This window comes from Pseudomonas sp. R37(2017) (assembly GCF_002113375.1).
In the GTDB taxonomy this organism is placed as follows: domain Bacteria; phylum Pseudomonadota; class Gammaproteobacteria; order Pseudomonadales; family Pseudomonadaceae; genus Aquipseudomonas.
Window position 1 is genome coordinate 1 of sequence record NZ_NEHO01000018.1, and the last position, 57,671, is coordinate 57,671.

The window sequence follows — 57,671 nt, forward strand, 5'->3', positions numbered from 1 at the left end:
ATCTCCGATTAGCCCCCTGTGAAAGCTTAGTGAGCGATCACAGGGGGTGCGGCGGGGGTAGCCATTTCATTAGGGGGGGGGCTTCAGCGGCGTGGCAGGAGACCCCGCAGGGCAAGCGCGGCAGGGATGCCCAGGCCCAGCCAGCTCAGCGAGTCCCACACACCATCCCCGAGCAACGCGGCAAACAACCCTGTCGCGCTGAGCACCGCGATGCCGGTTGGAATGGCGAAGACTTTCCAGAAGTTCGACTGCCGGGGCTTCATGCCACGCTCTCCGCTTTTTCCAGCACAGGTCGGGCAGCCTTGCGCCGCACCACCCACAGGTACACCCCGCTGCCGAGCACGATGATGGTCAGCACGTCCAGGGTCGCCCAGAGGATTTGCATCGGCATGCCGCCGTAGTCACCGAAGTGCAGAGGCTGCGACATGCCCATGGCGTCCATGTACCACGGTCGTTCGGCCACCGCAGTGACTTGCAGGGTGCTGGCGTCGATCAGTACCGGCGTCAACAGATGCGAGGTCAGGTGCGTGCTGCCTTTCATGAACACCGCGTAATGGTGCTCGCTGGAAAAGCGCGTGCCGGGGAAGGCGATGAAGTCCGGCTGCATGCCCGGCGCGACATCCCTGGCGATGTCGAGCAAACGGGTGGCCGGTGCCAGTTGCGTCAGCGGCGGTGCGTCGCGGTACGGCGCGACCATGGCGCTCAGGCTGTCGTTGCGCCAGGCGGCAATGATCAGATCGGTGCAGGCACTGATCACACCGGTCACGCCGACCACCAGGGCCCAGGTCAAGGTCACCACACCGATCAGGTTGTGCAGGTCGAGCCAGCGCAGGCGCGTGGACTTGTCCTGGCGCACGGTGGCGAATTTCAAGCGGCGCATGAACGGCAGGTACAACACCGTGCCGGAAACGATCGCCACCACGAACAGAATCCCCATGAACGCCAGCAGCAACTTGCCCGGCAGCCCGGCGAACATGTCCACGTGCAGGCGCAGCATGGTCAGCATGAAGCCGCCGTTGGCCGATGGCGTCTCCAGTGCTTCACCGGTGCGGGCGTCGAGCATGAAGGTGTGGGACGAGTTCGGCTCGGTATCGGCGGTGGCCGCCATGATCGTCAGCACGGCATTGGGTTCGTCCTCCTCGAAGCCGAAGTACTGCATGACTTCACCGGGACGGTGTTTCTCGGCCGCTTCGACCAACTGCTGCAAGTTCAGGCGCGGGGTGTCCGCGGGCATCTCCTTCACTTGAGGCGCATCGCCCAGCAAGTGGTCGATCTCGTGGTGAAAGATCAACGGCAAGCCGGTCAGGGCCAGCAGCAACAGGAACACCGTACAGATCAGGCTGGTCCAGGTGTGGATCGCGGACCAGCGGCGAATTGTTTTACTTTTCATTTCATGGCCTTCTGAAAAACCAAAGCCGTCCACGAAGGACGGCCTGGTCATTGGGCGGTTCGGCTCAACGGGTTACCACTGGTACGTGGCACTGGCGACGACACTGCGCTGGTCGCCGTAGTAGCAGTAGAAGCTGTCGCAAGTCGCGATGTAGTCCTTGTCGAACAGGTTGGTTGCGTTAACGGCCAGCGAAGCGCCTTTGAGGCTGTTGTCCAGGCGACCGAGGTCGTAGTGAACCACCGCGTCGAACACGGTGTAGGCGCCGGCCTTGCCCAGCCAGGTGTTGGCCTGGTCGCCGTAGGTGTTGCCGGTGTAGCGCACGCCGGCGCCGATGCCGAAGCCGTCGAGCGCGCCGTTGTGCCAGGTGTAGTCGCCCCATGCCGACGCTTGTTGGTTAGGCATCAGTTGCAGGCGATTGCCCTTGTAGATGCCATCCTGCACTTCGGATTTGGCCAGGGTGTAGGCGGCCGTGACCCTGAGGTTTTCGTTCACATCGGAAACGGCTTCCAGTTCCAGGCCTTTGACTTTCACTTCGCCGGTCTGGCTGGTGACGGTCACGTTGCCCACGTTGTTGGTGACGGATACGTTTTTCTGGGTCAGGTCATACACGGCAGCGGTCAGCAGTGTGTTGCTGCCCGGCGGCTGGTACTTGATACCCAGTTCCCACTGCTTGCCTTCGGTCGGCTTGAACGACTCGGTCGGCGAGGCCACGGCATTGCTGGTCGGCTGGAACGATTCGGCGTAGGACAAGTACGGTACGAAGCCCGAGTCGAACACGTAGCTGATCGCCGCGTTGCCGCTGAAGTTCTTGTCGCGCTCGGTGTTGGTGGCATCGCCCTTGTTGAAGAATGTGGTCCCGGTGTGGACCCAGTCTTCACGACCACCGAGGGTCAGGCGCCATTGGTCGAGGGCCATCTGGTCCTGGATGTACAGGCCGGTCTGCTGGGTCTTCTGTTCGTAGTCGTAGAAGGCCGTGGAGCGTGGCGGACGAGTGATCGGCAAACCGTAGATCGGGTCGTTGACGTTGATGCCCGGCGCAGTACCGAAGATCGAGAGGTAGTTGGTGGTGTTGCGCTGGTGATCCAGGCCGATCAGCAAGGTGTGACCGACGTCGCCGGTGACGAAGTCGCCCTGGAAGTTGTTGTCCACGGCGATCTGGGAGATATCTTCGTCGACATTGGTGGTGCCACGGCCGGTGTTGCCTTGATCGTCGACGACAAAGCCAAAGTCAGCAAAGTCAGGGTTGTAGCTATTGACGGTCACCGCCTGGAACGACAGCTCAGACTTGGTGTAGCGCAGGTTCTGGCGGAACTGCCAGACATCGTTCAGGCGATGTTCGAAGGCGTAGCCCAGGGCGTAGTAGGTGCGGTCATAGAAGTCGTAGTTCGGATCCCCCAGGTTCTTGTGGTGGGAAATCTCGCCGAAGGGCATGTCGATCTTGGTGCCCTGGATCGGATAGAACTGGCTGGTGATACCGGTATCGTCACGGGTGAACTGCGTCAGCAGGGTGAATGTGGTGTCGTCGTCGATGTTCCACGTCAGGCTCGGGGCAATGTTGTAGCGCTTGTCATCGATGTGATCGATGGGTGTGCCACCGTCGCGCAGCACACCGCTGATGCTGTACAGGAACTCGCCTTCGTCATCGATCTTGCCGGTGCTGGCAAAGTTGATCTGGCGATGATTGTCGCTGCCGTATTGCAACTGGACTTCGCTGCTGGCTTCGGCGCTTGGGCGACGGCTGACCATGTCCAGCAGGCCGCCCGGCGGGGTCTGGCCGTACACGGACGAGGCCGGGCCGCGCAGCAACGCCAGGCGATCGAGGTTCCAGGTTTCCTGTTTCGGGTTGGCGTACACACCTTTTGGCAGTGGCAGGCCATCGAGGAATTGAGTGGGTTCGAAACCGCGCACACGCAACCAGTCGGCACGGGTGTCGCTGCCGAAACTGCTGGAGGTGATGCCCGGCAGGTAGCGCACGGCATCATCGAGGGTATGCGCGTTGCGGTCGTCCATCTGCTCGCGAGTGACGACCGAAATCGAGCGCGGTACCTCGACCAGCGCGGTATCGGTCTTGGTGCCGGCGGCGGTGCGCTTGGCCACGTAGCCTTGCACCGGACCCCAGGCGCTTTCAGTGTCTTCAACGCCGATCACGCTGGTCGCTGGCAGGGCCATCACACCCTCGGGTACCGCCACCAGGCTGTAGGTGCCGGCACTGCTTTGCTCCAGTTGCAACCCGGTGCCACGCAGGGCTTCGCGCAGGGCGTCGGCTGCGTCGAACTGGCCTTTGACCGGTGCCGAGGTCTTGCCCGCCGCCAGCGACGGATTCAGCGACAGGGCCATTCCGGCCTGGCTGGCGATCTGGTTCAGGGTATTGGCCAACGGTGCGGCTGGCAGATTGTAGGCGCGAACGCTGGACACCTGTTCAGCGGCGAACAGTTGGCTGCTGGCCAGAGGAGTGCAAAAGGCTATGGCGACCGCCAGCAAACTGGGGCGCAACAAGGTGTTGAGCGAACGGGGCATACAGCGGCTCCTGAATGGAAATATTTCTCAATTGCCTCTGTGCCGAATGAAAATCAAAAAGTGATAGGGCTGGATGAAAATAATTTCGATTCAGAAGTCGGTTGCGGCCGATCAGGCAAAAAGCTGTTTCAGGGCCTGGTATCTGCCTTGGCCACGACCTTCACCCACCATTGCGTGTGCTGCTCGATCTGCACAGGTAAGGTCGGCAGCAGGGCATTGAGCGCCAGGTCGGTGTCGCGCAGGGGGAAGCTGCCAGTGATGCGCAGGTCGGCCACTTCCGGCGCAACGCCGACGTAACCGGTTCGATAGCGCCCGATTTCATGCACCAGATCTTCCAGGCGCGTGTTATCCACCACCAGCATGCCGCGGGTCCAGGCATCCGCGCCGAGGTTGACGGCCAGGACCGGACCCAGGCCATTGTTGCGGATCACCACCTGCTGGCCTTCGTGCAGAACCTGTTCATCGGGGGTGGACTCGGGGCGAGCCGCCACCGCCGACTGCAACACGCTCAGGCGCGTGCCTTCGTCTTCGCGCTTGACCAGAAACCGCGTACCCAGTGCGCGCATGCTGCCTTCACGGGTTTCGACGATGAACGGCCGCGGGTCGCCATGAGCGGTTTCAACCAGGATCTCGCCTTCTTGAAGGACAATGCGCCGCTGCTTTTCATCGAAGCGCACATCCAGGGCACTGTGGGTGTTGAGACTGACCAGGGTGCCGTCAGCCAGGCGCAGGGTGCGCTGCTCGCCAACGGCGGTGCGCTGGTCGGCCAGCCAGTAATCGATCGGTAGGTAACGTGGCCCGGCAAACAGCGCCAGGCCGATGACCGCCACCACCCCCGCCACACCGCTGCCGAGCTTGCGCACCCGTCGGCGGATGCCTTCGCGCGATTGCAGCAGGGCTGTGCGGGCCGGGCCGTTGGCCAAGCTGAAGCGCTGGTCGAGCATGCCCAACTGACGCCAGGCGCGGGCGTGCTCTTCGTTGGCGGCATGCCACTTGGCGAACTCTTCGCGCTCAACCGGGTTGGCGCCATCCATGGACAACTGCCAGGCAATCGCCGCGTCCAGCACTTTGGCCGAGACCGGTTTGGAGTTGAGCTGGTTCATGTCGGCTCACCATACAGCGCGATGTAGCATTGGCGAATGCCCTGGGCCAGGTACTGACGCACCCGCGGCACCGACACGCCAAGGCGCTCGGCGATTTCTGCATGGCCGAGGCCGTCGAGACGGTTATAGAGGAACGCCGCCCGGGCCTTGCTGGAAAGCCTGCCGAGCAAACGGTCAATGTTTTTCAGGTCTTCGAGGATCATTTGCTGTTCTTCCGCCGAGGGTTGTTCGGCTTCGGGAATCAGCATCAGTTCGGTGAGATAGGCCTGTTCCAGCGCGGCGCGACGGAAATAGTCGAACAGCAGCCCCTTGGCAATCGCCACCAGGAAGGCCCGCGGCTCGCGCGGGGCCTTCAGGTCCTCGCGGCCCAGCAAGCGCACGAAAGTGTCCTGGCTCAGGTCTTCTGCCCGCTGCGGGCAGGCGACGTTGCGGCGAAGCCAGGCCAATAGCCAACCGCGATGGTCGCGATACAACGCACCGACGAGCTCACTTTGAGGGCTTGGGACTGACGACACGCAGCATCACCGATTGGGAAATATTGACTAACGAGAATAGTTCGCGATTGTGTCAGAGGCGGGGTAGGTAAGCAATTGGCGTTGGTCGGGTGGGAAATTGGTGAAGGCCCCTGTAGGAGCGAGCATGCTCGCGATGACGTCGTTACAGTCAACATCAATATCGACTGACCCACCGCTATCGCGAGCATGCTCGCTCCTACAGGGAGAGTCAAAGGTCAGAAGGACGGCGCCTGCTGCCGGCGCTTCCACTGATTCAGGCGCTGTTGCAAATTCAACGGGCTATGAATCTGCTGCTGCCGTGCGCGGCTGAACAGGATCAGCGCCAGTTCAGCGGTGGCCAGGGCATCGGCGCTGGCGTGGTGGCGCTCGAAGACTTCAAGCTTGAACCAGTCGATCCAGTCGTCCAGCCCGGCCTCACGAATGTGCGCCTGCGGGCACAGCAGCGGCGCAATGTCCGCCACATCCAGAAACGGATGCTGCAACTTCAAACCCAGGTGATCTTTCAGTGCCCGGCCGAGCATGTGCTGGTCAAACGGCGCATGGAAGGCCAGCACCGGACTGTCGCCGATGTACTCCATCAGGTCGAGCAACGCCTCTGCCGGGTCGCTGCCCGCCGCAATGGCGCTGGGGCCAATGCCGTGGATCAGAACGCTGGGGCCGAGTTTCACTTGTGGATATTGCAGGGTGCGTTCGAACTGCTGGCGAAAGTCGATGGCCCCGTCCTCGATCACCACGGCGCCGATGGACAACACGTGATCCTTGTTCATGTTCAACCCGGTGGTTTCCAGATCGAGTACCACCCAGCGCTGCTCGCGCAGGCTGCATTCGTTCAGGGCGGCGGCGCTGGGCAAGCGTTCCAGGCGATGTTGCAGGTGGGCGGGCAGGGTGGGGACCGGCGGGCGCAACCAGGAAAACAGGCTCATAGCTGATACCGCAACGTCAGGCTGCTTTGCAGGCGTTGTGCCTGGCGCAGGGACTCACGCAGGATGCGCCGGTCCAGATGGTTGAGGCTTTCGGGGTCGACCCGGTTTGAATAAGGAAAATTCTCCCGGGTCTGTAGTTGATGTTGTTGCATGCGGGTTTGCTGGATGAAGTGATAGGCCTCTTCGTACGCGGCACCGTCCAGGGGCTCGATGACCTCTTTGGCGACCAGTTGGCGAAAACGCTCCAGCGTGTTGTTCGCTTCGATACCGTGGGCCAGGGCCAGCAACCTGGCGCCGTCGACGAACGGTGCCAGGCCTTGGATTTTCAAGTCCAGCGTGGCCTTTTCACCATTTTTGCGCGCCAGTACGAACTCGCGGAAACGCCCTACGGGCGGGCGATTGCGCAGCGCATTCTCGGCCATCATGCGCTGGAACAAACGATTGTCGCCGACCTGATCGAGGATACCCCGACGCAACTGCTCGCAGCTTTGCTCGCTGCCCCAGACCACGCGCAAATCGAAATAGATGCTCGAACCCAGCAGGTTCTCCGGGGTTGCCTCGCGGATAAAGGCCGCAAAGCGCCGCGCCCATTCGGCCCGGGACAGACACAGCTCGGGGTTGCCGGCCATGATATTGCCCTTGCACAAGGTGAAACCGCACAACGCCAGGCTCTGGTTGATCTGCTGGGCGAGGGGCAACAACTTGCCGCGAATCTCGGCGGCATGGGCCGCATCCCTGGCTTCGAACAGAATGCCGTTGTCCTGATCGGTGTGCAGGGTCTGCTCGCGACGGCCTTCACTGCCGAAGCACAGCCAGCTGAATGGCACGCCGGGGTCGCCTTTTTCAGCGAGGGTCAGTTCGATCACTCGGCACACGGTGTGGTCGTTGAGCAAGGTGATGATGTGGGTGATCTGCGTCGAGGACGCGCCATGGGCCAGCATGCGCTCGACCAGTTGACCGATTTCGCCGCGCAGCGCCACCAGGTTGTCCACCTTCTGTGCATTGCGGATGGTGCGCGCCAGGTGGACCAGGTCGACCCGCTGCAGGGAAAACAGATCGCGCTCGGAAACCACGCCGCACAAACGTTGGTCCTTGACCAGGCAGACATGGGCGATGTGCCGCTCGGTCATGGCAATCGCCGCGTCAAAGGCACTGTGATCCGGCGACAGGTAAAACGGTGCCTGGGTCATGTGCCCTTCGATGGCTTCGTTGAAATCACTGCTGCCGTTGGCCACGGTCTGACGCAGGTCGCGCAGGGTGAAAATCCCCAGGGGTGCCTTGAGTTCGTCGACCACCACGATGCTGCCGACCTGTTGTTCGTGCATCAAGGTCACGGCTTCGCGCAATGGTGTCTGCGGTCCGCACGTTACCGGGTGGCGCATGGCCAACTCACCCAGGCGGGTGTTGAGTGAATACTGGGTGCCGAGGGTTTCCACGGCTTTTTGCTGGACCTGCTGGTTGACCTGATCCAGCAGGCTGCTGACGCAGCGCAGGGCGAAGTTGCGGAAGGTGTCCGATAAAGAAAACAGGCGGATGAATGCCGACTTGTTCAGTTGCAGGCAGAAGGTGTCTTCGCCTGCCAGGTGCTCGGTGCGGGTCGCCCGCTCACCCAGCAGTGCCGCAAGGGGGAAGCATTCGCCGGTGGTAATCTCGAAGACCGTTTCGGTGCCACCTTTTGCCGTGTGCGGACGCTCGCCCACGACCCGGCCTTGCTTGACGATATAGAAGTGTTCGACCGGGCCGTCGGCAGGTTTGATGATGCTCTCGCCGGGAGCGTAAAAACGCAGCTGGCATTGCTCGACCAGAAACGCCAGGTGAGCGTGTTCCATCTGGTTGAAGGGCGGGAAGCGCTGGAGGAATTGCAACGTGCCCTGGATGTTCTGCAACACCGCGGTTTTCCCTGCCTGTGTGAAGGCGTCCGCTTTACTCATAACCATTACCGCAGTCTTTTTTTGAATTGTTGTAGTCGGATGACTCGGACATGGTCGGCCCCTGTGGCCGGAGTGCCCATTGGACGTAAGTCTAGGTAGGCAATCAGTGTGATGGAATGTCGGAAACACCCTACGCAACTGTGGGAAAAACCTCTCTATTCTGCTATTGGAAAAATATCCGACGAAGCGCACATTGATGGTCTGCTTAGCGATGTTTCACTGCTGTGCCAGGGAACTGAATTGAACATGTAGGGAAAGTCATGTCCGACCACGATATTTTGAGCGATGCCGAGCGCGAGGCGCTGAGTGCCGTCATGCAGGAGCCCGACCTGCCACCGCAGCGGGTGCTGATCGTCGATGACGACAAGGACGCCCGGGAGCTGCTGTCAGAGATTCTCGCGCTGAACGGTATTGGCAGCCTGACCGCGGCCAGTGGTGAAGCGGCACTCAGGATGCTGGAAGAAAAGCCTTCGATCGGACTTGTGATTACTGACTTGCGCATGGGCCATGTCGACGGGCTGGACCTGATCCGCCAGGTACGCGAATCGGTTCGGGCGGCCATGCCAATCATCATCGTCTCGGGCGATGCCGACGTGAAGGACGCCATCGCTGCAATGCATTTGAGTGTGGTGGACTTTCTGCTCAAGCCGATTGATGCCGACCAGTTGCTGGCGTTGGTCAAGCATGAGTTGGGGTTGGTGCACTGATCATGAAAAACCTGTAGGAGCGAGCTTGCTCTTACAGGTCAAACAAAAAAGCCCTGATCTTTCGATCAGGGCTTTTTCATGTCCGGCGTAATCGCTCAGTTACAGGCCATTGGCGGCCTTGAACTCGCGACGACGACGGTGCAGGACCGGCTCGGTGTAACCGTTCGGTTGCCGGGTGCCTTCGACCACCAGTTCGACCGCTGCCTGGAAGGCGATGTTGCTGTCGAAGTTCGGGGCCAGCGGACGGTACAGCGCATCGCCGGCGTTCTGCCGGTCAACCACGGGTGCCATGCGCTTGAGGCTTTCCATGACCTGTTCTTCAGTGACGATGCCATGGCGCAGCCAGTTGGCGATGTGCTGGCTGGAAATACGCAGCGTTGCACGGTCTTCCATCAGGCCGACGTCATTGATGTCCGGCACTTTCGAACAGCCGACACCCTGGTCGATCCAACGCACCACATAACCGAGAATGCCCTGGCTGTTGTTGTCCAGTTCGTTCTTGATCTGTTCGGCGGTCCATTGCGGGTTTACCGCCAGCGGGATGGTCAGGATGTCGTCTACCGATGCGTGGGCACGCTTGGCCAGTTCGGCCTGACGGGCGAACACGTCAACCTTGTGGTAGTGCAGCGCGTGCAGCGCAGCAGCGGTCGGCGACGGTACCCAGGCGGTGTTCGCACCGGCCAGCGGGTGAGCGATTTTCTGTTCGAGCATCGCTGCCATCAGGTCCGGCATGGCCCACATGCCTTTACCGATCTGCGCGCGACCTTGCAGGCCGGTGCTCAAACCGATATCGACGTTGGAGTTCTCGTAGGCGCCGATCCATTTTTCTGCCTTCATGTCCGCCTTGCGCACCATCGGGCCGGCTTCCATGGAGGTGTGGATTTCATCGCCCGTGCGGTCGAGGAAACCGGTGTTGATGAACACTACACGCTCGCTCGCCGCCTTGATGCAGGCCTTGAGGTTGATCGTGGTACGACGCTCCTCGTCCATGATCCCGACTTTGAGGGTGTTGCGTGGCAGGCCCAGCACGTCTTCGATGCGGCCGAACAGCTCGTTGGTGAAGGCTGCTTCTTCAGGGCCGTGCATCTTCGGCTTCACGATATAGACCGAGCCGGTGCGGCTGTTCTTGCGCGAACTGTTGCCGTTGAGGTTGTGGATTGCCGACAGGCAGGTCACCAGGCCGTCGAGAATGCCTTCCGGCACTTCGTTGCCATCCTTGTCGAGGATCGCGTCGATGGTCATCAGGTGACCGACGTTACGCACGAACAGCAACGAACGACCATGCAGGCTCAGTTCGCTGCCATCGACAGCGGTGTAGGTGCGGTCGGCGTTCATGGTACGGGTAAAGGTCTGACCGCCCTTGGCGACGCTTTCCGACAGGTCGCCCTTCATCAGGCCGAGCCAGTTGCGGTAGACCACCACTTTGTCATCGGCATCGACGGCGGCAACCGAGTCTTCGCAGTCCATGATGGTGGTCAGCGCAGCTTCCATCAGGATGTCTTTGACGCCGGCCGCATCGGTCTGGCCGACCGGGGTGCTGGCGTCGACCTGGATTTCGAAATGCAGGCCGTTGTTTTTCAGCAGAATCGCGGTCGGTGCAGCGGCATCGCCCTGGAAACCGATCAGTTGAGCGTCGTTGCGCAGGCCGGTGTTGCTGCCGCCTTTAAGGGCGACCACCAGTTTGCCGTCGACGATCTTGTAGCCGGTGGAGTCGACGTGGGAGCCGGCCGCCAAAGGCGCCGATTCGTCGAGGAAGGCACGGGCGAAAGCGATGACCTTGTCACCGCGCACCTTGTTGTAGCCTTTGCCTTTTTCCGCGCCGTTGGCTTCGCTGATGGCGTCGGTGCCGTAGAGCGCGTCGTACAGCGAGCCCCAACGGGCGTTCGAGGCGTTGAGCGCGAAGCGGGCGTTCATCACCGGTACCACCAGCTGTGGGCCGGCCATGCGGGCGATTTCGTCATCGACGTTTTGCGTCGTTGCCTGGAAATCGGCCGCTTCTGGCAGCAGATAACCGATGTCTTGCAGGAAGGCTTTATAGGCCACGGCGTCGTGCGCCTGGCCGGCACGCTGTTGGTGCCAGCCATCGATACGAGCCTGGAAATCATCGCGTTTGGCGAGTAGGGCTTTGTTCTTCGGTGCCAGGTCGTGGATGACCTTGTCGGCACCGGCCCAGAACTTGTCGGCGGTGAGGCCGGTACCGGGAATGGCTTCGTTGTTCACGAAGTCGAACAGGACTTTGGCGACCTGCAGGCCACCGACTTGAACGTGTTCAGTCATTGCTTGCCTCACTCTGCTCAGCTATTTCGCTTTTCAGCTCTTCAAATTAACAATGAAGCCTTTGGCCATTTAAACCACAAACCCCTTTACCAGTACATGCCCGTGACGGACGGCTGGGTTGGGACCAATCAACGGCTTGGGGCCTTGCTGACAGGGCTTTCAGGGTTGCGAACGTGCCTGCGGCAGACATCGATCCAACGTTATGTAGTGCGCGATGCGGCATACTACATGATGAATTGCGGTTGTGAAAATTAGACTAATTACGTCGTTCTGCGACCCCATGACGCATTGCGGTCACGGCGCGGAGCAGGATGTTCTCAAAAAACCAGTGGATTGTTCCAGTTAAATATCGAAAGTTGTACACGATTTGTTTTTCATTTCGATCGGCGGCGTCTTCATTCGCGAGCAGGCTCGCTCCCACAAAGGCCCAGGCAACCCTTGTGGGGGCGAACCTGCTCGCGAAGTCGCCTGACCTGTCGGCGCAGGTCTATCCCTTGCCTATACTTGATTCTCTATAACAAAAGTCATGACTAGAGGGCTGCGCCATGGACCACCTCGTACTCACCGTTTTTGCTCCGGACAAGCCCGGGCAAGTCGAGCGCATTGCCCAATGCATTGCCGAGCACGGCGGTAACTGGCTGGAAAGCCGTATGTCGCGCATGGCGGGACAATTCGCCGGGATTCTTCGAGTGGGTGTGCCGGCCGAGGCCTACGACGAATTGGTCGATGCCCTGCAGGGCTTGTCCGCCCAGGGCATTCGCGTCTTGATCGCCGAAAGCAGCATCGAACAATCCTGTACCTGGAAGCCGATTGCCATGGAACTGGTGGGTAATGATCGTCCGGGGATCGTGCGGGATATCACCCGTTTGTTGAGTGAGCAGGGGGTCAACCTGGAACGGTTGGTGACCGAAGTGCGGCCGGCGCCCATGAGCAGCGAGCCGCTGTTCCATGCAGAAGCGATTCTTGCCGTCCCGTTGACGCTGTCGCTGGACGTCCTGCAATCGCGCCTGGAAACCCTGGCCGATGACCTGATGGTGGAATTGGTACTGCGCAGCGAGCCCTGATCAGGTTATCCAAGTTAAACGTGCACCGGCCTGTGGATAACCTGTAGAGACACCCGGCCAGGCCACGCCGGCCGGGGTTCTTCAGGATCTGATCAAAAAACCGGCAGTTTCAGCCACTTGCGCACAATCGACGGGGATCACGCTGTGGATAACCTTGGGAAGGAATGATGCAGGCCACGGGAGGCGTGGCCTGTATGGGTTTGTGCGTTTTTTGATCAGCTGCGACGGCGCAAACTTATCCACGCATCGACGCTATAAACCGCCAGACCGGCCCAGATAAACATGAACGCTACCAGGGTGCTGGACGACAGGTGCTCGCCAAACAGAAGGACCGCTTGCAGCAGCACCAGCGTCGGTGCCAGATACTGGAGAAACCCCAGTGTCGTGTAGGGCAGATGCCGAGCGGCAGCGTTGAAACAGACCAGTGGCACCAGCGTGACCGGTCCGGCCGCCACCAGCCACCAGGCTTCCGACGTGGTCCAGAACTCGGCCTGAGCACTGTGGGCGGTCGGATTGAACAGCAGCCAGGCAAGGGCGATCGGCACCAGCATCCAGGTTTCCACCACCAGACCCGGCAATGCCTTGACTGGAGCCTGCTTGCGAATCAAGCCGTAGAAACCGAAGGTCAGCGCCAGCGCCAGCGATACCCAGGGCAGACTGCCGACCTGCCACACCTGCTGTGCCACGCCCACGGTCGCCAGACCCACCGCAATCCATTGCATGCGCCGCAACCGTTCGCCAAGGATCAGCATGCCCAGCAACACGTTTACCAGCGGGTTGATGTAGTAGCCGAGACTGGCCTCGAGCATGCGCCCGTTGTTCACCGACCACACATAGGTCAGCCAGTTGGCCGCGATCAATGTACCGCTCAGGGCCAGGATCGCCAGCCGTCGCGGGTTCTCCCGCAACTCGCGCCACCAGCCCGGATGCTTCCAGACCATCAGCAACAAGGCGCCGAACAGCGCCGACCACAGCACCCGGTGGATGATGATTTCCACGGCGGGCACGCTGGCGATGGCTTTGAAATAGAGTGGGAAAAGTCCCCAGATGATGTAGGCACTCAGGCCCAATATGTACCCGCGACGCGGGTTGGCGGCTTGCATGCAGAATCCTTGCTTAGGCAGCTAACAAAGAGGGGATTGTAAGGAGATTTGTCTGCGAATGTCCTGACTGAATAGGTAGGACATTTGTGAACATCGGTCTCTGTAGGAGCGAGCCTGCTCCTACAGGGATTCAGGTTGGGTCAAAAGAGCTTCAGCGGCTCTTCATCGAGCGCCGCCAGTTGTTCGCGCAAGGCCAGCACCTGATCCCCCCAATAACGCTCGGTGCCGAACCACGGAAAGCTGCGCGGGAAGGCCGGATCGTCCCAGCGGCGGGCGAGCCAGGCGCTGTAGTGCATCAGGCGCAGGGCGCGCAACGGTTCGATCAAGGCCAGTTCACGGGGATCGAAGTCGTGGAATTCGTTGTAGCCGTCCATCAGTTCCGACAGCTGGCTCAGGCAATCCTGCCGACTGCCGGCAAGCATCATCCAGATGTCCTGTACCGCCGGACCCATGCGGCAGTCGTCGAGGTCGACGATATGGAACATCTCGTCGCGGCACATCATGTTGCCGGGGTGGCAGTCACCGTGCATGCGCAGGTTCTGGTGCGGCGTGTTGCTGTAGGCATCTTCCACGCGCTTGAGCAGGTCGCGGGCCACCGATTCGTAGGCCGGCAGCAGGCTGCGGGGGATGTAGTCGCCGTCGAGCAAGGTATCGAGTGAATCGTGGCCGAAGTTTTTCACCGCCAGTGCCTCACGGTGCTCGAACGGCCGGGTCGAGCCAACCGCATGCAGGCGACCGAGCAACTGGCCCAGGCGATACAACTGATCGAGGTTGCCAGGCTCCGGCGCGCGGCCACCACGACGGGGGAACAGGGTGAAACGGAAACCGTTGTGTTCGTGCAGGGTTTCACCGTTGTGGATCAGCGGTGCCACGACGGGCACCTCGCAGTCGGCGAGTTCTGCGGTGAACTGGTGCTCTTCGAGAATCGCTTCGTTGCTCCAGCGTTGCGGCCGGTAGAACTTGGCGATCAGTGGCTCGGCGCCTTCGATACCGACTTGATAGACGCGGTTCTCGTAGCTGTTGAGCGCCAGGATGCGCGCGTCGCTGAGAAAACCGATGCTTTCGACGGCATCGAGCACGAGGTCTGGTGTGAGGGTTTCAAACGGGTGGGCCATGCTGACTCCTGCGCGCAGCAGGCTGCTGCGTCCGGCCAGGCATGGTAGCGCAGACGGGCGCAGTTAGGTGGTGGCTGTGCTGACGTCATCGCGAGCATGCTCGCTCCTACAGGGTTATGCACAGGTTTCAAATCAGCGCACATCCTGTGGGAGCGAGCCTGCTCGCGAAGAGGACCTGTCAGGCGCCGACGATCCCACCATCCTCTCGGGTAATCGCCATCACCGAAGACCGTGGCTTGCCATTGGGCAGGTGCTCGGGGAAGGTCGAGCCGCCGTTTTCGCCCGGATGCTGAATCCCGACAAACAGGGTTTTCTGGTCCGGCGAGAAGCTGATCCCGGTCACCTCGCAGCCCACCGGTCCGACCATGAAGCGGCGAATCTCGCCGGTCGCAGGGTCGGCGCAGAGCATCTGGTTGTTGCCCATGCCGGCAAAGTCTCCGGCGTTGCTTACATCACCGTCAGTGAGAATCCACAAGCGTCCGGCCTTGTCGAAACCCAGGCCGTCCGGGCTGTTGAACATATTCTGCGGGGTGATGTTCGACGAGCCGGCCTTTGGCGTACCGGCATGCGCGGTCGGGTTGCCGGCCACTACAAACAGGTCCCAGGCAAAGGTGTGCGAAGCGTGATCGTCGCGTTCGGTGCGCCAGCGCAGAATCTGCCCGTAGACGTTCTTCTCGCGCGGGTTCGGCCCGCCCACCGGTTGCCCGTCTTCGCCACGTTTGGCGTTGTTGGTCAGTGTGCAGTAAACCTGGCCATCCTTGGGGCTGACCACGATCCATTCCGGGCGGTCCATGCGCGTGGCCTTCACCACGCTGGCGGCGAGGCGCGCATGAATCAGCACTTGCGCCTGATCGGCAAAGCCGCTGCTGGCGTCGATGCCGTTTTTGCCGTGAGTCAGTTCGATCCATTCACCCTGGCCTTTCGGGTGATCGCTGTTGCCGTCCCCCGCGTCGAAACGCGCTACGTACAGGGTGCCGTGATCGAGAATGTCGCGGTTGGCCCTGGGGTTCTTGTGGTCGATCTTGTCGCGGCTGACGAATTTGTAGATGAACTCACCGCGTTCATCATCGCCCATGTACACCACGGCATGACCGTCTGCGGTTTCGGCCAGGGCGGCGTTTTCATGTTTGAAGCGTCCCAGGGCCGTGCGCTTGACCGGCGTCGACTGCGGATCGAACGGATCGATCTCTACCACCCAGCCGTGACGGTTGAGTTCGTTGGGGTTCTTGGCCAGGTCGAAGCGTTCGTCGTGCTGGTGCCAGTTGATCTCTCTGCTGGTGGCCACCGCGCCGTAGCGTTTTTGCGCTGGGTCGAATTTCTGCTCGGCATTGCTGCTGCCGAAGCAGTCGGTGAAGTTCTCTTCACAGGTCAGATAGGTGCCCCAAGGCGTCTTGCCGTTGGCGCAGTTCTGGAAGGTGCCGAGGACGTTCTTGCCGTGGGGATCGGCGCTGGTTTTCAGCAGTGCATGACCGGCGGCCGGGCCGCTCATGGTAATCGGCGCATTGCCGTGAATGCGGCGGTTGTAGCGCGAGCCCTGGACGAATTGCCATTGGCCGTTCTTGCGCTGCACCTCGATTACCGACACACCTTCGCAGGCCAGTGCCTTGCGCACTTCTTCCGCCGACTGCGGCATGCCGCCGTGGGCGTAGAGGTAACGGTAGTTGGTGTATTCGTTGTTGATCGCCATCAGCGCCCGGTCTTTTTCGCCCGGAAATTCGAACAGGCTCATGCCGTCGTTGTTGTCACCGAACTGGGCTTCCTGATGTTCGGCACTGCCGTTGCCGCTCGGGTCGAACGCCGGGCCATCCTTATGCAGAGGCTGGCCCCAACTGATCAGGACCGAGGACTTGTAGCCCGGCGGCAGGGTGATGGCGTCGGTGGTGGCGGCGGCAATGCTGTCAAAGCCCAGCAACTGGCTGTTACCGGCGCTGACGCTGGCGGCCATCACGCTGCGGCTCAGCAGATTGCCGCCGAGGAACATCGCGGCGCCGCACAGGGCGCCTGCACTGATGAAGCCGCGACGGCTGAGGCCGACCATGTTTTCGAGATCGGTGGACTGGTTTTCTTCTAATAGGCTCATTTCAGGCTCCCTGCGGTTTTGTGCAGACACCTTAATGGTGACTAATGAACCTTTTGTTGCAGTTTGCTTAAAGCGGTGTACCCAGAAGAACCCTGGATGGCGAAAACTCTACGCGCACCGGTTTGCCGCAGGTCAGCCCCAATGCCTGCAGGTGTTCCGGCTCGTCCAGGGCGCACAGCGTCAGGCCGCTGGGCAGGGTGATACGCACTTCGCTGGGGCCATCGTCGGCGTCGAAAATCTTCTCGATGGTGCCTTTCAGGCAATTGTTTCCCGGCGTTTGGGCTGAATCGATTTCCAGCACATCGAGCCAACCGGCCTTGATCAATGCCACGACTTCGGTGCCGATCTGCAGCTCCAGGCGCTCGGTGCTGTCGTGGGTGATTTGCGCGTCGACGATCACGCCTTCGGCGACTTCGAGGCGAATCAGATCGTTGCGCCCCTGTGGTTCGATTGCGCTCACCTTGCCATGCAACTGGTTGCGCGCGCTGGTGCGCAGCATCAGGCGTCCAAGCAAGTCGAGATCGCTCGCGTCTTCGGCAGCTTCCAGCACTTGAGCCTGCAAGGCTTGCAACTTCTGGTACAGGCGCAATACCCGCTCACCTTCGTTGGACAGACGCGCACCGCCGCCGCCCTTGCCGCCGACAACCCGCTCAACCAGAGGCTTTTGCGCCAGGTTGTTCAGCTCATCGATTGCATCCCAGGCGGCCTTGTAGCTCAGGCCCGCGCTCTTTGCCGCGCGGGTGATCGAGCCTTGTTCGGCGATGTGCTGCAGCAGGGCAATGCGCTGCGGACGGCGGACAATGTGCTGGGACAACAAGGTTGGCAAAGACATGACTGGTCGCTTTTGCTGGTGACGAGGGTGAGGACGTTGGCCGCTGGGAGTCCGGGAGTCAAGTCAGGGTGACTCGCCGGGTTTGGGGGTGCGGGCCAGGCAATAGACGTCGACCCTGGCCGCACCGGCGTTCATCAGCAGGCGAGCCAGGGCCTGAGCCGTTGCACCGGTGGTCAGGACGTCGTCGACCAGGGCCAGGCGCTGGCCTTTGACGACCGCGCCGGGCGCCAGGGCGAAAGCGCTGCGCAGGTTCTTTCGACGGGCTTCGGCGTTCAAGGCCTGTTGGGCGTCGGTGTCCCGGGTTCGCAGGAGCAACCGTTCGTCGCAAGGTATCTCCAGGTCGGCACCCAGCCAGTGAGCCAGCATCGCTGCCTGATTGAACCCGCGCTGGCGCAGGCGTCGGCTGGCCAGCGGAACCGGGACCAGCACATCGGGCCGCTGCAGGTCGTCTTCGAAGCGATGTTGCAGGTATTGAACGAAAAGTTCGGCGAGCAGGCGGCCAAACGGCCACTTGGCGTTGTGTTTGAAACGAGTGATCAGGCTGTCTACCGGAAAGCTGTAGGTCCAGGGGGCAATCACTTGTTCGAAGGCCGGTGGTTGCTGCAAGCAGTGGCCGCAGGTCAGTCCTGCAGACGGGAGCGGCAGGGCGCAGGTCTGGCAGTGATCGCCGAGCCAGGGCAGCTCGGTTTCACAGGCTGTGCAGACAGGGGAGATGCCGTCGGCCGGTTCATCGCACAAAAGACATGGCTGTTTGTTTTTTAACCAGATGTAAACCTGTCCTTCGTATCGTGGTTGACAGTGCATCACTCTTCCTTAAATATGCCGAAACATCTGTGAAGCGGCCGTGACATTCCATTGCCCAGCCGCCTGCCAAAGCATAATTCAAAGGAAACGCCCATGAGCGCCAGCACCACTGCAACCCTGCGTCATGACTGGACTTTGGCCGAAGTCAAAGCACTCTTCGTTCAACCATTCAATGACCTGCTGTTCCAGGCGCAGACGGTGCACCGTGCGCATTTCGACGCCAACCGCGTCCAGGTGTCGACCTTGCTGTCGATCAAAACCGGCGCCTGCCCGGAAGATTGCAAATATTGTCCGCAGTCCGGTCACTACAACACCGGCCTGGAAAAAGAAAAACTGATGGAAGTGCAGAAGGTCCTCGAGGAGGCCGCCCGCGCCAAGGCCATCGGTTCGACCCGCTTCTGCATGGGCGCCGCGTGGAAGCACCCGTCGGCCAAGGACATGCCTTACGTACTGAAGATGGTCGAAGGCGTGAAAGCCCTGGGCCTGGAAACCTGCATGACCCTCGGTCGCCTGGATCAGGAACAGACCGAAGCGCTGGCCAAGGCCGGCCTCGACTACTACAACCACAACCTCGACACCTCGCCGGAGTTCTACGGCAGCATCATCACCACCCGCACCTACAGCGAGCGCCTGCAAACCCTGGCGTATGTACGTGATTCGGGGATGAAGATCTGCTCCGGCGGCATTCTCGGCATGGGCGAGTCGCTGGACGACCGCGCCAACCTGCTGATTCAGCTGGCCAACCTGCCGGAGCACCCGGAGTCGGTGCCGATCAACATGCTGGTGAAAGTCGCCGGTACACCGCTGGAAAATGCCGACGACGTCGATCCATTCGACTTCATCCGCATGCTCGCCGTCGCGCGCATCCTGATGCCAAAATCCCACGTGCGCCTGTCCGCCGGCCGCGAAGCCATGAACGAACAGATGCAGGCCCTGGCGTTCTTCGCCGGTGCCAATTCGATTTTCTACGGTGAAAAACTGCTGACCACCGCCAACCCGCAGGCCGACAAGGACATGCAACTGTTCTCGCGCCTGGGTATTGCACCGGAAGCCCGCGAAGAGCATGCCGACGAGGTGCATCAGGCGGCTATCGAGCAGGCGCTGGTGGAGCAGAAGAGCAGCGAGCAGTTCTATAACGCGGCGGTTTGAAGCCAGTATTTTTCCACTGCAGGAATGCAAAACCCTGTGGGAGCGAGCCTGCTCGCGAATGCGGACTGACATTCAACATTGATGTTGGCTGACACAACGCCTTCGCGAGCAGGCTCGCTCCCACAGTGGACATGTGTCATTTGATAGTCGAGGCCTGCATGTCTTTCGATCTCGCCGCACGCCTTGCTGCCCGTCGTGCCGAAAACCTCTACCGCCAGCGCCCGCTGCTCGAAAGCCCGCAGGGGCCGCAAGTGGTGGTCGATGGCCAGCCGTTGCTGGCGTTCTGTAACAACGATTACCTGGGCCTGGCCAATCATCCGCAAGTGATCGAGGCCTGGCGCGCCGGCGCTTCGAAATGGGGTGTGGGCGGAGGGGCATCGCATCTGGTCATCGGCCACAGCAGCCCGCACCATGCGCTGGAAGAAGCATTGGCCGAGCTGACCGGTCGCCCGCGCGCGTTGCTGTTCACCACCGGTTACATGGCCAACCTCGGCGCGGTCACGGCGCTGGTGGGGCAGGGGGACACAGTGCTCGAAGACCGGCTCAATCATGCGTCGCTGCTCGATGCGGGGCTGTTGTCCGGTGCGCGATTCAATCGTTATCTGCACAACGACGCCGCGAGCCTGGCCAAGCGCCTGGAGAAAGCCACCGGCAACACGCTGGTGGTCACCGACGGCGTGTTCAGCATGGACGGCGATATCGCCGACTTGCCAGCGCTGGCTCGCGAGGCCAAGGCCAAAGGTGCCTGGTTGATGGTCGACGACGCTCACGGTTTTGGACCCCTGGGCGCCAACGGTGGCGGCATCGTCGAGCATTTCGGTTTGAGCCAGGATGACGTGCCGGTGCTGGTCGGCACCCTGGGCAAAGCCTTCGGTACGGCGGGTGCCTTTGTGGCAGGCAGCGAAGAGCTGATCGAAAGCCTGATCCAGTTCGCCCGGCCCTACATCTACACCACCAGCCAGCCACCTGCGCTGGCCTGCGCCACATTGAAAAGCCTGGAATTGCTGCGCAGCGAACACTGGCGCCGCGAGCATTTGCAGACACTGATCCGTCAGTTCCGCCACGGTGCCGAACAGATTGGCCTGGAGCTCATGGACAGCTTCACGCCGATTCAGCCGATCATGATCGGCGACGCCGGGCGCGCGGTGCGCTTTTCACAAATGCTGCGCGCACGCGGATTGATGGTGACCGCGATTCGCCCTCCGACCGTACCCGCTGGCAGTGCTCGACTGCGGGTCACACTGACCGCTGCCCACAGTGAGGCCCAGGTACAGCTATTGTTAGACGGACTGGCCGATTGCTTTCAACTACTGAAGCCGGAGCCAAGCCATGCGTGATCGTCTGATTCTGCTGCCCGGCTGGGGCCTGGGTGTTTCACCGCTGGAGCCTCTGGCTGCGGCCTTGCGCGGTCTGGATGAACACCTGCGGGTCGAGATCGAGCCGTTGCCGGAACTGGAGTCGAGCAATCTTGATGAATGGCTCGATGAGCTCGATTCGACGTTGCCGCAAGACGCCTGGCTGGGCGGCTGGTCATTGGGTGGCATGCTCGCCAGCGAGTTGGCGGCCCGGCGCGGCGATCGTTGCTGTGGCGTGTTCACCCTGGCCAGCAACGCGGCTTTTGTCGCTCATGAACAATGGTCAAGTGCCATGTCCGGCGAGACCTTCGACGCGTTTCTGGCGGGATGTGCTGCTGACTCGCGTGGGACATTGAAACGCTTTTCGCTGCTCTGTGCCCAAGGTGCCGAAGACCCGCGCGGGTTGTCGCGATTGTTGCTCGGGGGCGCACCGAACACTGTCGCGCCGGTGTTGATGAGCGGTCTGCAAGTACTCGCGCAACTGGATACCCGTCTGGCATTGCAATCGTTTCGCGGTCCGCAATTGCATCTTTTCGCCGGCCTCGACGGGCTGGTGCCAGCGGAAGCGGCGGGCGAGTTGTTGGCATTGCTGCCGGATGTCGAAATCGGTCTGATCGAACAGGCCAGCCACGCGTTTCTCCTGGAGGATCCCCACGGTGTGGCGGGGGCGATCCAGGCCTTTTTGCATGAGTGCGGCGATGACTGATCTATCCTTTCCAAAACTGCCCGGCGCCTTGCCCGACAAGCGCCAGGTAGCAGCGTCGTTCTCCCGCGCGGCGGCAAGCTACGACAGCGTGGCCGAGCTGCAGCGGGATGTCGGCAGCCAATTGCTCGGCCACCTGGCGCCGGATTTCGTGCCGCAGCGCTGGCTGGATCTGGGCTGTGGCACCGGGCATTTCAGTCGCGCCCTGGGCGAGCGGTTTCCAGGCAGCCACGGAGTGGCGTTGGACATTGCCGAAGGCATGCTCAACCATGCCCGGCCACTGGGCGGGGCCACGCATTTCGTGGCCGGTGATGCCGAGCGTTTGCCACTGCAGGATTCGACCTGTGACTTGATCTTCTCCAGCCTGGCGGTGCAGTGGTGTGCGGACTTCGACTCGGTGCTCGGTGAGGCCTTTCGGGTACTGAAGCCGGGCGGGATTTTTGCGTTTGCTAGTCTTTGTACTGGGACGTTGTTTGAATTGCGCGACAGTTGGCGCGAAGTCGATGGCATGGTGCACGTCAACCGTTTCCGGGCGTTTGGTGTTTATCAGCAATTGTGTGCGGCCAGTGGCTTGAGGGTAGTCAGTCTGCAAAACCGTCCCCACGTGCTGCATTACCCGGATGTGCGCAGCCTGACCCATGAGCTCAAGGCGCTGGGTGCGCACAACCTCAATCCAGGTCGACCAGGTGGCTTGACCGGCCGGGCGCGGATCATGGGTTTGATTGAGGCTTATGAGCAGTTTCGTCAGGCCCGGGGCCTGCCGGCGACTTATCAAGTGGTGTATGCCGTTCTGGAGAAACCCTTATGAGCGCAGCCTATTTCATCACCGGCACGGATACCGATGTCGGTAAGACCACGGTCGCCGCGGGCCTGCTGCATGCGGCGCGTTCGGCGGGGTTGAGCACGGCGGCGGGCAAGCCGGTCGCTTCCGGTTGCGATGTAACCCCCAAAGGCCTGCGTAACGCCGATGCGCTGGCGCTCCTGGCTGAATGCTCGCTGCCGCTGACCTATTCACAGGTCAATCCGGTGGCCTTCGAGCCGGCCATCGCTCCGCATCTGGCGGCGCGTGAGGCGGGCGTGGCGCTGACGGTGCAGTCGTTACTGGCGCCGATGCGGCAGATCCTGAGCATGCAGGCAGACTTCACCCTGATCGAAGGCGCTGGCGGCTGGCGCGTACCCTTGGCGGATCAGGACAATCTGTCGGACCTGGCCATCGCGTTACAGCTGCCGGTGATTCTGGTGGTTGGCGTGCGACTTGGGTGTATCAGCCATGCCCTGTTGACCGCCGAAGCGATTGCCCGGGATGGTTTGCAACTGGCGGGTTGGGTGGCCAACATCATCGATCCGAAAACCTCGCGGTTGGAAGAAAACCTCGCCACCCTTGCCGAGCGCCTCCCGGCGCCGTGCCTTGGGCGTGTGCCCAAACTCAAGGCTGTAACGGCCGAGGCAGTGGCCGAACACGTGCAACTGGACCTGTTGGACTGACGTTTGACAATCTGTGCTTTGCCTATGACAAGGCACTGTGCCATTAGTGTTTTTGACGGGTGTTTTGCCAGCCACTCTGCTTCAATGACCGTCGTTGATCCTTTGCAAGGACGAGTTCTCCCATGGAAATCTCAGGAAACACCGCTTTTTATGCCGGTCTGAGCACCCTTCAGGCAGGGCTGAACCGAGTCGATCAAGCCGCCGGGCAGATCGCCAACACCACGATCGAGCGTTCGGTCGCCAGCCAGTCCTCCGAGGCGCAAGTCGAGCGTCTGCGGTCGGTCGATCGCAGCCAGCAATCGGATCTGAGCAGCAACCTGGTCGACATGGCCCAAGGCAAGACTCAGGCGGAACTGGGGGTGAAAGTCGCCAAGGCCGCCGACGAAGTACTCGGAACCTTGATCGACACCTACGCTTGATTCCTCGCTGATTCCGCACCTTCCAACGCCGCGCCTGTTCGCGGCGTTTTTCTGCGTAAGTCTTTCTTGCTCAACTAATCTTTTCAGTGTGACGGGCTGCTTCGACAGCGCCGCTGCGCTGTCGTGTACCTGTGTAGCCAAACCGGTGATGACGAACGGCAAATGATCGACGCTTGACAAGGTTTCGGCGTAAACGTATGTTTCAAACAACTGTTTGATCGCAACAACAAATCAATGCGGTCGTTCATTCCCGGTTACATCAGCAGAGGTTTATCGCTATGCCTGACTACAAGGCCCCCTTGCGTGATATTCGCTTCGTTCGTGACGAACTGCTCGGCTACGAAGCGCACTATCAGAGCCTTCCGGCTTGCGCCGACGCAACCCCGGACATGGTTGACGCCATTCTCGAGGAAGGCGCCAAGTTTTGTGAGCAGGTGCTGGCCCCGCTGAACCGTGTCGGCGACCTCGAAGGTTGCACCTGGAGCGAGTCCGGCGTTAAGACCCCGACTGGCTTCAAGGAAGCCTACAAGCAATTCGTCGAAGGTGGCTGGCCGAGCCTGGCTCACGACGTAGAGCACGGCGGCCAGGGCTTGCCGGAGTCCCTGGGCCTGGCCATCAGCGAAATGGTGGGCGAGTCCAACTGGTCGTGGGGCATGTACCCGGGCCTGTCGCACGGTGCAATGAACACCATCTCCGAGCACGGTACCCCTGAGCAGCAAGAGGCTTACCTGACCAAGCTGGTTTCCGGCGAGTGGACCGGCACCATGTGCCTGACCGAGCCGCACTGCGGCACTGACCTTGGCATGCTGCGCACCAAGGCCGAGCCTCAGGCCGACGGTTCCTACAAAGTCTCCGGCACCAAGATCTTCATTTCGGCCGGTGAACACGACATGGCCGACAACATCGTCCACATCGTGCTGGCTCGCCTGCCGGATGCACCAGCGGGCACCAAAGGCATCTCCCTGTTCATCGTGCCGAAGTTCCTGCCGAACGCCGATGGCTCGGTTGGCACGCGTAACGCCGTGTCTTGCGGTTCCCTGGAACACAAGATGGGCATCCACGGCAACGCCACCTGCGTGATGAACTTCGACGGCGCTACCGGTTTCCTGATCGGCCCGGCGAACAAAGGCCTGAACTGCATGTTCACCTTCATGAACACCGCACGTCTGGGTACCGCGTTGCAAGGCCTGGCCCACGCTGAGGTCGGTTTCCAGGGCGGCCTGAAATACGCTCGCGACCGTCTGCAAATGCGCTCGCTGACTGGCCCGAAAGCACCGGACAAAGCCGCCGACCCGATCATCGTCCACCCTGACGTACGCCGCATGCTGTTGACCATGAAGGCATTCGCCGAAGGCAACCGTGCGATGGTGTACTTCACTGCCAAGCAAGTGGACATCGTCAAGTACGGCGTGGACGAAGAAGAGAAGAAGAAAGCCGACGCGCTGTTGGCCTTCATGACTCCGATCGCCAAAGCCTTCATGACCGAAGTCGGTTTCGAAGCGGCCAACCACGGCGTGCAGATCTACGGCGGCCACGGCTTCATCGCCGAGTGGGGCATGGAGCAGAACGTTCGCGACAGCCGTATCTCGATGCTGTACGAAGGCACCACCGGTATCCAGGCACTCGACTTGCTGGGCCGTAAAGTGCTGATGACCCAGGGCGAGGCCCTGAAGGGTTTCACCAAGATCGTCCACAAGTTCTGCCAGAGCAACGAAGGCAACGAAGCGGTTCAAGAGTTCATCGCTCCGCTGGCTGCACTGAACAAGGAATGGGGCGAGCTGACCATGAAGGTCGGTATGGCCGCCATGAAAGATCGCGAAGAAGTCGGCGCGGCCTCCGTGGACTACCTGATGTACTCCGGTTACGCCTGCCTGGCCTACTTCTGGGCTGACATGGCGCGCCTGGCTGCCGAGAAACTGGCTGCCGGTACTTCCGAAGAGGCGTTCTACACCGCCAAGCTGCAGACTGCGCGCTTCTACTTCCAGCGCATCCTGCCGCGTACCCGCACTTATGTTGCAACCATGCTGTCGGGTGCCAACAACCTGATGGACATGAAAGAAGAGAACTTCGACCTGGGCTACTAAGTCTCAAGGCAGTTCTTCAAAAAACCGCCGCTTCTTTTCGGAAGCGGCGGTTTTTTTCTCTGTCACAAGACCCCGATCACCATGGCGTTGGAGCCAGAGGACCTACACCGCCGGGCGTATTGGCGCCTTCTCCGTTGCGTATGAATGGCAGATGCCAGAAATCGTTCGGGACAACAGGATCGCCCGGCTTGACGCCTTCCGGAAAGATGAACTCGAACACTGGCGCCACATACTGTCCAGCGACCAGTCCATTGGCTACCGTCAGCAGGCTGGCGTTCTGGATGCAACTGTCCACTGCGGCTTGCGAGAGCGTTAGCTGTGGAACACACATTGAGCGCGCAACGACACGCAAGGTACGCGTCGGCTGGCTCAAGAGCCCGGTGGGTGCCTTGGTCGCCCGAATTCTGGCGCGTTGTGGCTGAGGGCCCGTGTTCTGCGTGGTAATACCACCGGAGGCGCCCAGGCAACTGGTCGCAAGGCCCAGCGCAGGGTTGCACTCACCTGTCATCTCATAGGGTGTAATCCAGCGGTTGGTTTGTACGCCAGTCGATGGATTGACATCGATCAGGTATATGTCGACCGGTGTCTTGATGTCGGTGGTTGAGGCCTCAAGGAAAATCCGGTCCTGGGTTTCCTGGGCGGCACCGCCGATTGCGGTTAGCGCTGGGTCGGCAGTCCCGATGCCAAATTCCCCGATAGCCAGATAGCTCGGTTGAGAGCCGGGTTGAGTGTAGATCCCGACGTTGGCTTCAATCGTGTGCGCAGAGATGAAGTCCGGGGCCCCTGTTGTCGCGGACTTGAACAGGGTGCCGGCCCAACTGATGAAGTCGCCGACTTCGAAAGGTGCCTGTTGTGTCGGGTCGGGGTCCGTCGCCGTGCGCGTAGCATCGCTGAATCTCTTCATGACGAATTGGCTGCAATAGATCTGACCCGTCGCCGGGGGCGAGAGCTCTCCGCTGGCCGGAGGCGTTACGCCGGCCTGGCTGAAGTTGCGGCAGTTGTTGGTCGTGGTCGGGGTGACCGCTTTTGGCCGGTTTTTCTGTGGGCAGAGTGCATCGTCCCCGGAAATCGAGCGTGGCACACACATCGGGTAACCGGTTGCGGCATGGATAGTCGGATTTGCATCATCGACGGAGAAACGCGGGTCGGGGCTTTGGGCGCGACCAAAACGTCCATTCGGGTCGTTGATCTGGAGGATCGTGGGTTGCAGAGGGTTACCGCTATCCACTTCGATGTTGCCATTGGTGTAGTCGATCCGAGTGATGGTCCCGCTCCCCGCGTTCGTTGATTGTTGGGAGACAAAAATCAGCCCGGCAATTTGTTTGTTGGACACGGTGTTGCCAATCACATGGATCTCGAACGACGGATAGGCCGTCGGCTTGTTGAGCGCCAGCGTACCGCCCCTGACGAAGTCGGCCCAGGTCAGGGTATTGGCCGGCATCTGCAGAACCGTATTGCAAGGGACGGTGATCGTTACACCGTTCAGTTGGACGGTACCTCCATAATGCCCAGGGTCAGTGGTACCAGGGCAATTCACATTGGTGGTGTCGAGCGTCATGTCCTGGATAAAGCCTGTAACGTCAAACCCATGAATGGCGGCCGGGTCTGTAAAAACCGGATCGGGCAGTGTGGGGGTTACGAACGGCGAAGTGCCCCCGGCCGGGGGCTTGGCAGTCCCGCCGCCACCGCCGCCACCCCCTCCGCCGCCAGCTCCGTTTTTGGCAAATGCATCCGCGCCTCCACCGATGGCCAGTGCGACGGCAACGGCACTGGCGAGCAGGGCATGGCGACAGAAGATGCTCTTGGATCGCTTGTAACGCTGCAGCGGTATGGCGAGCGTTTTTACGTACAAAGATAAGCTCATGGCTCTCTCCAGAATCTTGCAGGACCAGTTGCCGGCCAATCGAGTCGCAGACCTGCTGATGCGCTGAATCCTGCGCAAGAAAAACGCAAAGCTGTGAGTGTCGAACTGGGGCTCGATCCGGAGGGACAAGTGCCTGTGTACGGTCGGCACATGCCGTCGGGATGCTTTCACTTGCGTTGCGTCGGCCGGTTACGGACGCGATCGCGAGAGGCATTTCCTTGAGCCTGAGGGGCACATAGCAGTTGTCGTGCCGACTCCGAAACAATTAGACACAAACTGTCTCCGGTGCAGTCAGAATGCGGGCTGCAAGGCAAAGGATGTTTTTGCGCGCAAGATTCTCGAATTAGTATTCGCCAACATAAATGGGGATATATACCCAGGTTCGGGAGAGTGCGAAGTGAAGTTCTGGTACTTGCTGGGTGCGTTCTTTTGTAAGTGCTGAATGAGAAACGTTTTCTATATAGGCTGCGGAAAAAATGCATTGCGAGAGAAATGTATCGAGATGTTGGTCATGACATTTTGTGCTGATATTAAATAAAACCAATAGCTCACGCAGTGCAACTTGCGCACGCGCGAATCAGTTGTGATTCATGAGGGTTGGTTTTTCCTGGTTATCCGGGTTTTCAGGAAAATTTGTAAGTGCGATTAGCCCGGCGGAGTATGAGTTAGCAATTGTTCTGCCAAACTCAGAATAATTAAATTTTCAAATAATTATATTTAAAATCAGTTAGTTGGAATAATAAATAAATCGATATATTTATTGGTTTGGGGGTTTTACCCAGAAGTGGGGGATGTTCACCAAACTTGAGGTCAGACTTTAGTCTTGGTTTTTTTGAGTGATTTCAGGTGCATTTGCAGTATATTTTTAATTATCTTTGGCCTGGATAAAAATTTTGATTTTTTTGCTGTTGAAATGATTTGTTACAGCTAGAGTTAAGTTAAGCGCACCGGTCGGTGCGACAGAGCAATGTCTAAATCAAACCTGAGCCAAGAGAGTACTTATCCAATCAGCGTCGTCTTGCCCGAGCCATTTCGAGTGGATGTAACAACAGGATAAGCACGGAACCTGGCGACTCCCTACTGAATCGAGAGTGTCATGATGGTCAAGTACTTGAGCCTCTTTCGAATCACCTGTTTTGCCTGTGCGATGGCGGGCGCCATGTTCGTCATCGGTCTACCGGTCGCGAATACCTGGGCCGCTGACCCGGTAGCGGTCGATCCGGCCGTACCGCCCGTACCGGACGTGCCCACTTTGCAATCGCTGCGTGGGTTGCTCCCGCCCGACCCGTCGGGAACCGAAGGCGGGCGCAAAGTCGACCTGATGACCGACTACGTGCTCGATCGCTCGGCGGCAGTGCTGCTGGGCAAGGCACTGTTCTGGGACATGGAGATCGGCAGTGACGGCGCCACCGCTTGCGCGTCGTGCCACTTCCACGCCGGTGCCGATCACCGCACCACCAACCAGATCAACCCGGGCCAGGCGAACACCAACGCGAACGTTTCGTCGATCTTCAACAAACCGTTCACCGCCTCGGACATACCAGGCGACGTACCGAGCTACACCACCAAATCCGGTGGCAAGGGCGGTCCGAACTACCAGTTGAAGAAAAGCGACTTCCCGACCCATGTGCTGGCCAACCCGCTGGATCGCAACTCGGCCATTCTCTACTCGACCGACGATGTGATCGGCTCGCAAGGCGTTTTCGACGCCAACTTCGTCAAGCCTCGTCAGTCGCGATTCGACAAGTGCATTCAGCAGCCGGACGGCATTTTCCAGGTGGGTGGCATCAATGTTCGCCGCAGCACCGGGCGCAACGCACCCACGGTGATCAACGCCGTGTTCAACGTGCGCAACTTCTGGGATGGCCGGGCCAATAACGTCTTCAACGGCTTCTCGCCGTTTGGCAATCGCGACCCTGACGCCGGGATTTTCGTGACCAGCGATCGCAGTGGCGTGGCGACCAGGGTCAGGCTGGCGCTCAAGGATGCCTCCGCGGCATCGCAGGCGGTAGGCCCACCCGGCAGCCCGGTGGAAATGTCCTGCGGCGGTCGTACCTTCGCCGACATCGGCCGGCGCATGCTCGACACCATGATGCTCAAGCAGCAACGGATCTCGTCCACCGATTCGGTACTCGGGCCGGTATCCGGTGGCCGTCGGCCGACTTACCGTGAGCTGATCATGAACGCGTTCCAGCCACGCCTGTGGAACGCCACGCAGCAGGTCTCGCTGGGCGGTGAGCCCTATACCCAGATGGAGGCGAACTTCCCGCTGTTCTTCGGCTTGGCGATCCAGATGTATGAATCCACGCTGATCTCGGACCAGGCGCCGCTGGATGCCTACTTGCAGGGTGATCACACTGCCATGAACAATCAGCAGGTCCAGGGCATGAATCTGTTCCTGGGCAAGGGCAAATGCGTCAATTGCCACGGTGGCGCGGAGTTGACCAATGCCGGCAGCCGCTTGCTGTTCCAGCCTCGGGAGCGGATCGAACGCATGCTCATGGCGGACAACCTGACCACGCTTTATGACAACGGCTTCTACAACACCGGGGTGCGCCCGACCGCGGAAGACCTGGCGCTCGGCGGGACGGATGCCTGGGGCAATCCGTTGTCTTTCACTCGCCAGTACAACACCGTGCTCCAGGGAGGCCAGATTCCTGACCCGCTGGAAGTTGATGTGTGCACCTTCGAGGTGCCCCTGAGCCCGGCCATCCCCTGTGATGCGACGCTCAAGCCCAGCGTCGGTTTCCGCGACGCGGTCGATGGCGCTTTCAAGACGCCGACCTTGCGCAACATCGCGTTGACCGGGCCGTACTTCCACAACGGCAGTCGCGCAACGCTGCAACAGGTGGTGGAGTTCTACAATCGCGGCGGCGACCGGCGTGGCGAGGATGCCAGCAACACCAGTGGCTTCGAGCACCCGGCGGTCAATCAGCACAACGGCTCCAATCTTGATCCGGACATGACCCTGCTGAACCTGACCCCGGATGAAGTGGACGCACTGGTGAAGTTCATGGAAACAGGCCTGACCGATCCGCGAGTCGCGTGGGAGCGGGCGCCGTTTGACCATCCTTCGCTGGTACTGCCCCAGGGCGAGAAGGGTGATGAAAATTCGGTCGGGCAAAAACCGGCCAGTCCGAAGATCACGACCCGGCAGGCACAAGACGCCGACATCCAGCTCAGGCCAGTCGGTGCGGAAGGCCGCACGCGTATGGAGGGGCCGCTGCAACCGTTCAACAACGACCTGTAACAGGTTTGCCCTTTGCGTCACTGGCGGATGATGGACGCCAGTGGCGCCCTTTTTCAAATACCTCAGTATTTCACTCAGCAAATCGGTGTTTCTGCCGTTACAGTAGTTGGCACATTGCCATCTATTGATCTGACGGGTCGGAGCTTTACCCTTGTTGCGTTCTTCCGCTGTGCGTTTCAGTCATTTCCTGCCGTCTTTACTGCTGTTACTGGCGGGGCTTGCGGCTGCGTACATCAAGGACCTGAACGTCTTCTTCACCTCGCTTTTCAACGTGCTGCCCACCCTGGTGTTGTTGCTCGGTGGCGCCTATTGCGCGGTTTACCGACGCCAGCGTGAACTGTTTCTGATGGTCACGGTGTACATCGCCTACTTCCTGCTCGACACCCAGACTGACTACTACCGCGACAACGGCAAGGTGCGTGACGATGCTGCCGTGGTCTTTCATTTGTGTTGCCTGCTGTTGCCGCTGCTGTTTGGTGTGTTCGCGGCATGGCAGGAGCGCACTCATCTGTTCCAGGACATGGTCGCGCGTTTCGCGGTATTGCTGGCGGTCGGCAGCGTGGCGCTGGGGCTTGAGCAAAGTTACCCACAGGCGCTGTTGATCTGGTTGTCGGAGATTCGCTGGCCCGCCTTGCATGGCGCCTGGATGAGCCTGATCCAGCTGTCCTATCCGGTATTCATAGCGGCGTTTTTGCTGCTGGCTTGGCAATACTGGCGCAACCCGCGACCGCTGCATGCCGCGCAATTGGTGGGGCTGCTCGGGCTGTTCTGGATGTTGCCGAAAACCTTCATCCTGCCGTTCACGCTGAACATCATGTGCAGCCAGGTGATGCTGATGATCGCCGCCGCCGTTGCCCACGAAGCCTATCAAATGGCCTTCCGCGACGAACTGACCGGGCTGCCGGGCCGTCGTGCGTTGAATGAACGCATGCAACGATTGGGGCGCAACTACGTGTTGGCGATGAGCGACGTCGACCACTTCAAGAAATTCAACGACACCCACGGCCACGACGTCGGTGACCAGGTGCTACGGCTGGTGGCCAGCAAACTGTCGAAGATCGGCGGTGGCGGCAAGGCGTATCGCTATGGCGGCGAGGAATTTGCCCTGGTGTTTGCAGGCAAGACTCTCGAAGAGTGCATGCCGCACCTGGATGTCATCCGCGAGTCCATCGCCACCTACAACATTCAGCTGCGCAATCAGGAAAGTCGCCCGCAGGACGATAATCAGGGACGCCAGCGGCGTGCCGGTTCCAGTGCGTCGAGTGTATCGGTGACGGTCAGTATCGGCGTTGCCGAACGGGTCGATCAACGCACCCCCGAAGAGGTGCTCAAGTCCGCTGACCAAGCGCTCTACAGCGCCAAGGGCGCCGGGCGCAATTGTGTGATGGCCTTCGGACAGAGCCGCCGTGGCGCCGTGCGCATGGACGCCGCTACGGTTGAGTGACAATGGCGCCTTCAGCGAGCGGAAGGTCAATGCGAGGCAGGGGCGGCGGCATAGCGATTGCCTGATGCAACTGTCGGCGCAGATGTTTGCACTTTAGTCATGTAAATCCGTTACAAAGAAGCTCGCCTCGTGCGGGCTTCTTTGCTAGTGACTAAAAATAACAAAACAGTCATGGACTGACCCTATGTGTCTCAAAAGTTGTTGAGGTACACTCCGATCCAGCGAAAAATACTCTTCCTGTGAATCACCCCTGTATAGATCTTGCGAGGTTTGCCATGGCTGACTACAAAGCGCCCCTGCGCGATATGCGCTTCGTCCTCAATGAAGTTTTCGAGGTCGCCAAACTCTGGGCCGAGCTGCCAGCGCTGGCCGAGACTGTGGATGCGGAAACGGTCGAAGCCATTTTGGAAGAAGCCGGCAAAGTCACCAGCAAAAGCATCGCACCCCTGAGCCGCGCCGCTGACGAAGAAGGTTGCCATTGGGCGGAAGGTGCCGTCACCACGCCGGCAGGTTTCCCACAGGCCTATCAGACTTACGCTGAAGGCGGCTGGGTCGGTGTCGGTGGCGATCCGGCCTACGGCGGCATGGGCATGCCCAAGGCCGTTTCGGCTCAGGTCGAAGAAATGGTCAACTCCGCCAGTCTGTCATTCGGCCTGTACCCGATGCTGACCGCTGGCGCTTGCCTGTCGATCAACGCCCACGCCAGCGAAGAGCTGAAAGCCGCGTACCTGCCGAACATGTACGCCGGCATCTGGGCCGGTTCCATGTGCCTGACCGAGCCGCACGCCGGTACAGACCTCGGGATCATTCGCACCAAGGCCGAGCCTCAGGCCGACGGTTCCTACAAGGTCAGCGGCACCAAGATCTTCATCACCGGTGGCGAGCACGACCTCACCGAAAACATCATCCATCTGGTGCTGGCCAAGTTGCCGGATGCACCGGCAGGGCCGAAGGGCATTTCGCTGTTCCTGGTGCCGAAATTCCTGGTCAATGCCGATGGCAGCCTGGGCGCACGCAACCCGGCCAATTGTGGCTCGATCGAACACAAGATGGGCATCCAGGCGTCCGCGACCTGCGTGATGAACTTCGATGAGGCTGTGGGTTACCTGGTCGGCGAGCCGAACAAAGGTCTGGCGGCGATGTTCACCATGATGAACTACGAGCGTCTGGGCGTCGGTATCCAGGGCCTGGCGACTGGCGAGCGCTCGTACCAGAACGCCGTGGAATACGCCCGTGACCGCCTGCAAAGCCGTGCACCGACCGGCGCGCAGAACAAGGACAAAGTGGCTGACCCGATCATCGTCCACCCGGACGTGCGGCGCATGCTGCTGACCATGAAAGCCTCGAACGAAGGCGGCCGTGCCTTCTCGACTTACGTGGCGATGCAACTGGACACCGCCAAGTTCAGCGAAGACGCCGCCACCCGCAAGCGTGCGGAAGACCTGGTGGCGTTGCTGACCCCGGTGGCCAAGGCGTTCCTGACCGACCTCGGCCTGGAAACCACCGTACACGGCCAGCAGGTATTCGGCGGCCACGGTTACATCCGTGAATGGGGCCAGGAGCAACTGGTGCGTGACGTGCGCATCACCCAGATCTATGAAGGCACCAACGGTATTCAGGCGCTGGACCTGGTCGGGCGCAAGATCGTGGGCAGCGGCGGGGCGTTCTATAACCTGTTCGCCGACGAGATTCGTCACTTCACGGCGACCGCCAGCGCGGACCTTGCCGAGTTCACCAAGCCGTTGAACGATGCCGTAGCCATCCTCGATGAACTGACCGCGTGGCTGCTTGACCGAGTGAAGACCGATCCGAACGAAATCGGCGCGGCTTCGGTCGAGTATCTGCAAGCGTTCGGTTACACGGCTTACGCCTACATGTGGGCCCTGATGGCCAAGGCGGCTTTGGGCAAGGAGGCGCAGGATGATTTCTACGCCAGCAAACTGGGTACGGCGCGGTTCTATTTTGCCCGCCTGTTACCGCGCATTCATTCGTTGAGCGCGTCGGTGAAGGCCGGCAGCGAGTCGTTGTTTTTGCTGGATGCCGGGCAATTCTGATGAAGTAATGTTTTGTAAGCATTCTCCTACATAACGTGCTGCTTTTCTCCCATAGAAGCAGATTGGATCCACGGCTAATCTATTTCTCATGGACGTAGCGCAGGAAGCGCAAAGCAACAACAGGGACACGTAGGATTCTGCCAGGACGGCGGAGTGAAATGGATGTCAGGGAAACAGTCTGCAAAGCCCCGCTTCGGCGGGGTTTTCTTTTGTCCGAAGAAAAGTTTCAGCGCTGCCCATCCACAGCCTGCGCACTGTTCAAGCGCCCATCCGGGTCGTTCATCACCTCTTCCAGCAATGTTCGCAACAGGGCCAGCGAAGCCTGCTGTCGTTGCACATCCCGACACACCAGACCGACTTTCAGCGGCACTCGGGGTTCGCTCAGGGGCTTCCACAGCAGTTCGTGGTTGCCATGGGTCTTTTGCGAGCGTCCGGGCAGCACCGTCGCCAGGCGCGTGTGCGGCAGGCTGTCGAGGATGCCGGCCATATTGTTCAGTTCGGCTTGCACCTGTGGGCGGCGCCCGAGGTTCGCCAGTTGTGCCTGCCAGATCTGCCTGATCTGAAACTCTTCGCCCAACAACAACATCGGCAGCTCGGCGGCCTGGCTCATGGATACTTTCTTGAATTCACGCAGCGGATGCTCCGCCGGGATGACCAGGGTCAGTTCGTCTTCGTACAGCATCACGCCATGCAAACCAGGCTGGCGGGGCGGCAGGTAGCTGATGCCGATGTCCAGAGACCCATTGAGCAGTCGCCGCTCGATTTCCAGGCCGCTCAGTTCATAGATCTGCACCACCAGATGCGGCTGCGCCTTGCGCACGCGCTCGAGCATCTGTGGTACCAGGCTGCTGTGGACAGTTTGCAATACGCCAATGGCCAGGGTGCGCAGCGCCTGCCCCTTGAAGTTGCCGAGCGCTTCCCGTGCCCGTTGCAGGCCATCGAGCAAAGGCAAGGCGTGGTTGTACAGCGTGTGGGCCGCGAGGGTCGGCAACAGGCGTTTGCTACTGCGCTCGAACAGGCTCACATCGAGGTTTTGTTCGAGATGGCGGATCTGCTGGGACAGCGCCGGCTGGGAGATGGACAGGCGTTCGGCGGCGCGGCCCACATGACCCTCTTCATAGACCGCGACGAAATAACGCAGTTGCTTGAAATCCATAAGTATTACTTATCGAAAATGCTGAGAAATCGAAATGGCTCAACGCCTTGTCTGAGCCTAGTCTAACCGCATTCACAAGGCTTACAGGGCCACAGAGCGCGATGAATAGCGTTTGTTTCGATGGTGTTTACATAGGTAAGGCAAAAAACCTCAAAAGAGGTTTTTCCAGATGAATCTGTTCAGTCTGCGTCGCAGTCCTCCCAGTCTTGATGACCTGGTCATGGACGTCTCAATGCCATCCCAAGGCGGTAACCTTTCCAGCGAGTACTTGATGCCCAGTGTCGAACGGCCGAAACAAGTGTTTGTGCGTGGCCAGGGTTCATGGCTGTGGGACAGCGAGGATCGTGCGTATCTGGATTTTTCCCAGGGCGGCGGGGCCAACAGCCTTGGTCACAGCCCTTCGGTACTGGTCAATGCAATCACCGCCCAGGCTCAATCGCTGATCAACCCGGGTTTCGGCCTGCACAACCGCGGCATGCTCAGCCTCGCCGAACATCTGTGTGCCAGCACCGGCAGTGATCAGGCCTACTTGCTCAATACTGGCAGCGAAGCCTGCGAAGCGGCGATCAAACTGGCACGCAAATGGGGCCAACGGCATCGCGGCGGCGCGTCGCGAATCATTGTGGCCAACAATGCTTGTCATGGCCGTAGCCTGGCGACGATTTCGGCGTCGGACAGTTCGACATTGATCAATCGGTTCGAGCCGCAACTGCCGGGCTTCAGCCATGTTCCGTTCAATGACCTTCCGGCATTGCATGCGGCAGTGGATGAGCGGACCGTGGCGATCATGCTCGAGCCGATCCAGAGCGAAGCCGGCGTGATCCCGGCCACCGCCCATTACCTCAAGGGTGTCGAGCGCTTGTGCCGTGAACTCGGCATTCTGCTGATCTTCGACGAAGTGCAAACCGGCGTTGGTCGTTGCGGCACTTTGCTCGCGGAACAGTCCTACGGCGTAAGGGCCGATATCGTCGTGCTTGGCAAGGGTCTGGGCGGTGGCGTGCCACTGGCGGCATTGCTGGCGCGGGGCAAGGCCTGCTGTTTCGACGCCGGCGAGATGAGCGGTACCCATCATGGCAATGCACTGATGACCGCAGCGGGTCTCGCGGTGCTCGACAGTGTGCAGGACAAGGGGTTGCTCGACCACATCGCAGAAGCCGGCCAGCACATGCGCGAAGGCCTCGGGCGTTTGGCTCATCGTTACGGTCACGGCGAGTTGCGCGGACAAGGGCTGCTGTGGGGGCTGACGCTGTCGGACGACTCCGCTGACGCCGTGGTCAAGGCCGCGCTGTACGAAGGTTTGCTGCTCAATGCCACGCAACCCGACTGCCTGCGCTTTACCCCGGCACTGAATGTCAGCAACGCCAACATCGATGAAATGCTCCTGCGCCTGGCGCGCGCCTTCTCCCGTGTACGCACCGCACAGTTGCAGTGCCGCAAAGGGATTGCCGTCTGACCCGACGCGCCCCACACAATTTCCAGAACCGTCTCGCGGTAATACGCACGCCTCACGCCGACACTTTTGGCGTGGGGCGTTTTTTTGTGGCCGGTTTTTTCCAAAGGCAATTTCGGCTTGAGCGGTTAGCCCATCAATGGCTTTCTAGCGGGCATCGGCAGGGAGTGCCGATGCCAGCGAAGCGGTATTGCTGTCCCGTTGGTTTTGAATTCCATACCACTGGGTGGTATGTTTTTATGGAAGGGATGCCGATGTCACCAAGACTGTTCAAGACAAAGCGTTTCGCAATTCAAGCTGCCAAGGCCTGGATCGGTGATGACGAGCTCCGGCAGGCATTCACCGAAATGCTCCATGGTCAGGCTGACAATTTGGGCGGCGGGGTCTGGAAGAAGCGTTTGAATGCCAACCGCCATCGCTCGATTGTCCTGGCCAGGGGCGGTGGATGCTGGATTTATCAGTTCCTGTACGCGAAGAAAGATCAGGACAATATAACTCAGGCTGAACTGACCGGGTTTCGGAAAATGGCAAAGACCTATGAGGGGCTGACAGAGATGCAACTCCAGTACTTGCTGGATACGAAGGAGTTTGTGGAGATACCTGATGAGTAAGAAATTCAAAAGTGAAGCGTTTGAATCGATACATGAGTCTGCCAGTGCCCTGTACGCCATCGGTGCAATCAGCAAGGCGACCATGCGTGAATTCGATGAGTCTTGTCTTGCAACGGTGCCGGATGCGATTCCCGCGCAGGAGATCAAGGCACTGCGTGAGCGCAACAATGTCAGCCAACCGGTGTTTGCGCGTTACTTGAACACCAGTGCTTCCACGGTCAAGCAATGGGAAGCAGGGGACAAGCATCCCAGTGGCATGGCGTTGAAGTTACTGAGCATCGTGCAGAAACACGGCCTGGAAATACTGGCCTGAGGAGTCGGGCTGAACCCTGACAAACGACACGGGTCGATTGGCTGTAGAGCTTGAACGTGCCCTTCGCGAGCAGGCTCGCTCCCACATTGGATCTCGGGTGCGTCAAAGATCCCTGTAGGAGCGAGCCTGCTCGCGATTGAAGCGCCACCGTTTCGGCAACGAGCGCAGGCTTCAGTCCACTGAGTCCATCACCCGCCGATAAAACAACCACTCCTGCTCCAGCGCATGGGCCTGGTTACCGGCCTTGCGAAAACCATGGCGTTCGTCCGCGTAGTAATGCGCTTCGACCAGGACGCCGTTGTCCTGAAGGGCCTCGACCATGTCGCGGGTTTGTTGCGGGACGACCACGGCATCCAGTTCTCCCTGGAAGAAGATCATCGGCACGCGAATGTTGTGCGCATACAGCAGCGGTGTGCGGGCCGCGTAGCGTTCGGCATCCAGCAGCGGATCGCCGATCAGCCAGTCCAGATAGTCGCTTTCGAATTTGTGGGTCGCACGCCCCAGCGCCACCGGGTCGCTGACCCCATACAGGCTGGCACCGGCGCGGAACACCTTGTGAAAGGCCAACGCGCAAAGGGTGGTGTAGCCGCCGGCACTGCCGCCGCGAATGAACGCGTTGTCGCCATCGATCAAGCCACGCTCGGCGAGATGGCTGACCACCGCGCAAGCGTCTTCGACATCCACATCACCCCAACTCAAGTGCAGTGCCTGACGATAGGTCCGGCCATAACCGCTGCTGCCGCGATAGTTGAGGTCGGCCACGGCAAAGCCACGCTGGGCCCAGAACTGGATACGCGGATCGAGCATCGGGTAGCACGCCGACGTCGGGCCGCCATGGATGAACACCACCAGTGGCGGTTTCGCCTCGCCGGTCATTGCCGGGTAAAAGAAGCCATGTGCTTCGCCTGAGCCGCTGGGGTAGCGCAAGGTTTGCGGGCGACTGATCCGTTCGGGAGCAAGCGGTGCGATGCCGCCGGCGAGGACATTCACTTGCCGGCTCTGGCGGTCGATGGCGATCACGGCGGTTGAACTGACAGGCGAGGCCGCGATGCAATAGATAAATTGCTCATCCACGGCGAGATGACGGAAACGGCTGTAGTCACCGGAGAAGTCGACGCAGCCATTGCCGCAAATACCCAATCGGCCAAATCCGCCTTCGGTCCAACTGGCCAGATAGCTGTTTTCGTTCAGTGGCAGCCAGGTGCAGCCGCCGAGCTGCCAGGGCGCCGGGCCGTGATCGGCAGCGGCACTTGGCAATGGGCTCAGGCCTTTTTCAGATTCTTTCCAAGGCTGCCAATAACCGGCGCGATCCGTCAGGCAATACAGGCGACCGTCGACGCCGAACCGCGGTTGTTGCACAGACTCTTGAGCGCCGTCGCCCGCCACACAACGAGCTTCGGCAAATCCGCCATCCGCGAGGCGTTCGGCCACCATCAAGCGGGTCGCTGTCCATGGCTGATCCGGGCGACTCCATTCGATCCAGGCCAGGCGCCGGGCATCAGGACTGAGTGTCGGCGCCGCGTAGAAATCAGCCCCTTCGACCAGTAGGTGACGTGCGCCATCGAACAGGTTGATGGCCACCAGTCTGTGGTGATTGCGATGCTCCTCGACCGCCAGTACCTGCCCATTGGCGAACTGTAAATCGCCAAAACGGCACGCACCGGACGTCAGCCTTTCGGGGGCTTCACCTTGCAGTGATTGCCGATAGAGTTGCTGGTCGGCCTCGTTGACGAAAACGATACCGTCGTCTGTCAGACAAAACGCGCCGCCGCCATATTCGTACACCCGGCTGCGCACACTGAACCCCGGTGGCGTCAAGCATTGCGCTGCGCCGTCACGCCAATGCCAGATCCGGCATGCCGCGTCTTCGGGGCGGTATTCGTTCCAGAACAGGCCGTGCCGACCGACCTGCAGTTCGGCAAAGTCGATACCGGCGGCCACGGCTTTGGCAGCGCTGAAGGTTTCAGCTCTTGGCGATGAGGCGTGAGTTTCGTTCATTGCGAAAGGCCAGTTGGTCGATGGTCTGGGTCGCGTCTTCGGCTTCTTCGCGAGCCTTGAGGATCACGCCGTGTTGTGGCGACTTGCTGCACACCGGGTCGGCGTTGCTGGCATCGCCGGTGAGCATGAAAGCCTGGCAGCGGCAGCCGCCGAAGTCTTTTTCTTTCTCGTCACAGGAGCGGCACGGTTCGGGCATCCAGTCATAACCGCGAAAGCGGTTGAAGCCGAACGAGTCGTACCAGATGTGCTGCATGCTGTGGTCGCGCACGTTGGGAAATTGCACTGGCAGCTGTCGGGCGCCGTGGCAGGGCAGGGCCGTTCCGTCTGGCGTGACCGTCAGAAAAATACTGCCCCAGCCGTTCATGCAGGCTTTCGGGCGTTCTTCGTAATAGTCCGGGGTGACGAAAATCAGCTTGCACGGATGCCCTTGGGCTTCCAGTTTGGCCCGGTATTCGTTGGTGATGCGTTCGGCGCGCAGCAGTTGCGCTTTGGTCGGCAGCAGGCCGACGCGGTTGAGCTGAGCCCAGCCGTAGAACTGGCAGGTGGCGAGTTCGACGAAGTCCGCTTCCAGGGCGATGCACAGTTCGATGATGCGGTCGATCTGGTCAATGTTGTGCCGGTGGGTGACGAAGTTCAGCACCATCGGATAGCCGTGGGCTTTCACCGCGCGGGCCATTTCCAGCTTTTGTGCGAAGGCCTTTTTCGAACCGGCCAGCAGGTTGTTCACCTGCTCGTCGCTGGCCTGGAAACTGATCTGGATGTGGTCGAGGCCGGCCTTCTTGAAGTCGCTGATTTTCTGCTCGGTCAGGCCGATGCCGGAGGTGATCAGGTTGGTGTAGAAACCCAGTTTGCGGGCTTCGGCAATCAGCTCGGCGAGGTCCTGGCGCACCAAGGGTTCGCCGCCGGAAAAGCCCAGTTGCGCGGCGCCCATTTCCCGCGCTTCGCGAAACACCTTGATCCACTGTTCGGTGCTCAGCTCCTGGCCTTGCCCGGCGAAGTCCAGCGGATTGGAGCAGTACGGGCATTGCAGCGGGCAGCGATAGGTCAGCTCGGCCAGCAACCACAGCGGCAGGCCGACTTCAGGTGTGGGCGGCACTTGCACCGATGAATCAGGCAAGTTCGATCCAGTGCTGCGCACGGGCTACCTCCATGAATTGCTCGATGTCGTCACCGAGCTCGGGCACGCCGGGGAATTGTTGCTCGAGTTCACCGATGATCGCCGCGACATCGCGCTCGCCGTCGATCAGACCGCCGATCAGCGCGGCACTTTCGTTGAGCTTGATCATGCCTTCGGGGTACAGCAGCACATGGCCTTTCTGCGCCGGTTCGTACTGGAAACGGTAGCCGGGACGCCAGGTCGGGGTCTTGCTGCGATCGAAACTCATAAGGTGATTCCTTTGTGCCAGACCCGTTCCGCGGTCACGCTGTGATAGGGCGGGCGTTTGAGTTCGTAGGCCATGCTCATGGCGTCGAGCATGCTCCAGAGAATGTCGAGTTTGAACTGGAGAATCTCCAGCATGCGCTCCTGACCTTCGCGTGTCTTGTAGTGTTCAAGCGTGATCGAAAGACCGTGCTCGACATCACGCCGGGCCTGGCCCAGGCGGGTGCGGAAATACTCGTAGCCGGCCGGGTCGATCCACGGGTAATGCTGCGGCCAACTGTCCAGGCGCGATTGGTGGATCTGCGGCGCGAACAGTTCGGTCAGCGAACTGCTGGCGGCTTCCTGCCAACTGGCACGGCGGGCGAAGTTGACGTAGGCGTCCACGGCGAAGCGTACGCCGGGCAGCACCAACTCCTGGGAGCGCAACTGATCCGGGTCGAGGCCCACGGCCTGGCCCAGGCGCAACCAGGCTTCGATGCCGCCGTCTTCGCCGGGCGCGCCGTCGTGGTCGAGCAGACGCTGGATCCACTCGCGGCGAATCTCGCGGTCCGGGCAGTTGGCCAGGATCGCGGCGTCTTTCAGCGGGATGTTGACCTGGTAATAGAAGCGGTTGGCGACCCAGCCCTGGATCTGTTCGCGGGTGGCCCGGCCTTCGTACATCGCCACGTGGTAGGGGTGGTGGATGTGGTAGTAGGCGCCTTTGGCGCGCAGGGCCGCTTCGAATTCGGCGGGGGACATTGGGGTGTCGGTCATGGCGGTGCTCCGGTGTACAACCGTTGAAATCTTTACTGTCTGGTCGGCCGCTTTCGCGGGCAAGTCGGATCGCCGCACCGCAGCTCCCACAGGGATATGTTGTGTGCCACAGATCCTTGTGGGAGCTGCGGTGCGGCGATCCGACTTGCCAGCGATGAGGCCATTGGCTACAGCACAATACTCATGCCGTCATACGCCACCTCGACATGGCGCCGATCCAGTTCCGCCCGCTGCGGCGAATCCTCATCGAGAATCGGGTTGGTGTTGTTGATATGGATAAGCACCTTGCGCTGGTTGGGCAATTGCTCGAGGACTTCAAGCATGCCGCCAGGGCCGTTCTGCGCCAGGTGCCCCATCTCGCGGCCAGTGCGAGTGCCGGCGCCGCGGCGCTGCATTTCGTCGTCATCCCACAAGGTGCCATCCACCAGCAGGCAATCGCTGTCGGCCATGATCTCCAGCAAGGGCGCATCGACCTTGCCCAGGCCCGGCGCATAGAACAGCTTGCCGCCGGTATTGAGGTCTTCGACGATCAAGCCGATGTTGTCGCCCGGATGCGGGTCGAAGCGGTGTGGCGAGTAGGGTGGCGCGGCGCTGCGCAGTGGCAGCGGAGTGAAGCGCAGGCTTGGGCACGCCGGGACGCTGAAACTTTGATCGAGTTTGATGCGATTCCACTCCAGGCCGCCGTTCCAGTGAGTCAGCATGGTGAACAGTGGAAAACCACTGCTCAGATCCTCGTGGACCATGTCGGTGCACCAGACCTGATGCGGGCAACCTTCGCGCAGCATGAGCAGGCCGGTGGTGTGGTCGATCTGGCTGTCCATCAGGATGATCGCACCGATCCCGGTATCGCGCAGGGCGCGGCCCGGCTGCATCGGGGCGAAGCTCTGCAGTTGCGCGCGGATATCCGGGGAGGTGTTGCACAGCACCCAGTTCACGCCGTCATCGGAAATGGCGATGGACGATTGCGTCCGCGCCGTGGCCCGCAGGCTGCCGTCGCGAAAGCCCGCGCAGTTCGCGCAGTTGCAATTCCACTGGGGGAATCCGCCGCCGGCGGCGGAACCTAGAATCTGGACGAACATGGGTGCTCCATCGTTTCAACGCTGAAAATAAAACGCCTCGGCTAACCGAGGCGTTGTGCTGCACATCTGCAAAAGCAGAGATTAGCGGCTGGCGAAGTACATGGTGACTTCGAAGCCGATACGCAGATCAGTGTAGGCAGGTTTGCTCCAGGCCATGAGTTGAACTCCTTCAGGTGGGTAGGACAGCGCTATCTATATATAGTCCACCTCAAATCAGAGATGTTCCCGTTTCAGATAGTTAGGTTGCTATGTTACTCAAAATTTCTACGAGAATGCCCGTGAAACTTTGAGAAAGCTCCTTACAGCCCCGGTAATGATCATTTTGTCTCTTGCCATGGAGTGCCCGGCGCAGGGCTGTTGGCAAGGCACCGCCGGCCGCCTTCGGCCTGATTCAGGCGTTGAGCCGCCGCCAGTAGAGCGGCCCGGTCAATGCGCACAATGGCCTTGGGCAGGTGCATCAGATAATCCGACGAACGGCCGGCCAGTTTGCCCTGCCAAAGCAGTTCCGCAGCCTGGGCCGTGGTCAATGCAGCGCTGGAAAACTGCTCGGCCAAAGTCTGGCGTTGGGCGATGAACGAGGTGTCGTCGATGGCATCGATCAGTGCCGGCAAGTCATTGAGGAACTGCTCAATGTGTTGCAACGGCACCACGTTCGGCGATTGCACGCCGAACAGCAGCCCGGTTTGCCCGTGAATCTGCCGCAGGGCGCTGAACACCGCATAGCCGAGTTGCAACTCCACCCGCAGGCGTTGATAGAACGGTGTCTGGCAGACCTGTGCGAGCAAACGCCACGCGGCTTCGTCGGCTATTTCCTGAGTGGCTGTCGGACAGAACAGCAGCAACGCGTGTTCGCTGGAGGCCGTATCGACAGTGCTCCACAGATGCTGTGCAAGGATCGAAGGAGGCGGCGTCAGTTGATTGTCCGGCGTGCCGGGTATACGGCTCAAGGCCAGGCCCATCGCCGCTTGGGTCTGCGCCGATAACCCGACGGCCAGCCCATCCCATCGCGCGCTCGACCAGAGTTGCCGCACGTCATCCGAGCTCGCGGTGTGTTCGAGGCAGTGACCGGGCAATGCCTTGAGCAGTTGCCGAATCGGTATTGGCGCCACGCTCGTCGATTCGTCTTGTGAGACAGCGACATCAGGTTTTGTCAGTTCTTTCAGCGCATGCTCGAGGACGACGGGCATCGGCTCCTGCAGCCCATTCAGTTTGAGCAGCCATTCGTTGCCCGACGCATTGAAGGACAAATCCACACCGGCCTGCCGTGCGTCTTCACGCAATGCTTGCAGGTTATTTTCCAGCCGGGATTGGAGGCTGCTGCCGGGAGCCGAGTCCAGGCGCCAACGCAGATAAATCGCACCTTCCGCGCTGTTGTCGGGCCATGCCTGGCTGAATTGCATCGGCGACCGTTCGCGGCGGCTGCGCGAACGGTCCTGGGCAAACGTGCGCAAGCCACGGTGGGCGCTGGTCTGGCCGCGAATCAATCCGGCGTTGGGGGCCGGTGCTTCGCTGCGCAAGAACGGGTTGGGTGCAGGCAATTGCCAAGGGCCGTTGAAGTTATCCACAGCGCCGATTTGTTTGAGGATGTGCTTGAGGGCTGTAACGCCCTGCCCGGACAACCCGACTTCGCGTTGCTCGCTGTCCAGTCGGGCCAATTGCAGAGCGCTGCCGATGTGTTGCTGGCGCTGGAGCAGGGCGATGTATTCGTCGCGCAATGGGCTCCAGTCTTGCCCGGCGAAGAAGCCCAGCCAATCCATCAACCGCTCGCGAATCCCGGTTGCCGCGGAGTTGGCGGGCAAGGTGAACTCGACATGCAACACGGCTTGCCCGGCGAATTGATACAGCGGCTCGGCCTTGAGTTTTTCCGCCAACCCACGCTCACGCAAATCCGCCAGCAATCCGCCCGGTTTCTCGCTGTTCAACCAGTGACACAGGAACAGCAGGGCTTCGGCGGAAAGTTCGGGCAGCGCCTCAAGGGCAAACAGCAGATCCAGCCGTCGTTCGCCAGCCAGTTGATAACTTGGCTCTGGAGTCGTCATTAGCGGCGCGGGGGATTGTTGTGGGGCTTTTTCACCCTGGGCAAGGGCACGGCCAAATGCCTCGGCCATCACCCTCAATTCATCGACACTCTGCGGACCGGCCAGGCTCAAGGTCATCTGCCCTGTCCGATAGAACCGCCGATAAAAATCCTGCAACGCCTGCTGGAATTCGGCTTGCGGCACCGGAAGGCTGTCGCGATTGCCGGCATGGAAACCTCGCAGCGGATGAGTCTCGCAAAGCCCATCGAACAATGCCCGCTGTTGTTGCGCCGTCGGATCTTGTGACCACGCGATAAATTCCGCGTGCAGCACTTCCCGTTCCCGCAGTTGATCGTCCGGACTCATACGCGGATGGGCGAGCATGTCCGACAGACGTTCCAGCCCTCCAGCAAATGCCTGGGGCGGCAGTTCGAAAAAATAGTCGGTGGTCCTTTCGCTGGTCCGCGCATTCACTTGACCACCATGACCCTGGACGTAAGCCATCAGCCCCTGGCCCGCAGGAAAACGCTCAGTCCCGAGAAACAGCAGATGCTCAAGAAAATGCGCCAGGCCGGGCCACGCCAGCGGCACATCATGGCTACCCGCGGCGACCCGCAACGCTGCTGCGCAACGTTTCAAATTCGGGGCATGACGCAGCGTCACCCGCAAGCCGTTGGCCAGGGTTTCAGTGTGGGGGCGAAGGGGATTCAGCGCGGGCATGGGCACTTCCAGAACAGTGAAGTGCCAATGCTAGCGGATAACGATGGATCAGCGCTTGTTCAGGTCGCCGTAAAGCTCGGGACGACGGTCGATCAGGTAGCGATTGGCGGCACGGGAATCGACCATCAACTGACGATCCAACTCCCCGACAATCAAGGCTTCATCAAGGCCTGCCTGAGCGATGCGGCTGCCATCCGGCGCGGCGATGCTGCTCTGGCCGCAATAGTGGATGTCGCCTTCGTGGCCGCAGTAGTTGGCATAAGCCACATAGCATTGGTTTTCGAAGGCGCGGGAGCGCACGGTGACATCGGCGACGAAATCGAACGGAATCATGTTCGCGGTCGGCACCAGAATCAACTCGGCGCCGGCCAGGGCCAGACGCCGGGCGTTTTCCGGGAACTCCAGGTCGTAGCAGATCAGGAAACCGAGCTTCCAGCCGTTGAGCTCAACGATGGGAAACTCGTCGGAGCCTGCGCTGAACATCGAGCGATCGAGGTCGCCGAACAAGTGAGTCTTGCGGTAGTTGCAGACGCGCTCGCCATTGGCATCGATCAACTGCACGGCGTTGTAGATCTGCCCGTCCTCGGTACGCTCGGGATAGCCATACAGGATGGCGATCCCGGCCGCTTTGGCAATGCGCGCGATCTGCTGCGCCGACTCACCGTTATGCACCTCCGCCACCACGCGGACAGCATCGACACCGATGTTGTAGCCGGTCAGGAACATCTCCGGCAGCACCAGCAGGTCCGCGCCTTTGGCTTCCTGCGCCAGCTGCTGCACGCGTTGCAGGTTGCCGGCGACATCCAGAGGCAGCGGTGGACATTGGTAAAGGGCTACGCGCATTTCGGATTCCTCTTACTCGGGCAGGGCGATCGGTCCGATCTCGTTGAACACATCTCCTGGACCCGGATTCTCGGCGTGAGTTGCACCGCCGAAGTGTTTCATGATGCCCCACACCGCGTTGAGCGAGGTCTGCACCGCGCCCTCGACCCAGGCCGGCGTCCATGAAACGTCGTCACCGGCAATGAAGATACCGCGCTGCTCGGCAGGCATGTCGTCCTGCATGAAGTGCGCGTACATGCGCTGGTTGTAGCGATAGTGGCCGGGCAGGGCGCCTTTGAACGCGCCGAGGAAATGCGGGTCGGCTTCCCACGAAACGGTGATCGGGTCGCCGATGATCCGCGCGGCGATGTCGACTTTCGGGTAGATCTTCTTCAACGCATCCAGCGCCAGCTTCACGCGTTTTTCCACCGGGTGCGGGAGCATTTTCAGCGCGTCGCTCATCCAGGAATACGACAGGCAAATCACCCCTGGCTTGTCGTCGCCGTTGTCGAACAGGTAAGTGCCACGGGTCAGGCGATCGGTGAGGGTCATGCTCATCAGGTCGCGGCCGGTTTCCGGGTCCTTGTCCTTCCAGAACGGGCGGTCGACCATCACGAAGGTTTTCGACGATTGCATGTAGCGGGTGCGGTCCAGGGCCATCCACATTTTTTGCGAGAACAGGGTTTCGTCGCATTCGATCTGGGTGGTCAGCAGCCAGCTCTGGCAGGTAGTCAGCACGGCGGCGTATTCGCGGGTGTCGCCGTTGTAGTCAGTGACGGCGAAGCGACCGCCCGGCGCATGGGCGATTTTCTTTACGCCGGAACGCGGCGCGCCCTTGTGCAGCGACTTGAGGCTGGTGCCTTGCGGCCAGTGTACGCAGCGCTCAGGCACATGACGCCAGATGCCTTGCGGGACTTGCTCTACACCGCCGACCACCAGGTGCTGGTGATCGTCGCAGTTGGTCATGACCACGCGGAAGATTTCCAGCATCGAGTTCGGGAAGTCCGAGTCCCAGCCGCCCGTGCCGAAGCCGACCTGGCCGAAGACTTCGCGGTGGTGGAACGACAGTTTGGCGAACGCTTTGGAGGTGGCGACGAAGTCGTAGAACGTGCGGTCATCCCACAGTGGCACCAGGGTGTTCCACAGTTCCTTGAGGCGTGGCACGTCGCGGTCGCGAATGGCTTGCTGGATATCCGAGAACTGCGAGCCGGCTTCCAGGGCATCGGCCCAGGCGTCAGCGACTTCCTGGAACAATGCAGGAAGATCCGCCAGCTTCTGTGCGTAATGGGTTTTACCTTCCAGATCGATCACGGTGCTGCCGGAGGCAGGCGTCAGCGGGTTGGGGAAGGGTTTGGTCTCAAGACCCAGCTTGTCGACATAGTGGTAAAACGCCGTGGACGACACCGGAAAACGCATGCCGCCCAGCTCGGCGACGATGCCATCGGTGCCGTTGAACGTCTGGGAGCGCAGGCGGCCACCCAATTTCGAGGCTTCGTAAACGACCGGCTTGAGGCCGAGTTTCATCAGTTCGTAAGCCGCCACCAGTCCGGCGATACCGGCGCCGACAATCGCCACTTCGGCACCGTGATTATGCTCGGGAATACTGCCCAGGCCGGCCGGGTGTTCGATCCAGTCGTCGAAAGCGAAGGGAAAGTCCGGGCCGAAAATGGTGACTGGTTTTTTACCGTCTGCAGGGTGGCGATTGTTCTTGTTCATGGCTGACCTTACTGGCGACAGGACGCGGGAGGCGCGTCTGAGTATAGGAAAAGATGCGGGCCATTCTAGAGAGCACAGAACACGTTAATAAGACGCAAAGTGTCGTCGTTTTGCCATTTTACCAGTCAATATGACGATACTGACATGCAAAATATCATCTGTAGGAGCGAGCATGCTCGCGATGGCCTCAGCCCAGACACCCATGAATCCCGAATTGGAACGTCAAACCGGCTGCCCCCGATCAATCTTGCTGCTCAAGATGATCGAAGTCGTGGTCTTCTCCACCCCATCCACACTGCCAATCTGATCCAGCAACTGATCCAGCTGCTCCGGCGAGTCAGTACGCAGCCACGCCACATAATCAAATTCGCCACTCACCGCACACAACTGCTGCACCTGCGCCATCGCGCTCAGGCGTCGCAACACCTCCTTGCCGGAACGCGGTTGCACAGTGATCCCCACATACGCCTGCAACCCGCCGTCGACCACCCGCTGCCCCAGGCGCACGCCGTAGCCGGTAATCACTTTGGCCTTTTCCAGCCGCGCCAGGCGCGACGTGACCGTGGTGCGGGCGATGCCCAGTTGCCGGGCGAGCATGGCCACACTCTCGCGGGCGTTGATCTGCAGGGCCGCGATCAGCTGGCGGTCGATTTCGTCGAGAACGGGTGGGCGAATGTCAGGCAAAGGGGCTGTCTCCAACGGTACGGATCAATGGCCAAGCATGTTACAGGCACATCCGGCGCAGCGCTCGCGGCGGATATTTGCTCTAGCCTCAATACCGTTCATGACATTTCTGCCTGCGACAAATTGCCATAAGTAACTAGGTAGTACATTATTCCGCCCTTGTCACAAATGGGGAAAGTTTCCGACATGAACAATTCTGGGGCTGCCGCCGGCAGCAAATGGTTGCTGGCGGGGCTGGGCGTGCTGATTGCACTGATCGGGCTCGGCCTGGCCGGTGGCGGCGGTTATCTGATCGCGCTTGGCGGGAGTGGGTACTTCCTGTTGATGGGCCTGGCCATGTTGGCGTCCGGGCTGATGATCGCCCGGCGCAAGCCGTTCGGCGCCTGGCTGTATGGTATGGCGTTGGTCCTCACGGCGATCTGGGCCGTTTGGGATGCCGGCCTCGAGTACTGGCCACTGGTCTCGCGAGTACTGACCTTCGCGGTGATCGGGCTGGTTGTGGCGTTGATCTACCCGACGCTGGTCCGCGCTTCAGGTGCGACCGGCGGGCGCGGCGCTTACGGTGTGGCTGGCATTCTGGGCGTCGGTGTGGTTGCAACGATGGCCTATATGTTCGTCCCGACCCACGTGGTCAAGGCCACCAGCGAACCTGCGGTAACGCCGGTGGCGCCGGGCACCGAACAAAAAGACTGGGCTCACTGGGGCAATACCACCGCTGGTAACCGCTTTGCCGCGCTGGACCAGATCAACAAGGGCAATATCGACAAGTTGCAGGTCGCGTGGACCTTCCGCACCGGCGACATCCCGCAAAGCACCGGCGCTGGCGCCGAAGACCAGAACACCCCGCTGCAGATCGGCGATACGGTCTACACCTGCACCGCCTACGGCAAAGTCTTCGCCCTGGATGCCGACACCGGCGCCCAGCGCTGGAAGTTCGACCCCCAAGGCACCGCCCCCAACTGGCAGCGCTGCCGTGGCCTGGGTTATTCCGAAACCCCGGTGTCTTCGGACAGTCAGCCAACCGCCTGTACGAAACGTCTGTTTCTACCCACTGGCGATGCGCGCCTGATCGCCATCAATGCCGACACAGGCAAACCCTGCGAGGAATTCGGCAACAAAGGCACCGTCGACCTGACCACCGACATGGGCGAAGTGAAGCCCGGTTACTACCAGCAAACCTCGACCCCGTTGGTCGCGGGTGACGTGGTGATCGTCGGTGGCCGCGTGGCCGATAACTACTCCACCGGCGAACCGCCGGGCGTGGTGCGTGCCTACGATGTGCGCAGCGGTGAGCTGGTATGGGCGTGGGATCCGGGCAATCCGAACACCACCAAGCGCCCACCGGCCGGTGAGACGTACACCCGTGGTACGCCGAACGTGTGGTCGGCCATGTCCTACGACGCCAAGCTAGGTCTGGTGTACTTGCCGACCGGCAACGCGACGCCTGATTTCTTCGGCGGTCAGCGCACCGAGATGGATAACAAATGGAACTCGTCCATCGTCGCCCTCGACGTGAAGAGTGGCCAGGTGCGCTGGCACTTCCAGACCACCCACAACGATCTGTGGGACTTCGACCTGCCGGCGCAACCCTTGCTCTACGATGTGCCGGATGACAAGGGCGGCACCCAGCCGGCGCTGGCGCAAGTGACCAAACAGGGCGAGATCTTCCTGCTCAACCGTGAAACCGGTGTACCGATCGCTCGCGTTGAAGAGCGTCCGGTGCCCCAGGGCCATGTGCCTGGCGAACACTACTCGCCAACCCAGCCGTTCTCGGTGGATATGCCGTCGATCGGCAACAAGACCCTGACCGAGTCCGACATGTGGGGCGCCACGCCATTCGACCAGTTGATGTGCCGCATCCAGTTCAAGGGCATGCGTCACGAAGGCGTCTACACCCCGCCGGGCATGGACCGCGCCCTGCAATTCCCGGGCTCGTTGGGCGGCATGAACTGGGGTAGCGTCTCGGTAGACCCGAACACCCACTACATGTTCGTCAACGACATGCGCCTGGGCCTGGCCAACTACATGATCCCGCGCGACAAGATCGGCGCCGGGGCCAGTGGCATTGAGATGGGCGTAGTGCCACAGGAAGGCACTCCGTTCGGCGCCATGCGCGAGCGCTTTCTCTCGGCGGTCGGCATTCCGTGCCAGAAACCACCGTTCGGCACCATGTCCGCCATCGACCTCAAGACCCACAAACTGATGTGGCAAGTCCCGGTCGGCACCGTACAGGACACCGGCCCGCTGGGTATCCGCATGCACCTGCCGATCCCCATCGGCATGCCGACCCTCGGTGCCTCGCTGGCCACCCAGTCGGGCCTGCTGTTCTTTGCCGGTACCCAGGACTTCTACCTGCGCGCCTTCGACACCGGCAACGGTAACGAAATCTGGAAATCGCGTTTGCCGGTGGGCAGCCAGTCCGGGCCGATGACCTACGTGTCGCCGAAAACCGGCAAGCAGTACATCCTGCTGACAGTGGGTGGTGCACGGCAGTCGACCGATCGCGGCGACTATGTGATCGCCTACGCCCTACCCAAATAGCCCCGGCAACCACCCCCTGTACCTGTAGGAGCGAGCAAGCTCGCGATGGACGTCAGAACACCGCTGGGTGTCAGGCTGCCAGCGTTATCGTTGGCGACCATCGCGAGCATGCCGCAAGCGGGCACCCGCTCCTACAGGTATTCCACGCCGCCTCGAAGAATGGACAGCAACACCCACTCGTAGTCGAATGCGAGAACCAGACCCGAGGCAACGGACATGTCGAGCAAGATGCCCCCCGCCGTACAAGCTCACGCATTGCAGATCGCCCATCACGAAATGGGCCACTACGTCGTCGCTCGTGCCCTGGGCTTTGCCACGGGCGGCGTGACCCTGACAGTGACCGGGGATTTGCGGCATCAGGGAGGCGCCGCCATTACCCTGGTGCGGCCCATTTCGTCGATAGAAGCCATGAAGGAGCATCTGCAAGCCCGGATGATGGTGCTTCTGGCTGGCGCCATGGCGCAGACACTGCCGTCGAAACCATCAGCCGCAAAACGCGTCGACAAGCCCAAAGCCACAGCCATCCTCAAAGGCGAGCAGGGCGCGGAACGGGATTACGCCAAAATCAGGGAGCTTCAGCACCTGCTGCGCAACATCGCCTACCCGGATACCGATCCAGCGTCGGATGAGCGCATAGCGGCACAGCTTAAAGCGATGACAGATCGGCTGTGGGGTCGGACCCAGGAAATCATCGAGGACCAGGCCGAGACGATTGCCGAATTGGCTGTGGCGCTGGTGGACGGCATGGCGCTTGTGGAGCAATGGGGGCGGGCGGCGGATACGTATGAGGTGGTGTACACCGGGCCGATGCTGGAACGGCTGCGGGCGGTGCAGGTGATCCCTTTGTTGCGTGTTTCGGCTGACAGCGGCGGTGATGCTGTTCAGCACTGCAAGTAACAAAGGGTCGGAGTGTTATTTGCCAGCGAGCATAGCGTCTTGCACCAGTGACAGCAGTGCATCGGTCGCCGCCAACAACTCAGCCAGTAGGGTTTCATCCACGTCCATATAACCCTCGTACTCGGCCAGATTACGGCGCTCGTGACAAAGTGCGAACAAGCGCACCTGGATTTTGTTCAGGTCCAGGGTATGTACCAGGCACTGGAATACCAGATAGCGACGGTCGGAGCGAAAACCCTGCAAGCGCATGGCAGTCAGTGCCAAGGCATGTGCGGCGTTATAGGCGAGGTCGAAGCGACTGGCAAAGGACAAGGCCGGACTGTGAGCATCCTTCAAACGGTCCGTAGCCGATCTCAGTAGCCCTTCACATTCCTTGCGATCTGGCGGTTCGGCTTTGAGGCCTCCGCTACGCACCAGGTTTTCCAGATTGTCATTGCTGCCCATCGACTACCTCTGCTGGATTGTGGCCAATCAGATCAATTTTTTCCTGTTGTTCAACCCGCACTACAAAGCTGTTGCCGGCTGCCTTCTTGGCTTGCCAATCGGCCAGGGTGTAGAGCGTCGGATTAATGGTGCGGCCAAGCTGTTCCTCTACGGGCAGTACCCGCTCCATCAAGTCGCTGTAGCTGAGATTTTCGCCGATCAGCATCAGGTCGATGTCACTGCCGGCATGCTCGTTGCCCTTGGCAATGGAGCCATAGATGAACGCCCATGCCAGTTGATCATTCAGCGGAGTCAAGGCTGCACGCAGTTGCTCTGCAATGCCGAAAGTCTTGCGCACTATTCCCAGCAGTTCCGCATAGATGGGGCACTCGGGGTTGGCTTGGTAGTGTGTTTGATTACCCCGCCGACTCATGGTGAGAATGCCGGCACCATGCAAGCGCTCCAACTCACGCATCAGGCTGCCCTTGCCCACCTGCGCCCAGCGGGATATTTCATTGGCGTAAAAGCTCTTGTCCGGTTTGCCATACAACATGCCCAGCACTTTTTGCTGAGTGGCGGTAAACAGAGCATCGCTGAGCGGGATGGCAGGCATGGTTGACTCTATAAGTCCCAAAAAGGGAACGATAGGTCCCCTTTTGGGAATTTTCAACTCTGCCGTGGTTATATGTTTTTCGATGGGACTGCTTCCCTTGTCGTTTGAGCAGGCCGCCGCGTCAGCACCTTCACCACATCATCGATCACTGCTTTGCTCATCGCCGTCAGGTAATGCGCGGCCCAGGCGTGGCGGTCGGGGCTTTGGGCGTAGGTGGAATCCACGGTGAGGGACTTTGCGAGGAACAGCAGGTCGGAGGCTTGGGCCAAGGCGTCGGCGATGGGGACGTTGCGGCAGACGTGGAACAAGGGTTGGTCCGAGATGTACATGAAAGGGGTGAAACCGATGGTTTTGAGTTCTGAGGGGGCGGGGGAATTCGTTTTACTCATGGGGTGACTCCTGGTTGTTCAAGGAGCTGCCACTTTCGTTTCCAAGCGAATGGGTGGCAGCTGTGCGCAGGTTGGAAAACCGGGAACCAGAGAAACCGGCACGCCCGAAGGCGTCCCACGCACAGCAGCCATAACACGGGAACAAAGTATTGAAACTTCTGCAGTCGTGATGGGGCGCAGTTGCGTTACGGTTCGACGGGTTTCCAAGCCCGCTCGCTGATGATCAGCGACGGCCGGAGACTATCCCGTCAAAGAAAAGCGCAACAAGGCGGCAAAGTGCCCAAAACGAAGATTCGGAGTTTGCCTACAAGGACGTACGGCGTCATCCGATATTGCGACGTCCCGTATAAACAAATATCCAAACGCAAACCCCCAAATGCCTGGAGTGAAGCCCTTCGGTAGCATTCCAATGGCGTCACTTGCTTGCCATGCGCTTCATCCAAGGGCCGGGCAGAGCACATGGTCCAAACGCGCCAGACATTGCCATTAACAATTTCAGGAGTAGTCCATAGTAGTCGAACAGCTGCTCCAGTCCTTAAGGTTATTCCCTTGAAGTCATATTTCTTAGGTGGCGTGACGAACATGTCCCGCTGGCGAACATCTGGAAATACTGCGTAGTGAGGGCCGAAACGATGGCTAAGAAATTTTCTGAACTACAAGCGCGCATGACGCCGCAAGCTCGAGCTGACGCGGAGCGTTTGTACCGGCAGCATCTGAAAGAAATGCCCTTGCACGAGTTGCGCAAGGCTCAGGAGTTGAGCCAGGAGACCCTGGCCAAGGCGCTGCATATCAATCAGGCGGCGATTTCCAGGATGGAGCGACGCACCGACATGTACATCAGCACGCTGCGCAATTACATCCGCGCCATGGGCGGCGAGTTGGAAATCATTGCAACCTTTCCCGAAGGGCAGGTAAAGATTGAGAACTTTGCCAATTGATCTGTAAAACAGATTTCTGCGATCCGAACCGCCAGACACGAAAAAGCCGCGTAAAAACGCGGCTTTCTTGTTTGGTGGGCCCACACGGACTTGAACCGTGGACCAAAGGATTATGAGTCCTCTGCTCTAACCAACTGAGCTATAGGCCCTCAGTAGGTCGCGGATTATAGCGACGGTTTCGCGGCTGTGCTATCCGAAAAAGCCATTACGGTTGTACGAAGAAATGTCGCGGCAAATTTCTCGGGGGGTAGGGGGAAGCTGACGATGTAGCCCTGGATTTGCTCACAGCCCTCATGGGCCAGGAATTGCTGCTGCGCCTGGGTCTCGACCCCTTCGGCAATCACGGTGAATTGCATGCTGCGGCCGAGGGCGATGATGGCGCGTACGATCGCCGCATCGTGGGGGTCGTCCGGCAGGCCGCGGACGAAGGACTGGTCGATCTTGAGGATGTCCAGCGGCAGGCGCTTGAGGTAACTCAAGGACGAGTAGCCGGTGCCGAAGTCATCGATGGCCAGTTGTACGCCCAGTTTTTTGAGTTGATGCAGCACCGCCAGCGCTTCTTCGGCCTGGCTCATGATGAAGTTTTCAGTGATTTCCAGTTGCAGGAGAGCGGGGTTGAGGCTGTTGTCCTTGAGCAACTGCTCGATACGGCCCAGCAGGTTGGGTTGGCGCAATTGGGCGCCGGCAAGGTTGACCGACAGCGGGCCGGGGTTTTCGTACAGCCGGTGCCATTCGGCCATCTGCTGGCAGGCGGTCTCCAGGACCCAGTCGCCGATTTGCAGGATCATGCCGTTTTCTTCAGCCAGCGGGATGAAGTGCTCCCGCGGCACGTCGCCAAAAGTCGGGTGGTGCCAGCGGATGAGGGCTTCGGCGCCGACCAGGCTGTAGTCTTCGAGGCTGATTTTCGGTTGGTAGCACAGTTGCAACTCGTTGCGTTCGATGGCACGGCGCAGTTCGTGCTCCAGCGCAACACGCTCGCTGGCCTGGGCGGTGAGGTCGCGGGTGTAGCTTTCGACGCGGTTACGGCCCTTGGCCTTGGATCGGTACATCGCAGCGTCGGCGTTCTTGATCAGTGTGGCAACGTCGCAACCATCCTTCGGATAGAGGCTGGTGCCGATGCTGGCGCTGATGAAAAACTCGTGTTCGCCAGCCTGGAATGGCGCGGTGAAACAATTGAGCAGTTTGGTGGCGATATTGTCGGCATCAGTGGATTGTTGCAGGCCCGGCAGCAGGATGATGAACTCGTCACCGCCCAGGCGCGCCACGGTGTCGATGTCACGCAGTTGCTCGCGCAGACGTACGGCAATGCCCTTGAGCAGCAGGTCGCCGACCGGGTGGCCGAGGCTGTCGTTGATGTGCTTGAAGCGGTCGAGATCGAGGAACAGTACGGCGCCCTGGCCGCCATGTTCCTGCTGGCTGTTGAGCGCTGTCAGCAGGCGGCTTTCGAACAGCGTGCGATTCGGCAGGCCGGTCAGAGGGTCGTGGTGAGCCTGGTAATCGAGTTTGGCCTGGGCATGCTTGAGGCTGGAGATGTCGGCGAACACCGCGACAAAGTGGGTGATGAACTTGTCGCGGTTGCGCACGGCACTGATGGTCAGCCAGCTCGGATAGAGCTCGCCATTCTTGCGCCGATTGGAAATTTCACCCTGCCAATGACCGTCGGCAGTCAATTGGTGCCACATGGCCGCGTAGAACGCGCTGTCATGCAGGCCTGAGGCGAGCAGGCGCGGTGTGTGCCCCAGCGCTTCGCTTTCGCTGTAACCGGTGATCTCGGTGAAGGCCCGGTTGACCGCGCTGATGTGCTGTTGGGTGTCGGTGATCAACACGCCTTCGGCGGTGCTTTCGAACACCGTGGCGGCCTGTTGCAGTTTTTCCTGCATCAGGTGCCGCTCGGTGATGTCCCGGGCGATGGTCAGCATGCAGTCGTCATCGCCAATCGGCAGCGGACGGCTGGACACTTCGCAGAGGCGGATCTGCCCGTCGCTGCGGCGGATATGGCAGCTGAAGTCGCGGACAAAACCGTCCCGTTGCAACAGGTCGAGCATTTGCTTGCGTTCATTGAGGTTGACCCAGATCCCCAGTTCCAGCACCGAGCGATCCACTGACATGGCGCTGTTGAAACCGGTGATGCGGCTGAAACCCTCGTTGACCTCCAGCAGCAAGCCATCGCTTTGCCGCGACAGCAGCAATCCGTCGGGAGACGCGTGGAAGGCCTTGGCGAACTTTTCTTCGGATGTTTGCAGTTGCTGCTGGGTTTCCTTGAGCTGGGTGATGTCCCGCACCACGACCACCAGCGCCGGTGTCATGTCGAGGTTAAAGGGCTCGGCGGAGATCAGGCCGGTAAACACCTGGCCATTGCTGCGACGAAAGGGCATTTCCAGGTTGCGGATGCTGCCGGCCTGCAGGCGTTGCAGCAGGCCGGGTCCAACACCGGGAATACCCCAGATGTTCAGGTTGGTGGCGGTCAGGCCAATGACGTCCTCGGCCTTGAGGCCAATCTGCTCTTCGAACGCTTCGTTGACCTCCAGCAGGCAACCATCGCTCAGGCGTGCGATCACCAGAATGTCAGGGCATTGCCGGAACACCGAAGCGAATTTCTGTTCCGACAGGCGCAGCGCTTCTTCGGTGCGCTTGGTGTCGGTGATGTCGATCATCAACCCGCGCATCACCGGCTCATGCCCATGCTCGATCAGGCTGACGATATCTCGCACCCACAGGCAGCGGCCGTCGGCAGTGATCACCCGGTAGTCGAGGCTGTGATCACGTCCGGCCAGCACTTCGTGATCGCAGAACGTCTGGGCGCGGGTCAGGTCGGCGGGGTGAATGATGTTGCGCCAGAAGCCCGGAATCAGCCAATGGGACAGGGGATAACCGAGGAGGTCTTCGGCGTGGGGTGAAACATAGCTGTAGGTGTAGTCGGTGACTTTTGCTTCCCAGGCGATGGCCGAGAGGCTCTCCACCAGGCCGCGATAGTGGTACTCGCTACTGCGCAGTTCCTGTT

Annotated in this window: 47 protein-coding genes and 1 tRNA gene (1 of these 48 running past the window's edge); 18 read left to right on the top strand and 30 right to left on the bottom strand. The window is 60.4% G+C overall.

The features are described from left to right. Window positions 1-83: 83 nt before the first annotated feature. The 7 genes from CAG47_RS22935 to CAG47_RS22965 all read right to left on the bottom strand — a co-directional run bounded on the left by CAG47_RS22935 (window position 84) and on the right by CAG47_RS22965 (window position 8,385). The gene (locus CAG47_RS22935) at window positions 84-263 is read right to left on the bottom strand and encodes a hypothetical protein (RefSeq protein WP_085727707.1); all 180 of its coding nucleotides are present in this window, start codon (window positions 261-263) and stop codon (window positions 84-86) included. Continuing rightward, the gene (locus CAG47_RS22940) at window positions 260-1,390 is read right to left on the bottom strand and encodes a PepSY domain-containing protein (protein ID WP_085727883.1); all 1,131 of its coding nucleotides are present in this window, start codon (window positions 1,388-1,390) and stop codon (window positions 260-262) included. Before CAG47_RS22940 ends, CAG47_RS22935 begins: the two co-directional genes overlap by 4 nt. Before the next feature lie 72 nt (window positions 1,391-1,462). Next, window positions 1,463-3,907, bottom strand: a complete 2,445-nt coding sequence (locus tag CAG47_RS22945; protein ID WP_085727709.1) for a TonB-dependent siderophore receptor — start codon at window positions 3,905-3,907, stop codon at window positions 1,463-1,465. A 128-nt stretch (window positions 3,908-4,035) separates the two neighbouring features. Further along, window positions 4,036-5,010, bottom strand: a complete 975-nt coding sequence (locus CAG47_RS22950) for a FecR family protein (RefSeq protein WP_085727711.1) — start codon at window positions 5,008-5,010, stop codon at window positions 4,036-4,038. Then, window positions 5,007-5,525 (bottom strand): RNA polymerase sigma factor, encoded by a 519-nt coding sequence (locus tag CAG47_RS22955; protein ID WP_085727714.1) that lies wholly within the window; start codon window positions 5,523-5,525, stop codon window positions 5,007-5,009. The genes CAG47_RS22950 and CAG47_RS22955 overlap by 4 nt, the downstream gene beginning before the upstream one ends. A gap of 215 nt (window positions 5,526-5,740) precedes the next feature. After that, window positions 5,741-6,448: a PolC-type DNA polymerase III gene (locus CAG47_RS22960; RefSeq protein WP_085727716.1), complete on the bottom strand. Its 708-nt coding sequence runs from the start codon at window positions 6,446-6,448 to the stop codon at window positions 5,741-5,743. Next, window positions 6,445-8,385, bottom strand: a complete 1,941-nt coding sequence (locus CAG47_RS22965; RefSeq protein WP_177409067.1) for a putative nucleotidyltransferase substrate binding domain-containing protein — start codon at window positions 8,383-8,385, stop codon at window positions 6,445-6,447. The genes CAG47_RS22960 and CAG47_RS22965 overlap by 4 nt, the downstream gene beginning before the upstream one ends. A 254-nt stretch (window positions 8,386-8,639) precedes the next feature. On the opposite strand from CAG47_RS22965, the gene CAG47_RS22970 reads away from it, so the two are divergent. Further along, entirely contained in the window at window positions 8,640-9,086 is a 447-nt protein-coding gene (locus CAG47_RS22970; protein ID WP_085727717.1) for a response regulator, read from the top strand. Window positions 9,087-9,185: 99 nt separating this feature from the next. On the opposite strand, the gene CAG47_RS22975 is transcribed toward CAG47_RS22970, so the two are convergent. Continuing rightward, window positions 9,186-11,363, bottom strand: coding sequence for a malate synthase G (locus tag CAG47_RS22975; protein ID WP_085727719.1), 2,178 nt, complete (start codon window positions 11,361-11,363; stop codon window positions 9,186-9,188). Window positions 11,364-11,908: 545 nt separating this feature from the next. Here CAG47_RS22975 and CAG47_RS22980 point away from each other — a divergent pair. Beyond that, window positions 11,909-12,427: a glycine cleavage system protein R gene (locus tag CAG47_RS22980; RefSeq protein WP_085727721.1), complete on the top strand. Its 519-nt coding sequence runs from the start codon at window positions 11,909-11,911 to the stop codon at window positions 12,425-12,427. Window positions 12,428-12,642: 215 nt separating this feature from the next. On the opposite strand, the gene rarD is transcribed toward CAG47_RS22980, so the two are convergent. The 5 genes from rarD to CAG47_RS23005 all read right to left on the bottom strand — a co-directional run bounded on the left by rarD (window position 12,643) and on the right by CAG47_RS23005 (window position 18,361). Beyond that, window positions 12,643-13,530: an EamA family transporter RarD gene (gene rarD / locus CAG47_RS22985; protein WP_085727723.1), complete on the bottom strand. Its 888-nt coding sequence runs from the start codon at window positions 13,528-13,530 to the stop codon at window positions 12,643-12,645. Window positions 13,531-13,670: 140 nt separating this feature from the next. Continuing rightward, a complete protein-coding gene (locus CAG47_RS22990) occupies window positions 13,671-14,645 on the bottom strand; it encodes a serine/threonine protein kinase (RefSeq protein ID WP_085727725.1) in 975 nt (324 codons plus the stop codon). A gap of 178 nt (window positions 14,646-14,823) precedes the next feature. After that, window positions 14,824-16,725, bottom strand: a complete 1,902-nt coding sequence (locus CAG47_RS22995; protein WP_085727727.1) for a PhoX family phosphatase — start codon at window positions 16,723-16,725, stop codon at window positions 14,824-14,826. A 67-nt stretch (window positions 16,726-16,792) separates the two neighbouring features. Beyond that, on the bottom strand, window positions 16,793-17,557 hold the full coding sequence (locus CAG47_RS23000; RefSeq protein ID WP_085727729.1) for a TOBE domain-containing protein: 765 nt from the start codon (window positions 17,555-17,557) through the stop codon (window positions 16,793-16,795). 63 nt (window positions 17,558-17,620) lie between these two features. After that, on the bottom strand, window positions 17,621-18,361 hold the full coding sequence (locus tag CAG47_RS23005; RefSeq protein WP_085727731.1) for a ComF family protein: 741 nt from the start codon (window positions 18,359-18,361) through the stop codon (window positions 17,621-17,623). A 93-nt stretch (window positions 18,362-18,454) separates the two neighbouring features. On the opposite strand from CAG47_RS23005, the gene bioB reads away from it, so the two are divergent. From bioB to CAG47_RS23040, 7 genes are all read left to right on the top strand, one after another. Next, window positions 18,455-19,510, top strand: coding sequence for a biotin synthase BioB (gene bioB, locus CAG47_RS23010; protein WP_085727733.1), 1,056 nt, complete (start codon window positions 18,455-18,457; stop codon window positions 19,508-19,510). A 158-nt stretch (window positions 19,511-19,668) separates the two neighbouring features. After that, the gene (bioF, locus tag CAG47_RS23015) at window positions 19,669-20,847 is read left to right on the top strand and encodes an 8-amino-7-oxononanoate synthase (RefSeq protein WP_085727735.1); all 1,179 of its coding nucleotides are present in this window, start codon (window positions 19,669-19,671) and stop codon (window positions 20,845-20,847) included. After that, on the top strand, window positions 20,840-21,571 hold the full coding sequence (locus tag CAG47_RS23020; protein ID WP_085727737.1) for an alpha/beta fold hydrolase: 732 nt from the start codon (window positions 20,840-20,842) through the stop codon (window positions 21,569-21,571). The genes bioF and CAG47_RS23020 overlap by 8 nt, the downstream gene beginning before the upstream one ends. Further along, complete coding sequence (gene bioC, locus CAG47_RS23025) at window positions 21,564-22,376, top strand: malonyl-ACP O-methyltransferase BioC (protein ID WP_085727740.1); 813 nt, start codon at window positions 21,564-21,566, stop codon at window positions 22,374-22,376. Before CAG47_RS23020 ends, bioC begins: the two co-directional genes overlap by 8 nt. Next, entirely contained in the window at window positions 22,373-23,053 is a 681-nt protein-coding gene (gene bioD / locus CAG47_RS23030; protein ID WP_085727742.1) for a dethiobiotin synthase, read from the top strand. Before bioC ends, bioD begins: the two co-directional genes overlap by 4 nt. Window positions 23,054-23,175: 122 nt before the next feature. After that, complete coding sequence (locus CAG47_RS23035; protein ID WP_085727744.1) at window positions 23,176-23,472, top strand: pyrroloquinoline quinone biosynthesis protein PqqE; 297 nt, start codon at window positions 23,176-23,178, stop codon at window positions 23,470-23,472. Window positions 23,473-23,750: 278 nt separating this feature from the next. Then, a complete protein-coding gene (locus CAG47_RS23040) occupies window positions 23,751-25,556 on the top strand; it encodes a phenylacyl-CoA dehydrogenase (protein WP_085727746.1) in 1,806 nt (601 codons plus the stop codon). A 76-nt stretch (window positions 25,557-25,632) separates the two neighbouring features. Here the strand turns inward: CAG47_RS23040 and CAG47_RS23045 are convergent, their stop codons facing one another. Beyond that, complete coding sequence (locus CAG47_RS23045; RefSeq protein ID WP_143515912.1) at window positions 25,633-27,420, bottom strand: hypothetical protein; 1,788 nt, start codon at window positions 27,418-27,420, stop codon at window positions 25,633-25,635. 1,099 nt (window positions 27,421-28,519) lie between these two features. Here CAG47_RS23045 and CAG47_RS23055 point away from each other — a divergent pair. From CAG47_RS23055 to CAG47_RS23065, 3 genes are all read left to right on the top strand, one after another. Continuing rightward, on the top strand, window positions 28,520-30,670 hold the full coding sequence (locus CAG47_RS23055) for a cytochrome-c peroxidase (RefSeq protein ID WP_143515914.1): 2,151 nt from the start codon (window positions 28,520-28,522) through the stop codon (window positions 30,668-30,670). A 151-nt stretch (window positions 30,671-30,821) separates the two neighbouring features. Next, the gene (locus CAG47_RS23060) at window positions 30,822-32,114 is read left to right on the top strand and encodes a GGDEF domain-containing protein (RefSeq protein ID WP_085727751.1); all 1,293 of its coding nucleotides are present in this window, start codon (window positions 30,822-30,824) and stop codon (window positions 32,112-32,114) included. A 275-nt stretch (window positions 32,115-32,389) separates the two neighbouring features. Beyond that, window positions 32,390-34,168, top strand: coding sequence for an acyl-CoA dehydrogenase C-terminal domain-containing protein (locus CAG47_RS23065; protein WP_085727753.1), 1,779 nt, complete (start codon window positions 32,390-32,392; stop codon window positions 34,166-34,168). 226 nt (window positions 34,169-34,394) lie between these two features. On the opposite strand, the gene CAG47_RS23070 is transcribed toward CAG47_RS23065, so the two are convergent. Then, a complete protein-coding gene (locus CAG47_RS23070; protein ID WP_085727755.1) occupies window positions 34,395-35,324 on the bottom strand; it encodes a LysR family transcriptional regulator in 930 nt (309 codons plus the stop codon). 169 nt (window positions 35,325-35,493) lie between these two features. Between CAG47_RS23070 and CAG47_RS23075 the strand changes: the two genes are divergently transcribed. The 3 genes from CAG47_RS23075 (at window position 35,494) to CAG47_RS23085 (ending at window position 37,698) form a co-directional block, all read left to right on the top strand. Continuing rightward, the gene (locus CAG47_RS23075) at window positions 35,494-36,777 is read left to right on the top strand and encodes an aspartate aminotransferase family protein (RefSeq protein ID WP_085727757.1); all 1,284 of its coding nucleotides are present in this window, start codon (window positions 35,494-35,496) and stop codon (window positions 36,775-36,777) included. A 251-nt stretch (window positions 36,778-37,028) separates the two neighbouring features. After that, entirely contained in the window at window positions 37,029-37,385 is a 357-nt protein-coding gene (locus CAG47_RS23080; protein ID WP_085727759.1) for a type II toxin-antitoxin system RelE/ParE family toxin, read from the top strand. After that, window positions 37,378-37,698 (top strand): DNA-binding transcriptional regulator, encoded by a 321-nt coding sequence (locus tag CAG47_RS23085; protein WP_085727761.1) that lies wholly within the window; start codon window positions 37,378-37,380, stop codon window positions 37,696-37,698. Before CAG47_RS23080 ends, CAG47_RS23085 begins: the two co-directional genes overlap by 8 nt. Window positions 37,699-37,869: 171 nt before the next feature. Here the strand turns inward: CAG47_RS23085 and CAG47_RS23090 are convergent, their stop codons facing one another. The 10 genes from CAG47_RS23090 to CAG47_RS23135 form a co-directional block, all read right to left on the bottom strand. Further along, window positions 37,870-39,696, bottom strand: coding sequence for a S9 family peptidase (locus CAG47_RS23090; RefSeq protein ID WP_085727764.1), 1,827 nt, complete (start codon window positions 39,694-39,696; stop codon window positions 37,870-37,872). Then, complete coding sequence (gene pqqE, locus CAG47_RS23095; RefSeq protein WP_085727766.1) at window positions 39,662-40,834, bottom strand: pyrroloquinoline quinone biosynthesis protein PqqE; 1,173 nt, start codon at window positions 40,832-40,834, stop codon at window positions 39,662-39,664. The genes CAG47_RS23090 and pqqE overlap by 35 nt, the downstream gene beginning before the upstream one ends. Next, complete coding sequence (pqqD, locus tag CAG47_RS23100; RefSeq protein WP_085727768.1) at window positions 40,806-41,081, bottom strand: pyrroloquinoline quinone biosynthesis peptide chaperone PqqD; 276 nt, start codon at window positions 41,079-41,081, stop codon at window positions 40,806-40,808. The genes pqqE and pqqD overlap by 29 nt, the downstream gene beginning before the upstream one ends. Beyond that, on the bottom strand, window positions 41,078-41,830 hold the full coding sequence (pqqC, locus tag CAG47_RS23105) for a pyrroloquinoline-quinone synthase PqqC (RefSeq protein WP_085727770.1): 753 nt from the start codon (window positions 41,828-41,830) through the stop codon (window positions 41,078-41,080). The genes pqqD and pqqC overlap by 4 nt, the downstream gene beginning before the upstream one ends. A gap of 167 nt (window positions 41,831-41,997) precedes the next feature. Further along, window positions 41,998-42,909, bottom strand: a complete 912-nt coding sequence (pqqB, locus tag CAG47_RS23110) for a pyrroloquinoline quinone biosynthesis protein PqqB (protein WP_085727772.1) — start codon at window positions 42,907-42,909, stop codon at window positions 41,998-42,000. A gap of 81 nt (window positions 42,910-42,990) precedes the next feature. Further along, the gene (gene pqqA, locus CAG47_RS23115; RefSeq protein WP_080591079.1) at window positions 42,991-43,065 is read right to left on the bottom strand and encodes a pyrroloquinoline quinone precursor peptide PqqA; all 75 of its coding nucleotides are present in this window, start codon (window positions 43,063-43,065) and stop codon (window positions 42,991-42,993) included. A 161-nt stretch (window positions 43,066-43,226) separates the two neighbouring features. Then, window positions 43,227-45,647, bottom strand: a complete 2,421-nt coding sequence (gene pqqF / locus CAG47_RS23120) for a pyrroloquinoline quinone biosynthesis protein PqqF (RefSeq protein ID WP_085727774.1) — start codon at window positions 45,645-45,647, stop codon at window positions 43,227-43,229. A gap of 48 nt (window positions 45,648-45,695) precedes the next feature. Continuing rightward, a complete protein-coding gene (locus tag CAG47_RS23125; protein WP_085727777.1) occupies window positions 45,696-46,490 on the bottom strand; it encodes a carbon-nitrogen hydrolase family protein in 795 nt (264 codons plus the stop codon). 12 nt (window positions 46,491-46,502) lie between these two features. Further along, window positions 46,503-48,185, bottom strand: a complete 1,683-nt coding sequence (locus tag CAG47_RS23130) for an NAD(P)/FAD-dependent oxidoreductase (RefSeq protein WP_085727778.1) — start codon at window positions 48,183-48,185, stop codon at window positions 46,503-46,505. A gap of 222 nt (window positions 48,186-48,407) precedes the next feature. Continuing rightward, window positions 48,408-48,869, bottom strand: coding sequence for an Lrp/AsnC family transcriptional regulator (locus CAG47_RS23135; protein WP_046029956.1), 462 nt, complete (start codon window positions 48,867-48,869; stop codon window positions 48,408-48,410). A 186-nt stretch (window positions 48,870-49,055) separates the two neighbouring features. Here CAG47_RS23135 and CAG47_RS23140 point away from each other — a divergent pair, with 186 nt between their 5' ends. Further along, entirely contained in the window at window positions 49,056-51,410 is a 2,355-nt protein-coding gene (locus tag CAG47_RS23140; RefSeq protein WP_085727780.1) for a glucose/quinate/shikimate family membrane-bound PQQ-dependent dehydrogenase, read from the top strand. Window positions 51,411-51,626: 216 nt separating this feature from the next. Continuing rightward, entirely contained in the window at window positions 51,627-52,307 is a 681-nt protein-coding gene (locus CAG47_RS23145; RefSeq protein ID WP_085727782.1) for a peptidase M41, read from the top strand. A 15-nt stretch (window positions 52,308-52,322) separates the two neighbouring features. Here CAG47_RS23145 and CAG47_RS23150 read toward each other — a convergent pair whose 3' ends face one another. The 3 genes from CAG47_RS23150 to CAG47_RS23160 all read right to left on the bottom strand — a co-directional run bounded on the left by CAG47_RS23150 (window position 52,323) and on the right by CAG47_RS23160 (window position 53,732). After that, a complete protein-coding gene (locus CAG47_RS23150; protein ID WP_085727784.1) occupies window positions 52,323-52,751 on the bottom strand; it encodes a hypothetical protein in 429 nt (142 codons plus the stop codon). Further along, entirely contained in the window at window positions 52,738-53,343 is a 606-nt protein-coding gene (locus CAG47_RS23155) for a nucleotidyltransferase domain-containing protein (RefSeq protein WP_085727786.1), read from the bottom strand. The genes CAG47_RS23150 and CAG47_RS23155 overlap by 14 nt, the downstream gene beginning before the upstream one ends. Window positions 53,344-53,411: 68 nt before the next feature. Beyond that, entirely contained in the window at window positions 53,412-53,732 is a 321-nt protein-coding gene (locus CAG47_RS23160; protein ID WP_085727789.1) for a DUF3077 domain-containing protein, read from the bottom strand. 632 nt (window positions 53,733-54,364) lie between these two features. On the opposite strand from CAG47_RS23160, the gene CAG47_RS23165 reads away from it, so the two are divergent. Next, window positions 54,365-54,670, top strand: a complete 306-nt coding sequence (locus tag CAG47_RS23165) for an XRE family transcriptional regulator (protein WP_085727889.1) — start codon at window positions 54,365-54,367, stop codon at window positions 54,668-54,670. A 72-nt stretch (window positions 54,671-54,742) separates the two neighbouring features. Here CAG47_RS23165 and CAG47_RS23170 read toward each other — a convergent pair. Together CAG47_RS23170 and CAG47_RS23175 are read right to left on the bottom strand one after the other, a co-directional pair. Beyond that, window positions 54,743-54,819 (bottom strand) — tRNA-Ile (locus CAG47_RS23170). A 15-nt stretch (window positions 54,820-54,834) separates the two neighbouring features. After that, on the bottom strand, window positions 54,835-57,671 hold the 3' portion of the coding sequence (locus CAG47_RS23175) for a bifunctional diguanylate cyclase/phosphodiesterase (protein ID WP_085727792.1). 910 nt of this gene lie beyond the right edge of the window; 2,837 of the gene's 3,747 nt are visible here — the last part of the coding sequence; its start codon lies beyond the right edge, outside the window — the gene reads right to left on this strand; its stop codon occupies window positions 54,835-54,837.

Coding starts and splice junctions, on each gene's coding strand:
- CAG47_RS22935 (WP_085727707.1), bottom strand. CDS start 263: ATGAAGCCCCGGCAGTCGAACTTCTGGAAAGTCTTCGCCATTCCAACC.
- CAG47_RS22940 (WP_085727883.1), bottom strand. CDS start 1,390: ATGAAAAGTAAAACAATTCGCCGCTGGTCCGCGATCCACACCTGGACC.
- CAG47_RS22945 (WP_085727709.1), bottom strand. CDS start 3,907: ATGCCCCGTTCGCTCAACACCTTGTTGCGCCCCAGTTTGCTGGCGGTC.
- CAG47_RS22950 (WP_085727711.1), bottom strand. CDS start 5,010: ATGAACCAGCTCAACTCCAAACCGGTCTCGGCCAAAGTGCTGGACGCG.
- CAG47_RS22960 (WP_085727716.1), bottom strand. CDS start 6,448: ATGAGCCTGTTTTCCTGGTTGCGCCCGCCGGTCCCCACCCTGCCCGCC.
- CAG47_RS22965 (WP_177409067.1), bottom strand. CDS start 8,385: ATGGTTATGAGTAAAGCGGACGCCTTCACACAGGCAGGGAAAACCGCG.
- CAG47_RS22970 (WP_085727717.1), top strand. CDS start 8,640: ATGTCCGACCACGATATTTTGAGCGATGCCGAGCGCGAGGCGCTGAGT.
- CAG47_RS22975 (WP_085727719.1), bottom strand. CDS start 11,363: ATGACTGAACACGTTCAAGTCGGTGGCCTGCAGGTCGCCAAAGTCCTG.
- CAG47_RS22980 (WP_085727721.1), top strand. CDS start 11,909: ATGGACCACCTCGTACTCACCGTTTTTGCTCCGGACAAGCCCGGGCAA.
- rarD (WP_085727723.1), bottom strand. CDS start 13,530: ATGCAAGCCGCCAACCCGCGTCGCGGGTACATATTGGGCCTGAGTGCC.
- CAG47_RS22990 (WP_085727725.1), bottom strand. CDS start 14,645: ATGGCCCACCCGTTTGAAACCCTCACACCAGACCTCGTGCTCGATGCC.
- CAG47_RS22995 (WP_085727727.1), bottom strand. CDS start 16,725: ATGAGCCTATTAGAAGAAAACCAGTCCACCGATCTCGAAAACATGGTC.
- CAG47_RS23000 (WP_085727729.1), bottom strand. CDS start 17,557: ATGTCTTTGCCAACCTTGTTGTCCCAGCACATTGTCCGCCGTCCGCAG.
- CAG47_RS23005 (WP_085727731.1), bottom strand. CDS start 18,361: ATGCACTGTCAACCACGATACGAAGGACAGGTTTACATCTGGTTAAAA.
- bioB (WP_085727733.1), top strand. CDS start 18,455: ATGAGCGCCAGCACCACTGCAACCCTGCGTCATGACTGGACTTTGGCC.
- bioF (WP_085727735.1), top strand. CDS start 19,669: ATGTCTTTCGATCTCGCCGCACGCCTTGCTGCCCGTCGTGCCGAAAAC.
- CAG47_RS23020 (WP_085727737.1), top strand. CDS start 20,840: ATGCGTGATCGTCTGATTCTGCTGCCCGGCTGGGGCCTGGGTGTTTCA.
- bioC (WP_085727740.1), top strand. CDS start 21,564: ATGACTGATCTATCCTTTCCAAAACTGCCCGGCGCCTTGCCCGACAAG.
- bioD (WP_085727742.1), top strand. CDS start 22,373: ATGAGCGCAGCCTATTTCATCACCGGCACGGATACCGATGTCGGTAAG.
- CAG47_RS23035 (WP_085727744.1), top strand. CDS start 23,176: ATGGAAATCTCAGGAAACACCGCTTTTTATGCCGGTCTGAGCACCCTT.
- CAG47_RS23040 (WP_085727746.1), top strand. CDS start 23,751: ATGCCTGACTACAAGGCCCCCTTGCGTGATATTCGCTTCGTTCGTGAC.
- CAG47_RS23045 (WP_143515912.1), bottom strand. CDS start 27,420: ATGAGCTTATCTTTGTACGTAAAAACGCTCGCCATACCGCTGCAGCGT.
- CAG47_RS23055 (WP_143515914.1), top strand. CDS start 28,520: ATGGTCAAGTACTTGAGCCTCTTTCGAATCACCTGTTTTGCCTGTGCG.
- CAG47_RS23065 (WP_085727753.1), top strand. CDS start 32,390: ATGGCTGACTACAAAGCGCCCCTGCGCGATATGCGCTTCGTCCTCAAT.
- CAG47_RS23070 (WP_085727755.1), bottom strand. CDS start 35,324: ATGGATTTCAAGCAACTGCGTTATTTCGTCGCGGTCTATGAAGAGGGT.
- CAG47_RS23075 (WP_085727757.1), top strand. CDS start 35,494: ATGAATCTGTTCAGTCTGCGTCGCAGTCCTCCCAGTCTTGATGACCTG.
- CAG47_RS23080 (WP_085727759.1), top strand. CDS start 37,029: ATGTCACCAAGACTGTTCAAGACAAAGCGTTTCGCAATTCAAGCTGCC.
- CAG47_RS23085 (WP_085727761.1), top strand. CDS start 37,378: ATGAGTAAGAAATTCAAAAGTGAAGCGTTTGAATCGATACATGAGTCT.
- CAG47_RS23090 (WP_085727764.1), bottom strand. CDS start 39,696: ATGAACGAAACTCACGCCTCATCGCCAAGAGCTGAAACCTTCAGCGCT.
- pqqD (WP_085727768.1), bottom strand. CDS start 41,081: ATGAGTTTCGATCGCAGCAAGACCCCGACCTGGCGTCCCGGCTACCGT.
- pqqC (WP_085727770.1), bottom strand. CDS start 41,830: ATGACCGACACCCCAATGTCCCCCGCCGAATTCGAAGCGGCCCTGCGC.
- pqqB (WP_085727772.1), bottom strand. CDS start 42,909: ATGTTCGTCCAGATTCTAGGTTCCGCCGCCGGCGGCGGATTCCCCCAG.
- pqqF (WP_085727774.1), bottom strand. CDS start 45,647: ATGCCCGCGCTGAATCCCCTTCGCCCCCACACTGAAACCCTGGCCAAC.
- CAG47_RS23125 (WP_085727777.1), bottom strand. CDS start 46,490: ATGCGCGTAGCCCTTTACCAATGTCCACCGCTGCCTCTGGATGTCGCC.
- CAG47_RS23130 (WP_085727778.1), bottom strand. CDS start 48,185: ATGAACAAGAACAATCGCCACCCTGCAGACGGTAAAAAACCAGTCACC.
- CAG47_RS23140 (WP_085727780.1), top strand. CDS start 49,056: ATGAACAATTCTGGGGCTGCCGCCGGCAGCAAATGGTTGCTGGCGGGG.
- CAG47_RS23145 (WP_085727782.1), top strand. CDS start 51,627: ATGTCGAGCAAGATGCCCCCCGCCGTACAAGCTCACGCATTGCAGATC.
- CAG47_RS23150 (WP_085727784.1), bottom strand. CDS start 52,751: ATGGGCAGCAATGACAATCTGGAAAACCTGGTGCGTAGCGGAGGCCTC.
- CAG47_RS23155 (WP_085727786.1), bottom strand. CDS start 53,343: ATGCCTGCCATCCCGCTCAGCGATGCTCTGTTTACCGCCACTCAGCAA.
- CAG47_RS23160 (WP_085727789.1), bottom strand. CDS start 53,732: ATGAGTAAAACGAATTCCCCCGCCCCCTCAGAACTCAAAACCATCGGT.
- CAG47_RS23165 (WP_085727889.1), top strand. CDS start 54,365: ATGGCTAAGAAATTTTCTGAACTACAAGCGCGCATGACGCCGCAAGCT.